The sequence below is a fragment of the Sphingomonas sp. Leaf38 genome (assembly GCF_001421825.1).
Classification (GTDB): Bacteria; Pseudomonadota; Alphaproteobacteria; order Sphingomonadales; family Sphingomonadaceae; genus Sphingomonas.
Map to the genome: position 1 here is coordinate 415,170 of NZ_LMLD01000009.1, position 41,736 is coordinate 456,905.

Sequence of the window (41,736 nt, forward strand, 5' to 3'; positions counted from 1 at the left end):
CGATCTGCGCGAAGACGCCGCGCATCTCCTGTTCGACGAAGCGCAGATCGCCGACGGCGAGCGCACGGTCGACGCGCGTGCGTTCTCCGCGCGTCTCGCGCGCTTGTTCACGCGCGCGCTCGGATAAGGCTGACGAAACGGAGGGAGACGCGGCGGCCGGGTCGCGCCCCCTCTCAGCTGCCCGCGACGCCCCGTCCGAAGAGCGGGCGTTCGCGCTTGCCGGCAGGTGACCGTCACGATCGTCGCGCGTTAGCCAGGGCTCGACGATATCCAGCCTTAGCGTCAAGATCGCGCGAAACGGCGCAGCGCGATCCGGGTCAGGCCAGCCAAAGTCCGCGTCGTCCGGCGCCGCGTCCTCGGCTGCCGACGCTGACCGCAAAAACCTGCGCGGATACGGGTCCTTCCGCAAACGGTCAAAGCTTGGAAATGACTAGGATGGCGAGGAAAGCGGCCGATCTGCTGGCAGGCAAATCGGGGCGATAGCCAGCATCGCGCGGCTGCTTTCGCCAAGACGATTAGGATTGTGCACGAACCGTCTTCGAACAGGCATGGGTCCACGATGTCCGACACCGTCGGCGTGCCGAGCTAAACCGGGCCGGCTGGCCGAGCGAAATGGACCAAAAGTGCGCGAGCCCGTGGCCTTCGTACCTGTTTTCCGGGCGATACTATGGTGGCCCTGGCGCGCCATGCTCTCGGGCAGCGCGATGCTCAACACGCAATGCGCTTTTACGTCTCAGCCCGCTTTCTGCGCGGTTCCGAAAGCTGCGCATTCGTCCCGTTCAACGGGCAACGCGTGCATGGACGCATGCTTACGCGGTAGCGTGGGTGATGCCTTTTCCCAAAACCACGATTCGTCACCTCAGCTATTTCGTCGCGCTGGCCGAAGCGGGCAGCTTCACGCGCGCGGCCGAGCGTATGGGGGTTTCGCAGCCGTCGCTCTCGCAACAGATCCGCGCGCTGGAAACCATCGTCGGCGCGGCTCTGTTCGAGCGCGGCGGCCCCGCGATCCTGACCCCGCTGGGCCGCGACCTGCTCGACCGGGCACGGCGCATCCTGCTCGATGTCGTCGATCTCGAGGATTTCAGGGCGACTTCGGCAGATCCCTTGGTTGGTACGATCCGGCTGGGCGTCTCGCCGACGCTCGGCGCGTATCTGATGCCAGCGCTGGTCGCGCGATTGCACCGCGAGCATCCCACGCTGCGCGTCCATGTCCGCGAAGGCCTGCCGCCCGCCCTCGCGTCCGGGCTCGCCACCGGCATCCACGATCTGATCCTCGCACAACTGCCCGTGACGGGCGGCGCGTTTCACAGCGAGCGGCTGTTTCGCGAACCGCTCTATCTCGCGATGGCGTCCGATCATCCGCTGGTGGCGAAGACGATCATCGCGCCATCCGATCTGCGCGGCACCAGCCTGTTGACGCTGCAGCCCGAATATCGACTGGCCGAACAGGTCGCGGCCATCGCGGTCGATGTCGGCGCCAGCGTGATGCGCGACTATGAAGGGACCAGCCTTGATGCGATCCGCCAGATGGCGGGCATGGGCATGGGGCTTGCCCTGCTCCCCGAACTCTACGTCCGGCAGGAAGTGCGCGAGGGCGACGACGTCGTCGTGCGGCCGATCAAGGGCAGCCGCTATTACCGGGACATCGGATTGCTGTGGCGACAGGGTGCCGGGCGCGCGCCGGCCTATGGCTTGATCGCAGGGTTGCTACGCACTGTTTTTGCATAGGATTTTCCTATCGGTCGCATAAGGCCCGCTGCATTGTCCTAATGGCCCGGATGGGAGATACTTATCTTCGATCAGACACGAGGGGCATATGGCAGGCGAGCACATCGGATGGCGTTCAGCAGCCGCGTGGCTGGCGGAGATCGTCGGGCCCGACATGCCCTATGTCCGCCTCACGATGGTCTACGGCGTCGCGATCAGCCTGTTGTCGCTCGCCACGCCGATCTCGGTGCAGCTGCTGATCAACAGCGTCGCCAACACCGCGATGCCAGCCCCGTTATGGACGCTCGCGGGCCTGTTGCTCGGGCTGTTGCTGGTGGTCGCGGGGCTGAGCGCGATGCGGTTCTGGATGATGGCGCTGTTCGAGCGGCGGCTGTTCGCGCGCATCGTCGCCGAGATCACCGTCCGCGCGGTCCATGCGCAAAACCCGTTCTTCGCCGACCAGAATCGCGGCGACCTGTTCAATCGCTATTTCGACCTTGTCGTCGTGCAGAAGGCGGTGCCGAGTCTCGTCATCGGCGCGTTCACGATCATCCTGCAATCCGCGGTGGGGCTGATCGTCACCAGCTTCTACCATCCCTTCTTCCTCGCCTTCAACGCGATCCTGCTGCTCGTCATCCTCGTGATCTGGCTGATCTGGTCGCGCGGCTCGATCCGCTCGGCGGTCGCGCTGAGCCACGCCAAGCACGAGGCCGCGCGCTGGCTGGAAAGCGTCGGCGCGTCGAACGGCTTCTACAAGTCGAGCCGCCATTTCGATTTCGCGATGGACCGGTCCGAAGCCGTCACTGCCACCTATGTCGAGCGCCACCAGCGCTATTTCCGTTACAGCTTCACGCAGACGGTCGCCTTCCTGCTGCTCTACGCCTTTGCGAGCGCCGCGCTGCTGGCGCTGGGCGGCAACCTGATCCTGAGCGGTGAATTGTCGATCGGACAGCTGGTCGCGGCCGAACTGATCCTCGGCGGCGTCTTCTACGGTGTGTCGCAGCTCGGCTGGTATCTCGATTCGCTCTACGACATGGTCGCCAGCGCGGAGGAATTGTCGCTGCTCTACGCGATCCCGCAGGACAGCGCGGTCGCCGCTGAAGGACAATCCCCTGGCGATGGCGCGGTGCGGCTCGACCGTGTCGTGACCGAGGGCGCACGTTTCGATTTCCAACTCGCCGCGGGCGAACAGCTCGTCACGCGCGCGGACGGCGGGGCCGAGCGGCTGCTGGCGATGGTGCTCAAGCGCCATGTCGTGCCCGAGCGCGGGCTGGTTCTGGTCGGTGGCGCCGACATGGCGACGTTCGACATGTATCTGCTGCGGTCCGAGGTGATGGTGCTCGACCGGCCGAGCATCGTCGAAGTCACGATCCGCGAATATCTGACGCTCGCGGCGGCCGCATCGACCTCCACAGTGATGCTCGACGCGCTCGAGACGGTCGGCTTGCGCGACCGCGTCGCCGGGTTGCCGCACGGCCTCGACACGCCGCTGGCTGCGTCGGGCTATCCGCTGTCAATCGGCGAGGTGATGGCGCTCAAGCTCGCCAATGCGCTGCTGGTGCGCCCGCATGTGCTGATGCTGTCGCAGCTCTACGACCTGATCCCGACCAGCCGCCTCGCCGAGGTGCTGCGCCAGCTCAAGGCGGCCGGCACGACGGTCCTGCTGTGCACGGGTCGCCCCGAGGATATCGTGCTCGACGGCTGGTTCCATCTCGAACCCGATCGGCAACGCCGCTTCGACAGTTGCGCGGCGCTGGTCGCCGCGACCCAGCAGGGAGCCGGCCATGCCGTATAAGCCCGATCGCCTCGCGCATTTCCAGACGCTCGCCGCGATGCGCGCGCCGCGGGTGGCGTCGGCGGTGGCGTGGATGCTCGTGCTGGGCATCGCGATCGCCGCGGCGATCATGGCGCTGGTCCCCTGGGTGCAGACCGCCAACGGCACCGGGCAAGTGGTCGCGCTCGATCCCGGCGACCGCCAGCAGCAGGTCACCGCGCTGGTGCCGGGCAGGGTCGAGCGCTGGTACGTCCAGGACGGCCAGCACGTCGCGCGCGGCGATCCGATCGCACGCGTCGTCGATCTCGATCCCGACCTGCTCTCGCGGCTGGGGGCCGAGCGCGCGCAGGTGCAGGCGGAGATCGCCGCGATCCAGCAGAGCCGCGCGGTCGCGGGAATCGACGTCGCGCGCACCGGGCAGTTGCTTGCCGAAGGGCTCGCCGCGCGCCGCGATTACGAGCAGACGCAGATGAAGGTCGCCGACGCGGGCGCCAAGCTCGCCGAGGCGCGCGCGAAACTCAACCGGATCGACATCCAGCTCAACCGCCAGTCGGCACAGCTGGTGCGTGCGCCGCGCGACGGCCGCGTCCAGCAGCTGAATGCCGCGAGCGGCAGCGCGCTGGTCTCGCCCGGCACGGTGCTCGCGGTGATCGCGCCCGAGCGCGTCGAGCGCGCGGTCGAGCTGTACGTCGATGGCCGCGACATGCCGCTGATCCGTCCCGGTCGCCCGGTGCGGCTCGAGTTCGAGGGCTGGCCCGCGATCCAGTTCAGCGGCTGGCCCTCGATTGCGCAGGGCATGTTCGACGGGCGCGTTCGCATGATCGACCCCAATGCCGCCCCCGACGGCACGTTCCGCATACTGGTCGAACCGCGGCCGGGCAAGCCGGGCTGGCCGACCGCCAACTTCGTCCGCCCGGGCGGCAAGGTGCGCGGCTGGGTGCAGGGCGAAACCGTCCTTGTCGGCTACGAACTGTGGCGGCAGCTCAACGACTTCCCGCTCGAATTCGGCCAGCGCGGCGCGGCATCGGCCAAGGCACAGCCCAAGCCGCCCGCCAAGACAAGCACGGACGAAACCGGCAAGGACGGGGACGCCAAGAAATGACGCGGGTCCCCCCTCTTCTTGGCGTCGCTTTCCTGCTCGTCCTGCTGGCACCTGTCGCCGCGTCCGCGCAAAGCACGCCGCTGACGCTCGACGAGGTGCTGCGTTCGTCCGCGCGCTCCGCGCCGCAGATCGTCGAGGCGCTCGCCAAGGTGCGGCAGGCGGATGGTCGCGCATTGTCCGCGGAGGGCGCGTTCGACACCGTGTTCGACGTCGAGTCAAAGTCCCGCGTCGCGGGCTATTATGACGGTACGGTGGTCGAGAGCCGCGCGACGCGCCCGCTCACCGGCAATGGCGGCTATGTCTATGGTGGCTATCGTGCGTCGCGCGGCACGTTCCCGGTCTATGAGGACCAGGCCTATACCAACCGGCTCGGCGAGGCGAAGGTCGGCGCGCTGTTCGCGTTGCTGCGCGACCGGGTGATCGACGAACGCCGCACGCGGCGGACGATCGCCGGTACCGAGATCGACGTCGCGCGGTTCGAGGCGGAGATGGTCGCGGTCGGCGTGCAGCGGCGCGCGGTCGACGCCTATCAGGCCTGGGTCGCGGCGGGTCTGCGGCTGCGCGCCTATCGCGACCTGCTGAACCTCGCGGAGCGGCGTCGCAGCGCGATCGGCCGGCTGGTGACGCTCGGCGCACGGCCTGAGATCCTGCTCGTCGAGAACGACCAGAACCTCGTCCGGCGACGCGCGCTGGCGGTGCGCGCCGAGCAGGATGTCGCTGGTGCCGCCAATGCGCTGTCGCTCTATCTGCGCGACGAGGCGGGTGCGCCCGTGACGGTATCGGACGATCGCATGCCCGCGGGTGCCGGTGCGCTCGCCGCGCTGTCCGTCGCGGCGACGCGGGCGGGGCCAGTCGAGCGCCCCGACTATCGCGCGGTGCTCGCGCGGATCGAGCAGGCGACGTCGCGACTGGCGCTGGCGGAGAACGACCTGTCGCCCCGGCTCGACCTGCGCGGCGAGGTCGGCAAGGATGTCGGTGCGGTCGGCCTGGGTGGCCCCAACCGGACCCCGCTCGAGGCTGCGATCGGTTTCCGCTTCAGCGTGCGGCTGCAAAACCGCGCCGCCAAGGGCCGCGTCGCAGAGGCGCGTGCCGAGATCGACGCGCTTGGCCAGCGCGGTCGCTTTCTACGCGACCAAATTTCCGTCGAGGTCCAGGGTATCGTCATCGCGGTCGGCGCTGCGGAGCGGCTGACCGCGATCGCCGACGAGGAGCGGCAACTGGCCGACCGTCTGGCGGCGGCCGAGCGTCGTCGTTTCGAATTGGGATCCGCCGATTTCTTCCTGGTGAACCAACGTGAGGAAACCGCCACCGATGCGCGTGTGCGTCTGATAGACGCGCAGGCGCGGATCGCGTCCGCGCGTGCCGAATTGGCTGCCGCTGTCGCCGATCGCGATGCGTTACGGCTTATCCGCTGACCAAAATTGCAGAAACGGGGCCGATGATATGCAACAGATGCCTGCTTGCCGTGTCTCGGATTTCGGACCTGCGTGCCCCAATTTGGGCGACATCGGCACCGCGGATATGAAAGTCCGGCGTACATCGCGCGCCATCGCGGGCAAGACACGACCAAAAGGGCGTCCCGAACGCAGCAGATTTCGTACCGGCGGTTTTGCAGGTTTGCAGCGCGTAAAGCCGAAATGGCGGAACTGCGACGGCTGCGTTTTCCATTGAAGGCTGCAGGCTATCGCGGCGCTTCCGCCGCGCTGGAAGCCGACCGAAACCGTCGAACGAAACCGATACGACTTCAGGATGCTGGTGCGAGATCGGACGCCGTCGGTGATGCGGTCGTCTCTGGGCCGAGATCCGCGCGAACGAGACGCGGCGTCGGGTCGCGGGCCTGCAGCCGCGACCCCGTCACCGCAACAAGGTTCGCGGTAAAAGTATAGCGTTCGCGTCCATAGCTTGGCTGCGCTTGCGGGGCATAGCGACGGACCGATATCGCGCGGACCACCTGTTCGGCCCAGCCCTTCTTCAACGCCACACGATCGCCACTCCGCGAGATGTGCGCGTCGCTGATTCGGCCATCGGCGCCAATCGTAAAGGCCACATCGATCCATTGCCCGACATAGCTATCCATCCCCGTGGCCGGCATTCCGGCGTTGAACAGGCCAATCGCGCCGGAGTTCGAGCCGAAGCCGTTACGCACTCCCTGGGGAGACGCGGTCAGCGCAATGGCGGGGGCGTATAACATCCGTGCAGGCGCTCCGGCAGGCTGCCTTGGATATTGCGCAACCAGGCGATCCAGCTCTGGCCCGGGGGTCGTCTGCGCAGCCAGCAAAAAGCTAAGTTGCCCGGCGGCCACTTGATAAGGCTGCAACGCCGGTTCACGCCGGGCGAGCAGCGCATCGATCGCCTGGCGTGCCGAGGAGGCGAACATCGCGTGATTCTGTTCGGCGAGGCGGGTGTTCAGCGTCGCTATGCGTAGCAGAGCAAGCCCTTCGATCTCGACAAGGCCGAGCTTGTGTGCGCGTCGGGCGATGCCCGCATATTGCATCTCGCTGCCTTTGAACCGGCCGGCGCGAGCATAGGCATCGCCAAGCTCGATCCGCTCCAGGAACACACGCGGATCGTCTTCAGCAGTGCCGGCCTTGATCGCGCTGACGGTATCGAGAGCGCTCGACCATTCGGCGTCGGCTAGGCCGAGATGCCCCGCGATCACGCCATTGGCATGGTGAAGATTGGCCACCGCCACCGGATATTGCTTTGCGAACCGGGCGTTGCGACGCCGTGCTGCCAGCAGCGACGCACGCGCGGCATCATATGTGCCGACTTCAAACTGCGCCTGGGCCAGCGCAAGTGTCGCGGCGATGTCCTTGTCAGGCGCGCAATGCTCCGCAAGGCAGGCGTCCAAGACCTTTTCAAAATCCGGGATACGGCTGCCGACGACAACGATATCGCGAGCCGGTGCCGCCTCTGCGGACGGTGGCGGCGGCGTACCCTGGCCGGGCAGAGGGGCGGCGGCCAACACGCTGCCTGCAACCAACCAACGCCCTATGACCATCGCCAAGACTCCGCAATCCGTCGCCAACGCTAGGCGTCAATCACGTCCTCGTCCACCATACCCGGCCATCAATCGCGTACGCGTTCAAGCCGCATCGAACCATTTCTGCAGGTGATGAGCGGCTGCCTGCAGGAAGCATCGCGCTCAAAAATATTCCGGCGCGCTCGCGTGTCGGGACCGGGTGGAACGCCCAGCCAGCGCAGGCCCAGCAAGACCCAGTACGCGGCTACTCGGGGTCTCATGGCTGCAAGCCGCTATCAGCCATTCGTGTATCCGGCCGCCAGTTGCGGCACGCCCGATCAGATCCTTTACGGGTTGCCGCGGCGAATGCCGAGCAACGGCGCAGGCGTCGCCCTCATGCCCTCACTCGAAGTCCAGATTCTTGATACGCACGGCATATGGCGGACAGTAGAGTCCATGTGCTTCGGTAGATTTCGCCACGACCGATCCGGCGTTGATGACGCACCCCTCCCTCACGATCACGCCCGGGTAAATCGTGACGTTGGCACCTACCCAGCAGCCGCGTTCGATCAGGACAGGCCGAAGTCGATCCCCGTCCACGCCCCGTCGCCAGACCGAGCGTGTGATGTGGTGGGTCAGCGAGATGATCGTGCACCGGTAACTGATCCGCACCGCTTCGCCGATCTCGACGCCACCGCCGGCGTCGATCAGTCCCTCCGGGCCGACAAACGCACCCTTGCGCAGCGTCAGGCGATGCGGATCGATAACCGTGCAGCTCGGATCGATAAAGGCCCCTTCCTCCATCGTGATGCGTGTCATCATGTCTTCGGTCAGCACGGGGTTCGGCTCCCAAATTCGGCATTTTGCCATCCGTTGTTGACACGTCGCTGCCGGTCAACGGTCTGTTTCAGTACCGAACCCTGGCCCCCGCGTAGAAGTAGCGACCCACCGGCGAGATCGGCACGTTGGTCTCGAAACCGATGTCGGGCTTCTGGTCCGCGAGGTTGTTGATGCCGCCGTAGACCGAGAACCGCGTGTCGACGGCGACCTCAGCCTGCACATCATGCTGCCAAAGTTCCTTGTAGCGGAAATAGCGTGGATCGACGAGGCTCGGGTTTGCGTCGGTATCGGCCTTGGCAAAACGACGGACACCGTCCTGCCAGCGCAGATTGTAGCTCAATGTGAGCGCACCCGCGGTCCAGCTCGGCGAGAAGGTGAAGGTGTATTTCGGCCGGAAGGGCTGGTCGACATTGTTCTCGGTGATCGCGCCGGGCGTCGCGATCTGTTCGAGCTTGTCGAGATACCCCCCGACCAGGCGGATATCGAACGCCCCCGCGCGCGCCGTCCGGAAGCGATAGGCAATGTTGAGTTCGGCGCCAGCGGTGCGGAACGCCGCGACGTTCTGCGGCTGGACGACATAGCCGTTGATGAACCCGGTGCCGCGCTCACGGCTGATAGCGTTGCAATAGGCGTTGTCGAGCGTCGGCTGGTCGACGCACAGCGAGGCGATCGTGTTCGCATCGGGCGTGTTGATCGCATCGCGCAACCGGATGTCGTACCAGTCGAGCCCGATCGACAGCCCCGCGATCGGCCGTACCACGACGCCAGCGGTCCAGGTGCGCGCGACTTCGGCGCGCAGCTCCCGATTGCCCTGCTGCGTGCCGGGGATAAAGATCGTCGCGTTCGGGTTGTTCTGCGCGGTGAAGGTGGTGGGATTGCCCCCTGCGCCGGTGATCAGCGTCTGGCAGTTCGCGGTGCGGAACTGCGTCCCGAGCGTGCGGTTGCCGAGGTAGCAGGGATCGGAGAAGAAGTTGCTGCTGCCGGTCTGCGGACGGAAAATCTCGCCGATGTTGGGCGCGCGGACCGAGCGGCCGTAGGAGCCGCGGAAGCTGATCTCGCGGATCGGCGCGTAGATACCGTTGAACTGGTACGCACGGGTCGAGCCGACCGTCGAATAATCCGAATAGCGTCCCGCGGCACCGACCGAGAGCAGGCTGGCGAACGGTACGTCCTTCAGGATCGGCGCGTTCAATTCGCCGAATGCTTCCCAGACATCGAAATGGCCGCTCGACGGGGTCGGCAGGATGTATTCGTCATACTGGTAGAACAGATTGTCAGTGATCGCCTGCGCCGGACGGAAGCTGCTCGACTCGCGGCGATATTCGCCACCGACAGCAAATGCGACCGGGCCGCCGGGCAGTATGAAAAACTGTCCGAAGTCGCCGTTCAGCGAGGCGTTAGCGACGTGCTGAGTCAGTCGCGCATTGCTGGCCGGGTTGCTCAGGAAATAGCCGAACGAGGCCGGGTCCACGGTGTTGCCGCCGAACGTGTTGACCGGGACGCAGCCGGCCGCGCGGGCCTCGACCGAACGGCAGACGATCGTTCCCCTCGGCCCGCGCACCGCATCGAGCGCGTTCAGGAAGCGGTCGTTGAGGCGGTCGTTGAGCTTGGTCGCGCGGACGTCTGTCTGCCCATAGGTATAGGACACGTCGTAGCTGGCATGCTCCGAGATGCGGCCGGTGACGTCGATGACGCCGCGATAGGTGCGTCGGCGGTCTTCCTCGCCACGCCGCGGGATGTCGAAATTGTTGCGGTTGACGTCGACCGAGCCGAGCCCGGCCGCAGTCGCGGCGGCGAGGATACTGGCCGGGATGTAGGGATTGTCGAGCGCGATGATAGCCGGGTAATTGCCGCCATAGCCGCCAAAGCTGGTCACGGTCGACTGGACGAACTTGCCCTCCAGGCTGATCTTGAACGCGTCCGAGGCGCCGTAATGCGTCAGCGCGTTGACCGCATGGCGGCGGGTGCGCGGGAAGATGTCGCCGATATACCCCGCGACCGGCGTATCGTCGCCGCCGACCGAATAGCCATCGTTCTGGAGGAAACGGCCGGGCGTATAGAGCGCGCCGTCGCCGCGGAACGTCTGGTCGCCGATATACACGATGCCTTGGTTCGAGCTGTACGGATAGCGCAGGTCGCCGACCGGTCCGATCTTGTAGCTGCCAGCGCGCGTCGGATCATAAGTGTCGAGGTTAACGAAATACTGGCGGTCGCCCGGTGCGAGATACCGACGATCGTCGTTCGCGAGCGGCTGGTCGGCATTATACTCATAGGCAAGCGTCAGATTGCCGCGACCGTCGGCGAAGTTGCGGCCCGCGATCAGCGAGGCGAAGCGGTTGGCGGCGTCGCCGCGCTCCGAGATGCCGAACTGGCTGCGGGCTGCGACGCCGTCGAAGTCGCGCTTCAGCACGAAGTTCACCACCCCGGAGACGCCGTCGGCACCGTACACAGCCGATGCCGCCCCGGTGAGCACGTCGACCCGCTCGATCAGGTCGGTCGGGATCGCGTTGATGTCGACCGCCGCTGTGTCAGGCTGGCCGGCGACGTGGCGGCGGCCGTTGACGAGGACCAGCGTCCGGTTCGGCCCGAGACCGCGAAGGTCGAGCAGGTTGAGCCCGACTTGCCCGAAACTGCCATCGGCCTGCGCATTGCCCGCGGTCCGCGTGCTGTCGCGCGAGTTTGTCAGCGCCGGCACACGCTGCAGGAAGGTGGTGACATTGGTATTGCCCGACTTCTGCAGGTCAGCCGCGCTGAACGAGACGATCGGGTTCGGCGCCGCATAATCGGGGCGAGCGATACGCGAACCGGTGACGACGATCTCGCCCGCTGGATCGGCGACGGGATTGGCAGCTAAATCGGGGGCCGGATCGGTAGCGGCTGACACGGGCATATCGGCGCCCTGCGGGCCAATCTGCGCCTGTACCGAAGTCGCCGCAAGCAGCACAGCGCCGGACAACAGATGACGGCGGCGAAGGATACGCATGACTTCTCTCCCTGCTCGACGGCATTGCCCCCTGCCGACGTTGTTGCGTCTGGCTTAACCGAACCGCCGGCTACTGAGCAAGGAGGCTACCTGCGCAAACCCCGCCAAGCTATTAACCTAGCGCAAAATTCTGCGCGTTACTGGTTTGTACAGGGGGTGGCGTGGACGGTCGCAATGCGCCACGATCTGATGATGGGGGAGCAGGCACACGACTGGACGCGAAGAGCCGCATTGGGACTCGTGCCGACGCTGGGTCTGGTGGCTTGCGGCGGCAGGCGCGAGCCCGAACCGCTGAGATTTTGGGCGATGAGCTACGAAGGCGACTATTCGCCGATGCTGATGCCCGCATTTGCAGCTGCGACGGGGATCGCGGTCGATGTCCAATCGCTCCCGGCGACCGCGAGCCATGAAAAGCTGCTAACGGCGCAGGCGGGTGGCGCGATGCCCGACGTACTGATGCTGTACAACGGCTGGGTCCAGGAGTTCGCGACGATCGGCGCGATCGCCCCGGTCGCTTACCCGACGCTGACCGCAGATATGTTTCCCGGTGTGTTGGATGCCACCAAGGTCGGTGGCCGGGACTTTGCAGTGCCATGGTCGGTGGCACCGCAGGTTCAGTTCTACCGCCGCGATATTCTCGCCAAGGCGGGCTATGCCGCGCCCGCCGACGATTGGGACGGCTGGCTCCGCATGGGCCGCGCGATCAAGCGACAGCGGCCCGACGATTTCGTCTTCATGCTTCTGCTCAACTGGCCGGACATGCTCATCACGATGCTGATGCAAACGGGTACGACGATGCTGCGCGACCATGACACGCGCGGGAACTTTGCGACGCCGGAAGCACGGGCGGCATTCGCCTATTACGCCCAGATCTTTGCCGAAAGGCTCGCACCCATCGCGCTCTCGACCGAAATACAGGACCCCGTCGCGGCTTTTGCGCAGGGGTATTTCGCGATCTGGCCGACCGGTCCGACGACGTTGCTCGACCTTCACCGTCGCGCCGCGGAGCTCCCCGCCGAGCGTTGGGGAACCGCGCGGCTCGCCGGCCCGCACGGTCTTGGCGCCGTGTCGGCGCTGAGCACCAGCCTGTGCGTATCCGCCGCGACGCCGCGCGCGGCGGACGCCTGGGCGCTGGTTCGCCACCTCAGCTCGCCGGTGAGCGAACTCCGCTACCAGCGCCTGATCGGCAATCTGCCGGCTCGCCTGAGCGCGTGGTCGTCGCCGCAACTCCGCGCGCCAATTCTCGCCCCGTTCAAGGAGCAGATGCGGTTTCCCGCCACCGCGCCGAAAGTGATCGAATGGGAGCGGATCAAGCTCGAGGTCCAGTTCGCCGCCGAGCGCGTCGTGCGAGGCGTCCAGACGATCCCGCAGGCGCTGGCAGGCCTGGACACGCGCGTCGACCAGTTGCTTGCCAAGCGGCGCGCCCTCATCGAGGCAGGGACGCTCGCATGACGCGTCAGGAACGCACCGCCTGGCTCTTCTCCGCGCCGGTCCTCGCGATCATCGCGCTGGTCTTCGTTCTGCCGACCACGCTCGCGATGGCGCTGTCGGTCACCGATTACTCGATCTACGCGCTCGCGGACTGGGCGAATTTGCGCTTCGTCGGGCTCGGCAATTTCGTCGATCTGTTTTCGACACCGCTGTTCTGGCGCGCGATGGCCAACACCGCCCTGTTCGCGCTGCTCGGCGTGCCGATGGCGATCGGTACGTCGCTCGCCGTCGCGATGCTGCTGAACGACGCGACGGTGCGGTGGAAGCCGCTGTGGCGCGTGCTGTTGTTCGCGCCCTACGTCACCAGCATCGTCGCGACCGCGGTCGTGTGGCGGTTCCTGTTCAACGAACGCTCGGGGCTTATCAACCGCGTACTCGCGACGGTCGGCCTCGCGCCGGTCGACTGGTTGGGCGACCCGCACACCTCGATCCCGGCGATCCTGATCTTCGTCACCTGGAAGATCTTCGGCTACAACATGATCGTCTTCACCGCTGCGCTGTCCGCGGTGCCGCAGGATCTGATGGAGGCGGCGCGGCTCGACGGCGCCGGGCGCTGGAGCCGCTTTCGCCACGTCACCCTCCCCGCGATCGGTCCGACGTTGCTGCTCGCCGCGGTGATGAGCGTCGCTGGCTTCCTCCAGATCTTCGCCGAGCCCTATGTCATGACGCTCGGCGGCCCTGCCCAGAGCACCACGACGATCCTGTATTTCATGTTCGACGAGGGCTTCAAATGGTGGAACCTCGGCCAGGCCAGCGCGGTCGCGTTCATCCTGTTCCTGATGATCCTGGCGCTGACGATGATCCAGACGCGGATTGGGAGGCGCTACGAATGGCTTTGAAACCTCGCGCGGTCCTCGCCAATGTGGCGGTGCTGCTGCTGACCGCACTGACGATCGCGCCGCTGCTCTACATGGTGATCGTGTCGTTCATGCCCCGTGAAGAATCGAGCACCCTCCCGACGCCGCTCTGGCCGTCGCGTTGGTCGTTGGAAAATTACCACGAGCTGCTCGTCCGGCGGCTGATCGACGGGGCGTGGTTCGACTACCGGATCGTCCCCGCGCTGTTCAACAGCATCGCGATCGCCGCGATCTCGACGCTGCTCGGCTTGCTGCTGACGGTCCCCGCCGGCTACGCGTTCGCCAAGCTGCGGTTCCGCGGACGCGAGCGGCTGCTGAAGATCCTGATCGCGTCGCTGGTCGTACCCGGCCAGGTCGCGATGCTACCGCTGTTCCTGATCTTCAAGCAGCTCGGCCTCGTCAACAGCTACGCAGGCGTCATCCTGCCAAGCCTTGCGGGCATCTTCGCAATCCTGTTCGTGCGGCAGGCGACGCTGGCGATCCCCGACGAGATGATCGACGCGGCGCGGATCGACGGCGCCAGCGAAACGCGGATTTTCGTGACGATCGTGCTCCCGCTGCTGACGCCGATCGTCGTGACGCTGGCGCTGTTCCTGTTCCTGGGCTCGTGGAACGACTTCCTGTGGCCGTTGATCGTGCTGGCCGACCAGCATCTCTACACGCTGCCCGTCGCCGTCGCGGCGATCGCGCGCGAGCATTCGGCGGACGGCGAACTGATGATGGCGGCGGCCGTCGTCACGACGATGCCAGTGCTGCTGCTCTTCCTCGCGTTGCAGCGTTATTATCTGACCGGATTGCTCGGCGGCAGCGTGAAGGGATAGGCGCGGCCATCGGCGCCGAACACATGCGCGTCCTTGGGCGCAACGCCGACGCGTAGGACTTCGCCCAACGTTACCGAGCGCTCCCCGGGGAGCTGCGCGACAATCGTATTTGCCGCGCCCCGGGCCCCAAGATGCGCGAACGACAGCGGCCCGAGACGCTCGAACAGCTCGACCGCGCCGACGAACGGCCCCGCATCATCCACGTGCAGATGTTCAGGCCGAACGCCGAGCGTGACCGCCGCGCCGACCGCACCCGCCGGGACGATCGCGCCGGTGTTTACCGTCCCGCCCCCCGCCAGCCTGACGGTCGCACCATCGGAGCCGACCCCCGCGACCGTCGCCGGTAGCAGGTTCATGCCAGGCGATCCAATCGCCGCCGCGACGGCCAGGCTCGCTGGCCGGCGGTACACCTCGATCGGCGGACCGACCTGCTCGACGCGCCCCTCGCTCATCACGACGATCCGGTTGGCGAGTGTCATTGCCTCGAGCTGGTCATGCGTGACGTAGATCATCGTTGCGCCAAGCTGCTGATGCAGCCGCGCGAACTCGTGTCGCATGCGCGCGCGCAGATTGGCATCGAGGTTCGACAAAGGCTCGTCGAGCAGCAGCACTTTTGGCTGGCGCACCACAGCGCGGGCGATCGATACGCGCTGGCGCTGACCACCCGACAAGGCCCGCGGCCGTCGGTCGAGCAAGTCCGACAGATCGAGCATCGCCGCGACCTCCGCGACCCGCTCTGCGACCTCGCGCCTGGCGATCTTCGCGACCTTCAACGGAAATGCGATATTCTCCGCGACCGTCAGATGCGGGTAGAGCGCGTAGGACTGGAACACCATCGCCAGCCCACGATCGGATGGCGCCGCGTCCGTCACGTCGCGTCCGTCGATCATCACGCGTCCCGCGCTCGGCATCTCAAGCCCGGCGATCATCCGCAACAGCGTCGACTTGCCGCACCCCGATGGCCCGACAAGCACGACGAACTCACCGGCCTCGATCGTCAGGTCCGTCGGCTGGAGCACCGTCGTATCACCGAAACGCTTGAACAGTCCGCTGATTTCGACGCTTGCCACCGCATGTCCTTTTGCCTCAGCCCCGTGGGTAGCGGCAGACACGACTGCGGGCAAAGTCATCCTACCCACAGCGCTCGGATTTTTGCGATGCGCAGACCCGGAAGCGGTCATTCCGCCCGTCCCTCACCGTACCAAAGCCGGAGATTTGGTCAGATAGGCCAAGCCGCGCTCGACTGCTGCACCGCTCACGGCAAGCTACGAAGCGGAATGGGGATGGCTACAGAAGCAGTTTTCGCAGCAAACCCTATGTTCAGTTCTCCGCGATCGCCCCAGTCGTTACACGACCGACTAGGTCGACTACTTCATCGCGTTATTTCGTCCGCTTAATAAAACTGTCACTTTGCGCGTCCAACGGCCCTTCATCGAACAGGGCTGGGACGACTTAATGACGAAATTTGGATTGCGCACGGGTTGCGCTTTTATCGCGCTGAGCATCGCGGCGCAGTCGCCGACATCGGCGCAGACCGCCCCCGCGACGCCGCCCATCGAGACAGCCCCGGACGCGACCGCGCCCGACGTGGCGATATCGGACACCGGCGGCGACATCATCGTCACCGGTTCCGCCCGGCAGCAGCGCCGTTTCGACGTCTCCTACGCGGTTAATTCGCTGAGCAATGCCGACATCCAGAAGCTGGCGCCGATCAACTTCGCCGACCTGCTCGGCAAGCTGCCGGGGTTCGCGGTCGAGAACACCGGCGGTGAGGTCCAGAACATTATCCGTCTGCGCGGCCTGCCGAGCGACGGCGGCCTGGTCACGTTCCAGCAGGACGGACTGCCGCTGTTCCATGAGAATGACGGCAATTTTTTCCGCGGCGACAGCATCAACCGGTTCGACCTGATGATGCAGCGCGTTGAGGTCGTGCGCGGCGGCCCTGCCCCGGTCTATGCGAGCTATGCCGCGGCGATCGTCAACAACATCACCGTGTCAGGCACCGACGTGACGCGTGGCAAGGCGCAGGTCACGCTCGGCGACACCGGCCTCTACCGGCTCGACGCCTATCAGGCGGGTCCGATCGACGAGTCGACCTATTACGCGATTGGCGGGTTCCTGCGCCGTCACGACGGCTACCGCGACAACGGCTTCCCGAACGATCGCGGCGGCCAGATCCGCGCCAACATCAAGCACGACTTCAGCAACGGCTCGCTGCGTCTGTCGGGTAACTATCTGAACGACCACAACGTGTTCTACCTGCCGATCCCGACCGCCGACCCGCGCGATCCAACCAAGTCGCTCAACCGGTATATCGACTTCTTCAGCGGCACGATGAACTCGCCCGCGCTGCGCAACGCGAACATCCGCTTCCGCGAGGCCGACGGCACGACGCGCAACGTCGCCGCCGATCTCGGCAATGGTCGCCACACGCAGTTCGGCAATGTCGGCGTCCAGTACGACGCCGATTACGATGGCTGGAAGGTCGCAGCCAAGGGCGGCGTCAGCATCGGCAAGCTCCATTTCGACGCGCTGTATTCGACCAGCAACCCGTCGGACGCCAACGCCTATGCCAACGCGACCAGCAATGGGATCGGCACCCCGACCAACCTCGATAACGCGCGCAAGGCGTTCGGCACCGGTGTGACCCGGCTAGGCTATGCGATCGCGGGCACCAACGGCGCCGAACTCTACGACCCCGGCACCGCGTCCGGGCTGGTCGTCCCCGCCCAGTTCCGCGACGTCGTCTCGAAATATTATTCGACGCAGGGTGACCTCAGTGTCACGCGCTCGATCGCGACCGGCTTGGGCACGCACGATCTGCGCATAGGCGTCTATGGCAGCCTTTACGGCGAGACCAACGAAGTTGCGTATCAGGACTATCTGCTCGAGGTGAAGGGCAAGCCGCGGACGCTCGATCTGATCGCGTACAACGCCGCGGGGCAGGCGGTCGGTTCGGTCACCGACAACGGCGTTCTACGCTACACGACAACGCTCAACCGCGGCAACACCGATGCCAAGATGTACGCGCTCTACGCGAACGACACGTGGGAACTGACAAAGGGCCTGACCCTCGACGGCGGTGTTCGCCACGAGCGCTACAGCTTCAACGGCTATGCGTTCGCGACCACCGCCGCCAACCTCGGCGATCCGTCCACGCTCGCCGACAACGCGGTGCGCGCGTTCACCGGGCAGATCATCAATGCCAAGCTGAGCCCGAGCATCACCAACTGGACCGGCGGCATTAACTACGACGTCACGCAGCACCTCGGTGCGTATGCGCGCGCCTCGCATCTCGAAACGCCACCGTCGACGCAAGTCACGTACCAGATCGCCCCGACGATCATCACCTCGAAGGCGAACCAATACGAGGTCGGCCTCAAGGCCGCGTTCGGCCGGTCCTATCTGTACTTGATCGGCTTCTACACGCGCTACAATCCCCTCAATGCTTCGTTCGTCGCGCTCGACCCGGTCACCGGCCGCAATGACCAGTCGGTGCCGTTCGTCGGCAAGGCAGAGATCAAGGGCATCGAGATCGACGGCAACCTTGCGCTGCCGCACGGCTTTGCGTTGACCGGTGCGCTGACGATCAGCGATCCGCAGTATAAGAGCCTCGTCAACGCCAACGGCGCGAGTGCGGGCGACGTCGAGGGCAACCAGATCGTCCGCGAGCCCAAGGTCTATGGCAATATCCGTCCGTCGGTCGACTTCGACGTCGCGGGCAATGCCGTCCAGCTCTATGGCCGCTACGAATATACCGGCAAACGCTATGTCGACTTCTTCAACAATACCGCCCTGCCCTCCTACCAGACGGTCGGCGCGGGCATGACGCTGACGCACGACACGTGGCAGATGCAGGTGGTCGGCGACAACCTGTTCAACGCCAAGGGCCTGACCGAGGGCAATACGCGCACCGACCAGTTGAGCGGCCAGGGCACTGCCGACGCGATCTACGGCCGGCCGATCTTTGGTCGCAACGTCCGCCTCGTGGTCAGCAAGTCCTGGTGACGGCGTTGCGTTTAACGCTTGCCGCGCTGGCGATGACGGCCGCCGTACCGGTTTGGGCACAGGCGCCTGTACCGGTGGCGGTGGCGGACAGCGTCGTCGACGGCGTGTCGCAGCGGCTGTTCCCGATGCTCGGCGCGCTCGGCCGGTCGCCGGCGCTCGATTTGCGAGCGCGGGCGGCGCGGATTGCCGCGTGTGGCGAGGCCCCGGCCTGCGTGGTCGAGGCGACGATATGGACCGATCAAGACCGGGCGGCGGTCGCTGCAGCCGTTGGGCGGCTGGGAAAGAAGGCCCCGCTGGCGAATGCGGACCTGTCGGTGGCGGCGGGCGTCGACCAGGAGCTCGAGGCGCTGGACGTCGTCCTGCGCGTTTACGGATTGGGGCTGCCGGGACGTTATCCGAAGATCGACGGTCCGGTCTTCGCAACGAACACGCCGTTCTTCGCCGACAGCGTAAAGGTCGCGATCAATACTGCGCGCGCCGCGTCCGATGCGCCGCCCGAGACGATCGCCGCGAGCGTACGGCTGGCGGTGGCGCTGCTGGATGTGAACGACGCGACGGCGGCAACGCGGTTCGACCCGCTCGACCAGCGCGAGAATGCAGGTGCGCGCGCGCTGGCGCACCGGACCGACTGGAACGCCTTCCGCTATGCGCTGCTGATCGTGCCCGGCGTCGGTCCGGAGGACATCGGCACCGCGCTCAGCCCGCGCAGCAAGCTCCACGCGCTGCTTGCCGCACAACGCTATCGTCAGGGTCTCGCACCGTTCATCCTCGTGTCGGGCAGCGCCGTACATCCGCGCGGTACGCGGTACGTCGAGGCAGTCGAGATTCGCCGTGCCCTGATTGAGCGCTATGGCATCCCCGCCAACCGCGTGATCCTAGAGCCATATGCGCGGCACACTACCACCAATCTGCGTAACGCGACGCGCCGGATGGTGGCGCTCGGCATCCCGCTCGACCGATCGACGCTAATCGTGACCGACGCCGAGCAAAGCAAATACATCGAAAGCCCGACCTTTACCGACCGCAATCGCCAAGAGCTGGGCTATTTGCCGGGTGCGGTCGGTCGGCGGCTTTCGGTATATGATCTCGAATTTCAGCCGTCCCGGCTATCGCTGCGCCACGATCCGCGCGATCCTCTCGACCCATGAGCCGATATCTGACGCACGCGCTGTCCAGCATGCCCCACATCGCCGGTTTAGCCTCGGCAAACGCCGGGGCCCGATCGGGGGACGGGCTTAGCGAAGCATCGCGCGCCGTCACCCCGACCGTTCCCAGCGTACCCCGGCGGTCGCCGCGGCGGTTGAGCTATCCGCTGCTCCTCGCGCTGCTCGCTACCCCCGCGGCTGCCCCCGCGCAGGACACACCCGCAGACCTTGTCGACCCGTTCGTCGGCACGCTCGCCGATTTCGGCCAGCTCTCCCCCGCCGCAGTCGCACCGTTCGGAATGATGCAGCTTGGCCCCGATACCAGCCCCGCCAATCACGCCGGCTACGACCATGCCGCGACCACCTTGCTCGGCTTTTCGCACACTCGTGGCGTCGGCGTAGGCTGCAGCGGCGCGGGTGGCGACCTGATGATCTCGCTGCGCTATACCGCGCAGAGCGGCCCGGCGCTGATCGACAAATCCAGCGAGACGGCGCGGGCCGGCACCTACCGTGTCCGCTACGACGGCGGCATCTATGCCGAGATGGCAGCGACGCGGGGTGCAGGCGTGCTGCGCTTCACCCTGCCCCGCGCCGGCACCGTCGACCTGCGGATTGATCCGCGACACAGCTATTCGAAACGCTTGGCAGCCCGTTGGGCAAACCTTGCGAGCGATGACTTCCGCGCCGACCTCGTCGCAGGTACGGTTTGCGACCAGGGTGCCTATCATCTTCACACCGCCAGCCGGATCCTCGTCAACGGACGGCCGATCCACCGGACTCTGACTGTCGGCGCGAACGACGCGGCGACGCTGCAAATCGCCGGCAAAGCTGGCGATGCGATCGAAATCCGCACGGGCATGTCGACCGTTGATGGACGCGGGGCCACATTGGTTCGGGACACCGAAGTCGGCAGCAAGCCTTTCGCCGCCGTCGCGGTCGAGACGCGCAAAGCCTGGAACCGCATCCTCGGCGGTGTCGCGCTGAGCGGCTCGCGAGACCAGCGCGCGCTGTTCTACACGTCGCTTTACCGCGTCATGGAAACCCCGGTCGCGATCGACGATCCCGATCACCGCCACCGCGACAATAAGGGCGTGGTACAGACCTCACCCGACGGACAGACGCGCTACGCCAACTGGTCGCTATGGGACAATTACCGTTCACAGATGCCGTTGCTCGCCCTCCTCCAGCCCGAGCGCAGCGCCGATATCGCGCAGTCGCTGGTCGCGCTCTACGCGGACGGCAAGGCGCAATGGTCGACCCCGCACGAGCCATTTCTGACGGTCCGCACCGAGCATGCCGGGATCGCGCTGCTCGACATGCACCGCAAGGGCATTGCGTTCGATGCGGACGCTGCGCTGGCGGGGATGGCCGCGGACAGCCACACGCTCCACCGTGGCACGCCCGACGAGCAGATCGAGGCAGCGTATGACGATTGGGCAACCGCCGAACTTGCGCGCGACCTCGGCCGAACCGACATCGCGCGGACCTTCACCGCCAAGGCGCAAAACTACCGCCCGATGTGGCGATCGGTGTTCCAGACGCCGGGCGCGGACGGTGACGTGGTCAAGGCGCGTGGGCTGTATCAGGGCACTTTGTGGCAATATCGCTGGGCGCCGATCTTCGACCTGCCGTGGATGACCGCAACGGTCGGGCGCGAGCAGCTGCTCGGCGAACTGCATCATTTCTTCGATGCCGGGCTGTTCAACATGACTAACGAGCCCGACATCCAGGTACCGTGGATGTTCACCGCGCTGGGCCAGCCGCAAGCCACAGCGAACCTCGTGCGGACGATCCTGACCACGCCGATCGCGCATCCCTATACCAACAACGGCAAACTGCCGGTCCCGTTCGTCGGTCGCAGCTTCGCGCTGTCGCCGCAGGGCTTTGCCGACGGGATGGACGATGATGCCGGCGGAATGACGGCATGGTACGTGTTCGCCACGCTTGGCCTGTACCCGCTGGTCCCGGGCGAACCATGGTACGTGGTCACGACCCCGGCGTTCAAGCAAAGCGCGATCGATCTCGGCAATGGCCATAAACTGACGATCCAGCGCGCCGGACCGGCGCACGGCAGGATGACGCGCGCGACCTTGAACGGACGGTCCCTGCCGAACTTTCGCGTCCAGCATGCCGATCTGCTCCTCGGCGGGACGTTGAAAGTCACGACTCGATGACAGAATCCGTCGACATCAACGGCGCTGCCGTGATCCCGGATGTCCTACCACCACCCGGCTCGGGATTTGCGGCCCCGGCAGCACTTATGGACGATCGGTCCTGCGACGATACGCCAGACAAAGATCCAAACCCCGACCGCCGCGCCCCCTTCGCCGCTCCCCAACGTCGGGCACGCAAATAGTCCCCCCGCAAATCCCGACGACGAAAGCGTCCACGACCGCCGTCGTGGGGGCTCTCCGTGGACTGCCTTGGCCGCCAACCCGCTAGCGCCGGTGGACCAGCAGCATCGGTACGTCGCATTTCAGCAGCATGGTCCGTGTTGCCCCACCGAAGATCGCCTCGATCGTCCGGGTATGACCGAAGCCGCCCATGACTACGGAGTCGTACCCTTCGCTCGCCACCTCACGCACCAACGCCTCGCTTACTCGCTCGAGGCCGATCGGTTCGTTCTTGACCGTGCTCTTGATCCCGTGACGTGACAGGTAGCGTGCGGCCTCGTCCACGTCGGTCGTCATCGCGCCGGTATCGGCATGGAACAGCGTCACCGACTTGGCAATCCGAAGCAGCGGCAGCGCCGAACACAGTGCCGCCTCGGCATCCTGTGAGCCGTCCCACGCAACCACTGCGCGGCTTTGGGCCGTGAAACCGCAGCTCGCGGGTGGGACCGCCAAAACCGGCTTGCCGGTATGGACAAGCAGGTCGCCGATAACATGCGTCATGTGTGCAAAAAACGCCCCGGTATGATCGGTGCTGACGACGATGAGGTCGATCAGTCCAGCCCGCGCCTCCAGCGTCTGCGACAGGAAACCGGTCGTGCTGGTCCAGTCGAACGGCACGTCCTCGCGCTCGATCCTGCTACGCATCCGGCTGGCATGCGCCGCCTCGACCGCGGTTTCCTCGGCGAGAAGCAATCCACCCGCCGTCATTGGTACGGAATAGTCGCCGACATATTCGGGAACGATGGTCAGGTCGAGACACGCGAGATGGCCACCCACCGCACGGGCGACATCCAGCGCGGCCTGATAGCGCGCCTCCTGCCCCTCATCGTCGTGGATCAGCAAAAGGATGGTCTTCATCGGTCGTCTCCTTTCATGGGTTGCGTGGCATGGGTACGAGACGCGAGCCGGGGTCGATCGACGCAGCGTCCCAGATATCCGGGGCCGCGGCGGCACGGACGGTGCCGCGGCGGCCCGCTTGATCTCATCCGCGTCGCGCCGTCCGAGATAGCCTTGCTTGGCGAGGTTCGGATCGGTGGGGGAGGCCCCCCGCGCACCGGCGTCGCGCGCATCATGACTCATCCACCTCTACGAGAAGGCTATCGTCCACCATGGCGCATGTTCGTGCAGCGGTATGGCGGACGCGATCGAGTTGTGCGGTCGCGTATGCGGTGCTCATGTTCGGCACGACCGACTCGATCATGACGTGCTCGCTCTGCTTCATGCCGAAGCCCCGCCACAGATAGACATCGAGGATCTCGCGCAAAGACAGCACCTGCCCGCGCTCGCTCAACCAGTCGAGCGGCAGACCCGACGTGCTGAACGACAGGAGCGGCTTACCTGCCAGTCCCGGCTGTCCGCGCCGGTCGTGGACCGCACGGAACGAGTAGTTCGCGCCGAGGACGCGATCGATATACCCTTTCAGGATCGCCGGCGGCAGGCCGTACCAGATCGGATATACCAGGACGATCACGTCGGCGTCGCGGACATGGTCCAGTTCTTCGGCGACGTCGGCGCGTGGCGCCCATCCGGCGTGGCCGGGGCGCTCGTCGTCCTTCAGCACCGGATCGAATCCCAGCGCATAGAGGTCGCGGACCACCGCCTGGTGACCGCACTCGCGGACGGCGACCGAATAGGCATCGACGATCGCGCTGTCGAAACTTGTGGACGACGGGTTGGCGCAGATGACGAGGTGCGTCGCTCGCGCGGTCTGCAGTTCGGGAACAGCGGTGTTCATGGTCGGAGTCCTCGTCACGCCCCAGCATGATTGAGCCGGCCACATCATCGCCCGTGACGCAGGCGCGAGATATGCGTAGTTATACAGATGCCCCGCGCAGCCGTGCTGCCCGGGGCTGGCGTTCAAGCGGACGCGCGCGTGCTCCATGCGAGCCAACCCGCCACGGCCAGGAGTGCGACCGCGTAACTCCGGCCCAGCCATTCTGAGGTGCGGTTCTCAACCAATCTCTGCGACCGTGACGCGAGCGCGACGATGCTGCAATGGACCGTGGTGGCAATGACGAGATGCACTGATCCCAGAATCAACGCCTGCAATGGCAAGCTGCCGCGCGTACCGTCGAAGAAGCCCGGCAAGAGAACGGCGTAGAGAATCGCGGCCTTCACATTTAACAGGTTGGCAAGCAGCCCGCGCAAGAAAAGCCGCGCTCTTCGCAACGGCAGCGCGCGCATATCGGTCATCGTTGCTGGATGCCACGCATCGCACGCCAGCCAGACCATGTAGACCACGCCTGACCAGCGCAACGTCTGGTAGACGTACCGGTTGTCGAGCGCGCCCTGCGCGACTCCGGCAACGGTTGCCGCGAGATAGAATGCCAGGCCGAGCGTCACGCCGGCGATCACCGTCAGTCCTGCGGATCGTCCCCGCTGCGCGGCGACGATGGCAAGATAGCCCATGTTCGGCCCGGGCGTCAGTTCGATCAGCAGCGCCGTGGCGGTGAATCGCGACAGCGTCGGGAGCGCTATCGGGCCTAGCGTCAGCGCGATGTCATGCATGATCTACCGTCCACCGCGTATCGCACGTGATCGTCCGCGAGACTTGGGGCCTGGCGAGACAGGATTTCGCTCAGCCCACGATCAGGATGGGGACCGTGCTGGACTCTACGAAGTCGCGGGTTACTCCCCCCAGCACGATGTCGCGGACGCGCGTATGCGCAAACCCGCCGATCACGAGCAGATTGGCGTTCTGCTCCTTGGCATAGAGCGTCAGCGTTTCGGCGGGGGGGTTCTCCGCGTTGACGATCCAGTGCCCCTGCGCCGTGAAGCCGTGCCGGGACAGATGCCGCTTCACCTCGCCATGCGCATCCTTCTCTCGCTCGCATTGATGCAGCGTGTCGCCGACCGTCACGATATCGATGACCGCGTCGGGTTCCGCCAGCTGGATCAGCGCGTGCAGCGCGCGCGTAGCTTCGGGCGATGGCGTCCAGCCGAGTATCGCCCGATGAACCCGGGTGATGTCGGCGTCGCAGGGCAGGATCAGCAGCGGTGTACCGCTCGCCCGGATCAGCGTCTGCGCGACACGCCGTCGCAGCCATGGTGTCGCCCATGTTTCGAGCGCGCCCAAGACGATAATATCCGCCACCTGCCGGCTCCGCCGCAGATCTCCCGCGAGCCATGCCACATCGTCGTGAAAGCCGAAGACATCCCTGGCGGCGCCGAAATCCCGCAATGCGCCGTGCACCTTCGCAACGTTGGCGGCATCGTCGCCCATCAGGACGACCTCGGGCACGTACAGCGCGCCGAAGGGGGCCAGAGCCGGGGAGGTCATCGGTGCCGGCGTAAGAACGGCGACCTCCAGATGGGCGCCGCTCGCTTCCGCAAACCGAGCGACCGTCCGGAGGAAGGGGGCAGCGACATCGCCATTGTCGACGACGGCCAAAACGCTCTTGAGCATGATCACTTCTCCTCGCACCAGCAATGACAGCCAAATGCGCCGCTGGCCTTGCGTAGATTCCCGTAGGTCCGGGAAAGTGATGCCGTCGATCATGGAGGCTGATAACGCAGTCGCGCGACGGACAGCCGATCCAGACGATCCGTCGTGGTGATCAAAAGGAGGCCAGACCCGAGGGTTCGGGTGTACGGTGAAAAAGCTGCTTTGTCATAGTCTAGAAAGTACATTCGCCCTTTGAATCAGAGAATGATCCAGATCGGCCTAAATGCCGGTTGCGAATGGCGACCGATTCGTTCGCGTAGACGACCCGGCGTAGCAAATCACGTTTCAACGATCTTTCTTGCCTATACGCGCCGCAAGCTGCTGCCACTGTTCGCGTGTCTTTTTCAAGAATTTCGGGCTCGACCTGAAACATTCAGCGCCGTTCTCGGGCGGCGTGCTATTGGGTGGCGTCGTCGGCGACGGGGTCGGCGCAGCGGTGAGCGATTATATCTACCGAAGGGCTGGCAGCCTGCAGGCAGCGCGGCGCAACCTGATCATCGTCGGGATGGTTGGCGCGTTCGTGTTCCTCGTGCCCATTGTCCTCACCCATGATCTGACCACGGTCGCAATATGCCTGTCGCTCGCGTTCTTCTTCTCCGAGCTTGTGGTGGCGCCGATCTGGGCTGTCCCGATGGATATCGGGCCGCACTATGCCGGCACCGCCAGCGGCATGATGAATTTCGGCTTCGGGATCGCTGGTATCCTCTCTCCGCTGGTGTTCGGCGCGGCGGTAGACATGACGGGAAGCTGGTCGATCCCGTTCTGCGCTTCGCTAGCGCTACTCCTGGTCGGCGCCGGTCTGTCGTTCTTCATGCACCCGAAAAAGTCGTCTCAGGCCAACGGACGTCGCTGAGTCGGACGGGGAAAGCGCTGCGTGGCATGACCTGATGACCTATTGCACGCAATCAAATCGCCCTGATCTCGGCCGGGACCCAGGATAGAACGATCTGGCGCGTATCTGAACAGCTGCATTGCGCCGCCGACCGGAAGCAGGCAGCTTGCGCGTCCACGCAAAGGGAGACCGGATTGTGTCTGTTGCTGTCCTGGATAGCCATCGGCTGACGCTCATCGCACTCGTCCCCGACCAGGCCATTTCCATCTTCGAGCGGTTCAGGGAGTTTCCGCGGTTTGGCGAAGCGCAGCATATCGCGGTGCGCAACCGTACTGCCGCTGAGCGCACGGCGCTGGCCGCGCGGATCGATGCCGCCGTATCGGCGTCCGATCGAGCTGTCATGCTCCTGGCGCAGGGTAGTGCCTGTGCGGCGGCCGCATGGTGGGCGCGACTGTCACCGAAAGCCTATACCGCAAACGTCGCCGGTGCCTTGCTGGTCGCGCCCGAAGGCACCAGCTCGCATAACCGTCATTTTGCGGCGCCGAAAATCGGCCTGCCCTTCCCGTCGATCGTCGTCGGCGCCGATGACGAAGCGCAGCGCCTGGGCGTGGAATGGGGCAGTCGCCTCATCGATGGCCCGCTCCTCAGCGCGGCAACGGCACCGACCAATCGCCTGCGCGCCATCATAGAACGCTTCACCTCCGCCGTCGTCGAGCGTGACGTCGATGCCGCGTACCGCATCATCCAGGCGATCGGCGACGCCTAGCTGGACGCCGGCCATCGCGTGAGAGCAGCCGATGCTCGGACCATGCGCGCGCCCTGTCGGAGATCGCCAGACTTCATATCTGGGGCGACGCTCGCGGATCATCGTGAAGAAGCAAACGTATCCCGACGGCGCACCTTTGCTTGCTTTGATTCACTTCCATCGAGCGGGTTTTGGCGCAGCAACGAAGGTGGATATCCGAAATCTCGTCGCGAGGATGCCCGTCAACGCATCACCCACGCTCGCCATCGCCGTCCTGATCTACGCCGGCGCGTTCGCGCTTATTGCGGTTCACGCGCAGGGTCCGCTTCCCGTGCTGATCGGGCTCGGCGGATGGCTGGTCGCCTGGCAGGGATCGCTGTAGCACGAGACGATTGACGGCCATCCAAACGGGATCGGCCGCGTCGACGGCGGGATTGGCTTTGCCCCCTTGTCGCTCTGGCTGTCGTATCGGCCGTATCGCCGAAGCCATCCGCCGCATCATGCCGCCAGGGTGATCACCGACCCCCAGCACGATCCTGAATCGCGCTACCGCCTTTCCCGCCACGGCACCCTCGCCGCCACGCTGCAACCGACCTTGGTCGGCCTTGGGGGCCGCACCCCCGGAAAACGGTTATTGAAACGGGCGTTTCGGATGCGTCATTCTTTTGCGTCGGCGAAATTTTCTCGGTTCCCACCATGCATTGTGCGATGCAAACTCTCTTTGCGTCAGGCCGACCGCCAACATGTCAGCTGGCTCTTTTCCATCATTGCCGTAAGTTGCTTCGATCGAGGAGTAGCAGATGAATAACAAGGCATCAGCATGGGCCCGTACAACCGCGGGAATTAGCATAGCGGTCGCAGCGATCAGCGCTCATGCGCAGTTCGTCCCGTCCGCTGGATACAGCGGTAACGGATCGCGACCGGGTGTCGCGGTGCCGTCAGATCTGAGCGCGCCGGCACTTACCCGCATCCCTGATACGACGGTATCAAACGTGTTTCGCGTCGATCCGGCCTACACGCGCGGCTCGGCTGTAGGCCATGCCAAGGTTGTTGGCGCATTCGCGATAGCCGAAACGAGCAAATCGCATGTCGTAGCGGCATGGTCCACGGGTTTTCTGCCCGTTACTGTCTCATTGAGTGACGGTCGCTGCTACGTGCTCGAAGCTGATTATGAGGGAGGCACACTCTCCAATGGCCGGTTGAGCAAAACAGGATGTGAGGGGCCGCGATCGTTGTATGAACCGGCCGCTCCTCCGGCACCGGCCAACCGCTCACTACGGTTCATAGGGGCAGCATGGGGCTACAGCGCTTGGGTTGATGATCGGGCGAAGGTCACCATCGTTACCGCGCCGGGAACAGCAATCTTCAAACCTCTTTTCACGGCTCAAATGACGTCCACCGCCATCATGGCAATGAGCAGCCCTGACTCCCCTAGTGGCAATGTCACGTTAGTCGGTAAAATCAGAGGTCGACTGACGATCGTGACGCTGGAAGTAGGGTATTGACGCTGATCCAAAACTTTTGGTTTTGCATCACAAATGTCTGGGATAATTGGAAAGCGGACGGTCCGCTTACGGTGCGATTTATTGAGATAGCAGACATAGTGGGATGCGGCCTTTGCGAAGACGATGGTATTTCTGGACGGCTAAGCCTGTAAGCCTACCTTACCTTCAGGGTTATTCTGCCGCGTGTTGTCGATCAAACATCTCCCGTGACGTCCGAAAGCTGTCGACGTTCTCGACGATCCACGTCCACAGGGGAACCATCCTGACCAGTAGCTTCAGTCCGGTTTCGGATAGAGCATATTCTACATGAGGAACCACCTCCTCGAAGTCGTGACGCACCACCAATCCATCGCGCTCCAGATGGCGCAGCGTGCGCGTCAGCATCCGTTGCGTGATACCATGCATCCGTCGGCCGATTTCCGCATGGCGAAGCTGGCCGTACACGCCAAGCGTATGGATGACACCAAGCGACCAGCGGTTGCCGGCATGGGCCAACACCTCACGGCGGACCCCGTCGTCATCGTCCCGCAGGCCATCACAAACCGTTTGCGAATATCGGAGGATGTCCTCCTCGCTCAAAGATTGAACGGCAGTATCACGCATGTACCCATCTTTCACGTTTGCCCGTGGCTAGCCAGATAACCGGCATCCAAGGTGAAACGAGTTAGAACGATGAACGATACAGTCTCCAACGTGAACTCCCGCAATATCCTCGTTCTGGGTGCCGGCGAGCTTGGCATGCCCGTGCTCCGCAATCTGGCGCGTCGCGCCAAGGGCATTGACGGTGCCAAGATCAGCGTCCTTCTCCGCGAGAGTGCCGTCGAGTCGGGCGATCCTTCCAAGCAGCGTGACATCGCCGAAATCCGCGAAGCGGGGATCGAGATCGTACTCGGCGACCTAGTGAACGACACGATCGATGAGCTGGCATCGCTCTTCTCGGACTACGATACGGTGATCGGCTGCGCAGGCTACGCAGCGGGGATTAACACGCCGATGAAGCTCGCCAAGGCGGCGCTGCAATCCGGTATCCCGCGCTATTTCCCGTGGCAGTTCGGCGTCGACTTCGAGGCGATCGGCCGCGGCGGGCCGCAGGACATCTTCGATGCGCAGCTCGATGTGCGCGAGTTGCTGCGCTCGCAGGACAAGACCGAGTGGGTCATCATCTCTACGGGCATGTTCATGAGCTACCTGTTCGAGCCAGACTTTGGTGTCGTCGATCTGGAGAATAGCGAAGTTCACGCGCTCGGCAGCCTTGATACCGCTGTGACGCTGACGACGCCGGATGACATCGGTATGCTGACCGCCGAGATCGTGTTCTTCGAGCCGACGATCCGCAACGAGATCGTCTTCCTGGCCGGTGACACCGTCACATATGGCGAGGTCGCGGATAAATTGGAGGCGGCATTGGGCCGGGCCTTCAAGCGGTCGGTTTGGACCGTGCCTTTCCTGATGGAAGAGCTCACGAACGATCCGAAGAACATGATGCGGAAGTACCGCGCCGCCTTTGCGATCGGTCGCGGTGTGTCCTGGCCGAAGGCAGGCACGTTCAATGATCGGCAGGGTCTTTCGGTCACCGACGTTGCGGCCCTGATCGGTGCCGATCTGCGAGGGGCGCAATCAGAAAAGTGATGGAGGCGGGATGACTATAGAAAACTTCCCAAAGACGCCCCCAGAGTGGGACAGTTGCCCCGGCGATCACGCCGATAGCGACCTGGCGCAGCTTGCTGCCCAAAATCCGTTCCCGATTGGCCTTTCCCGAAATAGCCAATCGGAGACGGGGAACAGGAAGGATCGCGCTCGACCAATGGCCATTATGGGCGCCCCGATCGCCAGCCTGGACGTCCAAAAGTGGGCGAGACTGCTAAGCAACTCGAAAAGACTGCTGATTGGGGACGGTTGCGGCTTCCAGGCCATGCACTCGAAGCCACCGATCGTCAGAACTTGCTAAAGTTTTACGGCCGCGTTGCCGCCATCCGCCCAAAGCGCCGATCCCGTGACGAAACTCGACATATTGCTGGCCAGGAACAGCGCTGCCTGGGCGATCTCCTCGGGGTGAGCGATCCGCTTCATCGCATGGAGGCCGGCAGCCCATTCGCGCTGGCCGTCATCGCCGGCCATGTCGGTCGCTGTGCCCCCCGGCAGGAGCGCGTTGGCGCGAATGCCGACTGCGGCATAATCGGCTGTGATGCCAAGCACCAGGCCCATAATCCCCGCCTTGGCTGCCCCATACGCGCCCATCCCAGGCAGACCCACGCTATTGCCAACGAAGCTGCCTGTGAAAACAAGCGCGCCGCCCCCTTGCTCGATCATGGCAGGGATCTGCGCTCGGGCGCCAAGAAAGGCCGCAGTCAGATTCACTGCCAGCACGTCCGACCATTGGCGAGGCTCAATCTCGGCAAGTGGCCCAATGGTCCCAACCGAGCCAGCATTGTTGAAGGCGATGTGCAAGCCGCCAAACGTATTATGTGCTGCGGCAACCGCCTCATCGTGCGTGCGCGCTTTCGTGACGTCACCAATGATGGCGCGCACGCGACCACCTCGATCCTCGATTTCATCAACAGCCAGTTCCAACGACGCTTTCCGCCGGGCAACGAGCACCACGGACGCTCCGTGCGCGGCAAACAATTTTGCAGCCGCCGTGCCGATGCCAGAACTAGCTCCCGTGATAATCGCGACCTTACCGTCCAGCAGTTTCATTTATCGGCTCCTTCATGGAGGCTATCGGCTATTCAGCCTTTCTGCTGTGCGCGTCCCGTTCCTTGTCATCGAAGTCATTAGATGACTCTGGTCTGGGTGAGCTTCCGCGCGTGGGATCTCGTAGCGGGAGTTGCCCCGGCGATCGCGCTTGACGAATGACCGTCATCGGGATCCGGATCGCCAGCCTAAACGTCCGGGGTGGGAGGAAAGCGGAACGGCAGCTTTCTGGCGCAGACGATGCGGCCATTCCTTCAAAATCCGCTTAGCGCGACCTGAACGCCTGACGCTCCTGACTACCTTTGAGAAAGCGCTCGACCGGATGCAAGAGTTTGCAACGCGGCCACATGGTTTTTGAAGGCTTTTCGGCCCGCGCCCGTAGCTGCGATCCAGGTCCTTTGCCGTGTGTTGACTGTTGCCTTTCGCAACTCGATGTACCCGCCGTCGCTGAGCTGTGCGAGGTGCTTGGACAGAACCGAGTCGCTGACACCGAGAACGTTGCGTGCTGTCCCAAACTCCATCTCGCTCACATCGGCCAACAACGCCATGAGCTGCAGCCGCGCTGGAGGGTGAATCAATGGATCCAGCCTCTCAACGCCCATGTCGCGCTCCACCTAGCTCCCGCGGGTAGACACGCTCCCATACGATACTGAGAGTCGTTGCGAACACTGCCATGCCGCTCCCTATCGCGACCGGCGCCCAAGTCAGACCATAGCGTGTCTTGAGGACGAGGGCGCCCACCAGCGCACCGAACGCGACCGCCAGCATCGCGAATGTCACCCATCGCGTTTGCCCAGCTCGATAGCCGCTAACGACGAACCCATCCCGGCGCCGATCGCGTGCAACGACCATAGCGGTAGCGGCCATGCAAGCGGAAGAAACGATCACCGGCCATGCACCGGGGAGCGCATACCCGGCGATTAGTCCGCCCAGCAACAGTCCGACCACGGCGTGGCGACCGAAGGACCATTTCATCCGCCCGGCCAACGCGTCGCGCGACGTCCGCATCATCTCCAGCGAACGCGCCGCCTCTGCTTTGTCCATGGGTCATTCTCCCGCGAGCCCTCCGCCCGCTTTCTCAACCGGCAAGTTACGACTTGACGATATGGAAAGCAATGGTCATTTTCCAGTTTGGAAAATGAGCCGGTTGAAATGAACATGGTGCCTACCTTGGCTTGGATCGCGACCATGCGTGTGGCCGGTGCATGATGGGTGCGGCGTGATGTAGCGGCATACGCATAGTTCCAGACGCAATCCGACACATTCGAGCGGCAGCATCTCTACCGCCGATGGTTGCCCGAAAGCTTCGTGGTTCTCGCCGGTGCAAGTGCGGTCAGCCTTTGGCTGGCGCACGCGCTATGGCCCTTCGACGGATTCCCCTCGGCGTTCGAACCAGCGAACCGGCTGCTGCAGTCCGACGAGAAGACTTCCACGGATCAATGGCTGCCAATCGCACGGGGGCTTTCGGCCGGTATCGCGCTCTCCCTCGCCATCCAGTGGCGCCGCCTCCAGAAAGCCTATCGCCGCGAGTGGGCCCTGCCCAAGCCCTGATACCCCAAAACCGCCGGGAAGCCGTGCTCGCGCTGTTGCTGAGTCTAAAAGCAGCTTTCAGTGAAGAGATTTTCTTCCGACTAGCGCTGCCGTTGCTTCTGTTTCGGGTCACGGGCTCGCTCACGGTCTCTCACCACCGGACCGATCGATTGCGACGCCGGTTATCCTCTGCAGCGATTCGGCTACGTTGTTGTCGACAAAATTCCCGGTATCTTCAGCCGAAATGGGATCATCTATGTTGGCTGCATTGCGCTTGGCCGCGACCGAGGATCGCAGGCTGCTGCGAATACCCGTAACGACGAGGTCCCGATCGGTTGGCGCAGCCTCTGACGGGCCCATCGGCTCCATCGACGTGTTCGACTGCGGCGTCCCGGTCGGCGCTACCGAATCCGCCTTTGATTGAGCAAAAACCGGCACCGAGCAGAATGCGAGCACAGTCGAACCCGCAAGCCGATGTACTCTCATACCTCCTTCCATTATGCCCTTCTGACTGACCGTCCGCTCATTAACTTGTCAGAGCATTTCAATATCAATAAGTTACGTTTCGGCCATATCCTAAGCTGAAATATGCTAGGACGAGTTCCTACCATGTCGGTAGCGGATGTTAGCGATGTTCATATGCTTAACTTATCGGGAAGCACCATTTTATGGGTGCTTACCCGCTCTGAGGCTTCTGGCAAATATAATCGACAATACTCTGAGCAATGATGTAGCCGTAGCAGGACCAACGGTATGCGCGCTGGCAATACGACATGCGTATGAGACGCAGCGATGGAACACAGGGAGATGGTGATGCGAAGCATGAACGTAAGTCGCCGGGGCATTCTGGCATCGGGCGTGGTCGGAGCGGCCACGTCGATGATGCTGTCGAGCGCTGCGGGTGGGCAGACTGCCGCATCCGGTACCGCAGCGCTTGCGCCGCGTCCGCCGATGGGATGGAATAGCTGGAACAGCTTCGCCACGACCATAACGGAAGCGCAGGCACGCGAAACGGCGAAGATCATGGCCGATCGACTGCTCCCCTTCGGTTACGACGTCTTTACCGTCGATATCCAATGGTACGAGCCCGAAGCATCGAGCTACGAATACAACCGCAACCCGCTGCCGACGATCGACGACTACGGCCGGTTGCTTCCCGCCCCCAACCGCTTCCCTTCAGCAGCCGGCGGCAAGGGGTTTGCGCCGCTCGCCGCAGACGTTCACGCGATGGGCATGAAGTTCGGCATCCACCTGATGCGCGGCATCCCGAGACTTGCCGTCAAACGCAATCTCCCCGTGTTTGGGACAAGGTACCGGGCGGGCGACATCGCCGACATGACCAGCATCTGCACCTGGAATCCTGACATGTATGGTGTCGACATGACGAAGCCGGGTGCACAGGCCTATTACGACAGCGTCTTCAAGCTCTACGCCGACTGGGGCGTTGACTTCGTCAAGATGGATGACATGAGCCGCCCCTACGACGCGCATGCGCTCGAGATCGAAGCTGCGCACCGGGCGATCGGCAACACGGGTCGCCCGATGATGCTCAGTCTGTCGCCGGGAGAGACGCCCGTGACCCGCGGCGAGCATGTACGCCGACATGCGCAGATGTGGCGCATTTCGGACGACTTCTGGGACGAGTGGGCGATGCTGGAGGCGCAGTTCACCCGGCTGGAGAACTGGAACCAGTGGCGCCGCCCGGGCGCGTGGCCCGATGCCGACATGTTGCCGCTCGGCCGTCTGGCGCTTGGCAAGCGTGATACGAAATTCACCGTTGACGAACAGCGGACACTGATGACCCTGTGGTCGATCGCGCGTTCGCCACTCATCATGGGCGGCGATCTGCGTAACCTTGACGCACCGACGCTGGCGCTGCTGACCAACCGCGCGGTTCTGGCTGTAAACCAGGCGTCTACGGACAATCGTCCCCATTTCGTAGAGGATGGTGCCCGTATCTGGTCTGCAAAGCCCGAGGGCAGCGACGACCGTTACGTCGCCTTCTTCAACACCACCGACAAGGTCAAGGCAATCGGAATTGGCTTGCGTGATCTCGAGAAATCGGGGCAGGTCGCGGTGCGTGATCTCTGGACCGGCCGCACGCTCGGTTCGGCAAATGGGCGGATTCAAGCAACCGTTGCGCCGCACGGTGCCGAACTCTACCGCCTGACGTAACAATGGACTGATTATTTTCCTAAGCCAAGGCGACCTGGCCGAATGATCGAGACCTCCAAACTGCGGGCACGATGGCGAAGACATTGGCAATGATCGAGGCGGTCGATGACGGGAGGACGCCGCAAACGTCCGGCCGTCGGCTGGGCGGTGCGGTCGCGCGCACGTTGGCCGCGCGATCCTGGCCGGAGACTACACGCCGGGCGATGCTCTATCGGGTGCGCTTGTCCTCGCCGATACGCTAGGAGTGTCGCGCGGCTTACCGCGAAGCGGTGCAAGTATTAATCGCCAAGGGCCTGGTGGAGAGCCGGCCTAAATCGGGCACGCGCGTGTTGCCGCGGCATCGCTAGAATATGCTCGGTCCAGACGTTTTGGCCTAGGCGTTTGTAGGCGAACCCGACATGCAATTGCTGCGCAGCCTGTTTGAACTGCGCGCCGTCGTGGAACCCGCGGCAGTCGCGTGGACGACGCAATTGAAACGGCACGAGAGAGCGCTTCCACGAGATCCGATGCCAGACCATGATGCAGTCTATGACGCCATCGTCGACAAGAAGCCCGAGGCTGCCGCGGCGGCAATGCGCAAACTTGTCGACTTGGCGCTTGCTGATACTCGCGCAGCGCCAAACGGAGAGATGGCATAAAAGCTTTACAGCCGGCTGGGCTATTTCGTTAAAGCAAAAGCAAGCCAGGATGTCGGGCGGGCTATTGTAACCGGCGCGGCCGCTGGCGCAGCTTCGAAGCCGTCGAGTACGCCACGCTCGAATGGTCGACGGGTTCAACCATCGTCGACTGTTGCAGCCCATCGACAACATTCCGGCTGCCGAAGCCAAAGATCATTACTAACCTGCCGCAGGCACGATCGATATGGCAGCATGACTAACGATCCGAGGCCGCCGGCATAATCGGGGCGGTTCCGTAGCCCAGACGGTTTGCCCCATCAGAGCGCCCTTCTTGTATTCGAAGTGAAACAGCAAAACGTGATCGTCCCAATCAAGAACCAACAGTCGGGAGGATGATCGTCAAAGCACGCCCTCCCCCTAACACTGCAGTAACCGATCCGGCAAAGTAGAACCGTTTCGAACGGCCAACGTTTGTAGCAATCCGCGAGCCGCACGTCTTAGAAGAGCTTGCGCAGACCGATCCGGACGGAGCGACCCAGCGGATCGATGTACGCAGCCTGGAAACGGTTTGGGACTCGCCCGAGCCGGTCGCGCACATCGATCCGATCGTTCAACAGGTTCTCGACCGTGAATTGCAGCGTCATCGCTTTCGCCCAGGGACGTTTGACGATCTGGTCGACCTTGAGAGATGCGTAGGGCACGAGCCAAGTCCGCCCCGAAAAGCGAAGGTCCGACGCCGCTAGGTCGCTGCGGATCCGAGTCGGCCCCTGCAAACGGCCGTACAGCCCGATGTTCGCGGCCCCGAGCGATCCGCTCAGGTTCAATTCGGTTTCCCAGCGGGGCCGCCCGCCGGTGCCGGTCAGCGTGTCGCCATCCAGCAAGTCCAGCGCTGGCAGATCGTTCCGCAACGACAGGCGATCGTCGAGCCGCCACATCGTGGTCATCGACACATAGATCTGCGGCCTGGGTTTGGACGCAGCAGGCGGCGGGCGGTCTTTCGCCGCGATGCCAACGGGCGGCGTCTGTGGCGGAGGGGTTCGACCGATCGGAGTCGACAGGCTGAGCGTGACCTGCACCTTCTTTTCGCGTTCGCCCGCGATATTGACCGGCCTAAGGTCGGCACTGACGAGGTGCCCTGCAGCATTACGCTGAAACGCGTCGGCAAAGGCAGTCTGGAATGCCGCAGTGGCGCTGCCCAGCGTCGCCGTCTGATTGCCGATGCGCATTTCGATATACTTGGCGGTAAGCCGCAGATCCTTTGCCTTGATCGGCGATACGGCCACGCCCAGCGTGACAATCCGTCGTCGCTCCGCGGCCAAGGCAGGGTTGCCACCGGCGATCGTCGTGACGAGCACGCTGGTGCCGGTGGTGAAGTCGAAAAAGGGCGTGTTCGGCGTGGTGACCGTCGGATTGGTCAACAGCGTGATCGTCGGCGGGGTCTGTGCTTCGTTGACCGACGCGATCAGTTGGATCGGTCGCACCGGCGACCATGTCAGGCCATAGTTGGAACTGACCAGCCGACCATAATCGGATACGTCCGACACACCGATCATGCCGTTGACCGACAGTTGCCCGAGGAACGCGAGCACGTCCTGATTGGCGGAGGCGATCGGAAGATCCGCGTTGACGCTTGCCCCCTTCGTCGTGCGCCTGAGGTCGAGGGTCGATTGCTGCAAACCCGGCAGGCTCCCCGAACTGCTCGATCGGGCGTAATCGCCCGACAGCGTGATCTGCGCGTCGCCGGCCGGCAGCTTGACCAGCGGACCGTTCGCGACCGCCTTCGTCAGCAATGTGCCGGTCACGGTCCGGCTTCGATAGTCCTGACGCAGCGCGGAGGCTTCGGGGCTCAGCATCGCCAGCGGATCGCCGCCCGCATCGATCGAGGTCTGCAAGTCGTCGATCGGGACGCCTTGTTGCGAACGTGTCAGAGCCTGCACCCGGTCGTAGCTGGTCGTGACGTTCCACCCCCAGCGCCGGATACTGCCTTGTACCAGGCCCGAACCGTGCAGGGTCAGGCTCGTGTTCCGCTGCCGGAGAACCGCGTCGGGAAGATAGCGGTAGAGCAGGACATCGTCGGTAAAGGGAAGCACGCCGCTCCCGCCCGGTACGCTCAGCAGGGCGGGCGCCAGGCCGTTCAGGCCAGTGTTCCTTTGCGCCTCCATCGACAGGTTGAGCGACCCGCTCATCGACTTGCCGATCGGCGCCGCGACCGTGCCGTCGACAGAGATCCTATCGTTCCGCTGCTGGAGTGAGCGATAGCGCCCGACATCGGTAACCGCGGGCACCCCTGCGCCGGCGACGTATCCCGCCAAAGTCCGCCGACTTGCCGGGTCGTTCGGCACCGCGGCGATCGTAACCGGATTACCGCCCAGAGCATCGAGCGCTGGATCGATACTCCCCTCGCCTACCCCCGTGATGTTGCCGCCAAGCGCATAAAGCGTGTCCGGATCGGGCACGATCGCCCGTTCGCTTTGCAGGATCGGGTTGAGCCGCAGATGCGACATCGTCAGCGTTGCGCGGCGCGGGCCGTCGATGCGGGCGGCGGTTACCTCGACATAGTTCGTTTCGCCGCCGCCTTCCGTCGTGGTGCCGGTGGCCTGTTGGTACGTGATCGCACGAAACTTCTTTTTGGTGATGAAGTTCATTACGCGAACCGTGGCAGGAAAACCGAACCGTGCAGCCTCGGACTCCGGCAAGACCTCGATCTTTTCCATCGCCTCCTGCGGCAGGCTGTAGAGTTCGTTCATGCTCGACATCCGTCGGCCGTTGAGCAGATAGACCGGATCCCCGCCGCTTGCCGACGTCGTGAGCGTTTTGAGGCGTTCGAGCAAAGTCTTCAGATCGGTCGCGCCCAACGCCTGGATCGCCGCCTGATCCAGCGTCGCGGTCGGATCTACAGCACCAACCGCGCTACCGGCGGTCCGTTGACCGGTGATGACGATGTCGTACTTGCTAGATGACTGTGCCTCCAGAGACATTTTCTGAGCCAAACCAATCCCGGGAAATGCCACGCTCCCCGCAAGGCAAGCGAGTATCGTTCGAAAAGGGTGAACCTCTAAGCGATACCTCACGAGACGCAGATCAAGATGGCAGGGGTGTCGATCATGGTCACGGTCTCGCGAGTGGGTCGATCAGCAGTGGAACGAGCTATCGTGTCTGGAATACGGCGCTTTGTGGCAACAGAAGTGGCAAGAGCAAAGATCGGTTCGCTCTCGAAGCATTTGCCGCCGATTCTGCCCCTTCGCTTTTGATGTCGTCTGATCGGAGAGTCCTGGAGACACGTCTTGGCGCACGCACCGCGGCCATGATCAAGATCGTTCCATGGTTTTCGTCGGCAGATGTGGTTCGGTTTGCATACCGGTCGAACACAGGATTTTCCGCGACGGGGAGTACTAGAAACGCCATTTGAATGGCACAATCGCTGTTCCTCCCGACATCGGTTTTGATGTGGACGTTACCCGCGCGATATTTAAGCTGTGCATTGACGGGCTTCCGGCATCTACAGGATCGTCCTGCTCAAAGACCTTACGCCTTATGTCTTCACGCGGCATGCGTCGATCCATTCGCGGGTTCCGCATGTAGAGCGTGGCGGCAAATCCGCTCGCACCACCCAATCGGGTGTATATCCCCTTTGGAGCCCACACAATGATCTCGTCAGACTGACCACGGCCCAGGAAGTTCGATTCTCTGGGCCGCAACCTCTAGAGTTGGAGATTTAGCGGGCGTTGACCTCTAGTTTAGACGCGTTTTTTTACCTGATCATCCCCTTGTCTTTCATGAAGCGTTCGACCTGCTCAATATCAATTCGCCAGTTCGGGCGAAAGCTTGTTGGTCGTCTTGCTCGTCATGGCCCCATCTTCTCAGGAGGTCGAGCCTCAGACAAACCCGGGGCGATTCAGAACTATGGGCAGCGTCGTATTGCAGTAACGGCGGAAAAGGCATCGATCCCGTTTTGCCAGCGGCAGGCGGCGAGCGGCGAGCGATGATGCGGCGTCACGCTCCTCGATTGGCTCGCCGCGCCCAAAATTGATGATGTCCGCCGCCATCGCAGCATTACCGCGAGGTGCGCATGCCAAGGCCGGCCACTCGTATCGAACCGAGACGATCAGGCGAGGACACCGGCAGGCTGTTCCACGAGAATGCGGAGCGGCAGGCGGCCGCGTCGGACCAGTTGCGCCGGGCGACAATCATCATCGCCTCCTGTACCGGCGCCCTCCCCGCACCCAGGCGATCGATGACGGCATCCACGACCAAGAGGCTGGGCGATCGCGACATGCTGCAGCACCCCATCGCGGCTTGGGCCCGAAACAGGTGCCGGCGACCTCACCGACATGGCGGTAGACCCGATGCGCGCCAGACCGAATACTCCACGAGCCGGACCGCGCGGACGCTGTATCTCGCCAAGCTGCACCGGCGTATGCTATCCCATCGCCATCACCCTTGCCGCGAGCACGGTGACGATAGAAAGCTGGGATCAGCTTCCGCCCGCAGTGCAGAGGGCCTGCCATGCCCGACGTTCAAGACTATGATCTCGCCACAGCAAGAAGCGCGAACAGGCCGAGCGGCAGGCGTCGGCCTTGGCGAAGAACATGTGTTCCAGGGCCGTCCATCGATCGTTGGCACTGCACTATGGTAACCATGTCATCTCTGCCCGGCGCGCGATCATCGAGAGCAGCTTGAGCCCATCGGGCTAGCCGTAAAGCGACTCTGAGAATGAATATGGGCGTCGCAGCAATGATCCAGCCAGAACCGCGATAGGAGTGTCTCGATGCGTCCCACCATCACCGCATTCGACTGGGTTCCCGATTTTGCGAGGGGGCAGGTCCGCGACCTCCGTGTCCGCTGGGCGCTCGAAGAGGTCGGCCAGCCCTACGACGTGATGTATCTGACTCAGGGTGAGCAGAAGCAGGCACCGCACCGGGGGCGTCAGCCTTTTGGCCAGGTTCCGACCTATGAGGAGGGCGACGTGCTGCTCTTCGAATCCGGCGCGATTGTCCTGCATATCGCCAACACGCATGGCGATATGCTGCTGCCCGCCGATGCCGCGGCACGCGCACGCGCGATCGAATGGATGTTCGCCGCGCTCAACACAGTCGAGCCGCCGATCATGGATCACGCAATCGCGACGCTATTCGAACGCGGCGAGCCGTGGTCGGCGCCGCGCCTGCCCTCCGTTCTCCATCGCATCGACGAGCGGATCGGCGAACTGTCGCGGCGGCTGGGCGACCGGACCTGGCTCGACGGCGACGTCTTCACGGCCGGCGATCTTCTGATGGTGGCAGTGATCCGGATCATTGCCGACGAGGGCCTGCTGGACAGCCATCCCAACCTCATCGCCTATGTCGAACGCGGCACGGCGCGTCCCGCCTTCGTCAAGGCACTAGCCGACCAGATGGCGGGGTTCACCGGCAGCCCGCCGCCCGAATTTGCGGCATGGCTCGCCGAGCAGGGAGAACAGGCATGACGTATATCGAAGGCTTCGTCCTCGCGGTGCCGACCGCCAATCGCCAGGCCTATCTCGAGCATGCGACCGGCGCGGTGGGGTTTCTCAGGGAGTTCGGCGTGGCGCGGATGGTCGAGAATTGGGGCGACGACGTCCCCGTCGGCACGCTCAACGACTTCGCAGGTGCGGTTCAGGCGACCGCGGACGAGACCGTCGTCTTCAGCTGGTTCGAATATGCCGACAAGGCCACCCGCGATGCCGCCAGTGCCAGGATGATGACTGACCCGCGGATGGATGCGATGGGCGCATCGATGCCCTTCGACGGCAGCCGGATGATCTATGCGGGGTTCCAGGCGGAGGTCGAAGAAGGCTCGGCGGCGGGCACAGGATATGTCGATGGCATCACCCTGCCCGTCTCGCCTGCGAACAAGGACGCGTATTTTGCGTTGGCGCGTACGGTGTCGGCAGCCTTCCTCGAAAACGGCGCGATCCGCGTGGTCGAGACCTGGGGCGACGACGTCCCCACCGGCGAGAAGACGGACTATGCACGCGCCGTTCATGCGATAGGTAACGAGGTTGTCGTCTATTCCTGGGTCGAGTGGCCGGACAAGGCAACCCGCGACGCCGGCATGCCCCAAGTCATGGCGGACGCGCGGATGCAGACCCC

The 41,736-nt window shown here is 64.0% G+C and carries 35 protein-coding genes and 2 pseudogenes (1 of these 37 cut by a window edge); 23 read left to right on the forward strand and 14 right to left on the reverse strand.

The features are described from left to right. From htpG to ASE88_RS04160, 5 genes are all read left to right on the forward strand, one after another. Positions 1–127 carry the final stretch of a molecular chaperone HtpG gene (htpG, locus tag ASE88_RS04140; protein ID WP_082466193.1) on the forward strand. Its footprint begins 1,820 nt before the window's first position, so only the last 127 of its 1,947 coding nucleotides appear in the window; its start codon lies beyond the left edge, outside the window; its stop codon occupies positions 125–127. Positions 128–828: 701 nt separating this feature from the next. Further along, complete coding sequence (locus ASE88_RS04145; protein ID WP_055876376.1) at positions 829–1,728, forward strand: hydrogen peroxide-inducible genes activator; 900 nt, start codon at positions 829–831, stop codon at positions 1,726–1,728. A gap of 88 nt (positions 1,729–1,816) precedes the next feature. After that, positions 1,817–3,502 carry an ABC transporter ATP-binding protein gene (locus ASE88_RS04150; RefSeq protein WP_056475689.1) on the forward strand — a complete coding sequence of 562 codons (1,686 nt, stop codon included), beginning with the start codon at positions 1,817–1,819 and terminating at the stop codon, positions 3,500–3,502. After that, entirely contained in the window at positions 3,492–4,583 is a 1,092-nt protein-coding gene (locus ASE88_RS04155; RefSeq protein WP_056475692.1) for an efflux RND transporter periplasmic adaptor subunit, read from the forward strand. The genes ASE88_RS04150 and ASE88_RS04155 overlap by 11 nt, the downstream gene beginning before the upstream one ends. Further along, entirely contained in the window at positions 4,580–5,998 is a 1,419-nt protein-coding gene (locus ASE88_RS04160) for a TolC family protein (RefSeq protein ID WP_056475695.1), read from the forward strand. Before ASE88_RS04155 ends, ASE88_RS04160 begins: the two co-directional genes overlap by 4 nt. Positions 5,999–6,327: 329 nt before the next feature. Here ASE88_RS04160 and ASE88_RS04165 read toward each other — a convergent pair whose 3' ends face one another. From ASE88_RS04165 to ASE88_RS04175, 3 genes are all read right to left on the reverse strand, one after another. Further along, positions 6,328–7,551, reverse strand: a complete 1,224-nt coding sequence (locus ASE88_RS04165) for a hypothetical protein (RefSeq protein WP_414893421.1) — start codon at positions 7,549–7,551, stop codon at positions 6,328–6,330. 396 nt (positions 7,552–7,947) lie between these two features. After that, entirely contained in the window at positions 7,948–8,382 is a 435-nt protein-coding gene (locus ASE88_RS04170; protein WP_055876390.1) for an acyltransferase, read from the reverse strand. Between the two features lie 70 nt (positions 8,383–8,452). Further along, positions 8,453–11,368 carry a TonB-dependent receptor plug domain-containing protein gene (locus ASE88_RS04175; protein ID WP_082466195.1) on the reverse strand — a complete coding sequence of 972 codons (2,916 nt, stop codon included), beginning with the start codon at positions 11,366–11,368 and terminating at the stop codon, positions 8,453–8,455. Positions 11,369–11,542: 174 nt separating this feature from the next. On the opposite strand from ASE88_RS04175, the gene ASE88_RS04180 reads away from it, so the two are divergent. Genes ASE88_RS04180 through ASE88_RS04190 form a run of 3 tightly spaced genes read left to right on the forward strand, consistent with a single transcriptional unit; the run spans position 11,543 to position 14,537 of the window. Further along, the gene (locus ASE88_RS04180; protein ID WP_162233384.1) at positions 11,543–12,820 is read left to right on the forward strand and encodes an extracellular solute-binding protein; all 1,278 of its coding nucleotides are present in this window, start codon (positions 11,543–11,545) and stop codon (positions 12,818–12,820) included. After that, positions 12,817–13,698 (forward strand): carbohydrate ABC transporter permease, encoded by an 882-nt coding sequence (locus ASE88_RS04185; RefSeq protein ID WP_056475705.1) that lies wholly within the window; start codon positions 12,817–12,819, stop codon positions 13,696–13,698. Before ASE88_RS04180 ends, ASE88_RS04185 begins: the two co-directional genes overlap by 4 nt. Continuing rightward, positions 13,689–14,537, forward strand: coding sequence for a carbohydrate ABC transporter permease (locus tag ASE88_RS04190; protein WP_056475708.1), 849 nt, complete (start codon positions 13,689–13,691; stop codon positions 14,535–14,537). The genes ASE88_RS04185 and ASE88_RS04190 overlap by 10 nt, the downstream gene beginning before the upstream one ends. On the opposite strand, the gene ASE88_RS04195 is transcribed toward ASE88_RS04190, so the two are convergent. Continuing rightward, positions 14,498–15,607 (reverse strand): ABC transporter ATP-binding protein, encoded by a 1,110-nt coding sequence (locus ASE88_RS04195; protein WP_055876404.1) that lies wholly within the window; start codon positions 15,605–15,607, stop codon positions 14,498–14,500. The two genes, ASE88_RS04190 and ASE88_RS04195, sit on opposite strands and share 40 nt — an antisense overlap. A gap of 385 nt (positions 15,608–15,992) precedes the next feature. Here ASE88_RS04195 and ASE88_RS04200 point away from each other — a divergent pair, with 385 nt between their 5' ends. The 3 genes from ASE88_RS04200 to ASE88_RS04210 are packed head-to-tail and all read left to right on the forward strand — an operon-like array spanning position 15,993 to position 21,864. Beyond that, complete coding sequence (locus ASE88_RS04200) at positions 15,993–18,545, forward strand: TonB-dependent receptor (protein ID WP_055876406.1); 2,553 nt, start codon at positions 15,993–15,995, stop codon at positions 18,543–18,545. Next, a complete protein-coding gene (locus ASE88_RS04205) occupies positions 18,542–19,693 on the forward strand; it encodes a YdcF family protein (RefSeq protein ID WP_414893363.1) in 1,152 nt (383 codons plus the stop codon). The genes ASE88_RS04200 and ASE88_RS04205 overlap by 4 nt, the downstream gene beginning before the upstream one ends. Continuing rightward, entirely contained in the window at positions 19,690–21,864 is a 2,175-nt protein-coding gene (locus tag ASE88_RS04210; RefSeq protein ID WP_235527808.1) for a glycoside hydrolase domain-containing protein, read from the forward strand. The genes ASE88_RS04205 and ASE88_RS04210 overlap by 4 nt, the downstream gene beginning before the upstream one ends. Before the next feature lie 264 nt (positions 21,865–22,128). Here ASE88_RS04210 and ASE88_RS04215 read toward each other — a convergent pair whose 3' ends face one another. From ASE88_RS04215 to ASE88_RS04230, 4 genes are all read right to left on the reverse strand, one after another. Beyond that, complete coding sequence (locus tag ASE88_RS04215) at positions 22,129–22,941, reverse strand: universal stress protein (RefSeq protein WP_056475710.1); 813 nt, start codon at positions 22,939–22,941, stop codon at positions 22,129–22,131. A 211-nt stretch (positions 22,942–23,152) separates the two neighbouring features. Continuing rightward, on the reverse strand, positions 23,153–23,818 hold the full coding sequence (locus ASE88_RS04220; RefSeq protein WP_056475713.1) for an NAD(P)H-dependent oxidoreductase: 666 nt from the start codon (positions 23,816–23,818) through the stop codon (positions 23,153–23,155). A 122-nt stretch (positions 23,819–23,940) separates the two neighbouring features. After that, positions 23,941–24,591, reverse strand: coding sequence for a LysE family translocator (locus tag ASE88_RS04225; RefSeq protein ID WP_056475716.1), 651 nt, complete (start codon positions 24,589–24,591; stop codon positions 23,941–23,943). Between the two features lie 70 nt (positions 24,592–24,661). Continuing rightward, complete coding sequence (locus ASE88_RS04230; RefSeq protein ID WP_235527809.1) at positions 24,662–25,582, reverse strand: universal stress protein; 921 nt, start codon at positions 25,580–25,582, stop codon at positions 24,662–24,664. 346 nt (positions 25,583–25,928) lie between these two features. Here ASE88_RS04230 and ASE88_RS04235 point away from each other — a divergent pair, with 346 nt between their 5' ends. The 4 genes from ASE88_RS04235 to ASE88_RS18720 all read left to right on the forward strand — a co-directional run bounded on the left by ASE88_RS04235 (position 25,929) and on the right by ASE88_RS18720 (position 28,610). Beyond that, entirely contained in the window at positions 25,929–26,381 is a 453-nt protein-coding gene (locus tag ASE88_RS04235; RefSeq protein ID WP_056475720.1) for a YbfB/YjiJ family MFS transporter, read from the forward strand. Between the two features lie 175 nt (positions 26,382–26,556). Continuing rightward, the gene (locus tag ASE88_RS04240; RefSeq protein WP_055876425.1) at positions 26,557–27,126 is read left to right on the forward strand and encodes an alpha/beta hydrolase; all 570 of its coding nucleotides are present in this window, start codon (positions 26,557–26,559) and stop codon (positions 27,124–27,126) included. Positions 27,127–27,229: 103 nt separating this feature from the next. Then, positions 27,230–27,487, forward strand: a complete 258-nt coding sequence (locus tag ASE88_RS18715) for a hypothetical protein (protein ID WP_156356899.1) — start codon at positions 27,230–27,232, stop codon at positions 27,485–27,487. Between the two features lie 418 nt (positions 27,488–27,905). Beyond that, complete coding sequence (locus tag ASE88_RS18720) at positions 27,906–28,610, forward strand: hypothetical protein (RefSeq protein ID WP_156356900.1); 705 nt, start codon at positions 27,906–27,908, stop codon at positions 28,608–28,610. Between the two features lie 171 nt (positions 28,611–28,781). On the opposite strand, the gene ASE88_RS04245 is transcribed toward ASE88_RS18720, so the two are convergent. Next, complete coding sequence (locus ASE88_RS04245) at positions 28,782–29,213, reverse strand: winged helix-turn-helix transcriptional regulator (protein ID WP_056475727.1); 432 nt, start codon at positions 29,211–29,213, stop codon at positions 28,782–28,784. A gap of 69 nt (positions 29,214–29,282) precedes the next feature. Here ASE88_RS04245 and ASE88_RS04250 point away from each other — a divergent pair, with 69 nt between their 5' ends. Then, entirely contained in the window at positions 29,283–30,239 is a 957-nt protein-coding gene (locus ASE88_RS04250) for an aromatic alcohol reductase (protein ID WP_056475728.1), read from the forward strand. A 315-nt stretch (positions 30,240–30,554) separates the two neighbouring features. Here ASE88_RS04250 and ASE88_RS04255 read toward each other — a convergent pair whose 3' ends face one another. Continuing rightward, positions 30,555–31,307 carry an SDR family oxidoreductase gene (locus tag ASE88_RS04255; RefSeq protein WP_056475731.1) on the reverse strand — a complete coding sequence of 251 codons (753 nt, stop codon included), beginning with the start codon at positions 31,305–31,307 and terminating at the stop codon, positions 30,555–30,557. Positions 31,308–31,600: 293 nt separating this feature from the next. After that, positions 31,601–31,906 (reverse strand): transcriptional regulator, encoded by a 306-nt coding sequence (locus tag ASE88_RS04260; protein WP_055877212.1) that lies wholly within the window; start codon positions 31,904–31,906, stop codon positions 31,601–31,603. A 263-nt stretch (positions 31,907–32,169) separates the two neighbouring features. On the opposite strand from ASE88_RS04260, the gene ASE88_RS18725 reads away from it, so the two are divergent. The 5 genes and pseudogenes from ASE88_RS18725 to ASE88_RS18730 form a co-directional block, all read left to right on the forward strand. Continuing rightward, on the forward strand, positions 32,170–32,460 hold the full coding sequence (locus ASE88_RS18725) for a hypothetical protein (RefSeq protein ID WP_156356901.1): 291 nt from the start codon (positions 32,170–32,172) through the stop codon (positions 32,458–32,460). Positions 32,461–32,597: 137 nt separating this feature from the next. Beyond that, complete coding sequence (locus tag ASE88_RS04270; RefSeq protein ID WP_056475739.1) at positions 32,598–32,855, forward strand: hypothetical protein; 258 nt, start codon at positions 32,598–32,600, stop codon at positions 32,853–32,855. A 771-nt stretch (positions 32,856–33,626) separates the two neighbouring features. Next, positions 33,627–35,009 (forward strand): glycoside hydrolase family 27 protein, encoded by a 1,383-nt coding sequence (locus tag ASE88_RS04275; RefSeq protein WP_235527810.1) that lies wholly within the window; start codon positions 33,627–33,629, stop codon positions 35,007–35,009. Between the two features lie 71 nt (positions 35,010–35,080). Then, positions 35,081–35,647 (forward strand): annotated as a pseudogene (locus tag ASE88_RS18135) (FadR/GntR family transcriptional regulator). Between the two features lie 65 nt (positions 35,648–35,712). Further along, positions 35,713–35,849, forward strand: a pseudogene (locus tag ASE88_RS18730) (IS3 family transposase); the annotation flags it as partial. Positions 35,850–36,123: 274 nt separating this feature from the next. Here ASE88_RS18730 and ASE88_RS04285 read toward each other — a convergent pair. The 3 genes from ASE88_RS04285 to ASE88_RS04290 all read right to left on the reverse strand — a co-directional run bounded on the left by ASE88_RS04285 (position 36,124) and on the right by ASE88_RS04290 (position 39,874). Beyond that, positions 36,124–38,604 carry a TonB-dependent receptor domain-containing protein gene (locus ASE88_RS04285; RefSeq protein WP_056475747.1) on the reverse strand — a complete coding sequence of 827 codons (2,481 nt, stop codon included), beginning with the start codon at positions 38,602–38,604 and terminating at the stop codon, positions 36,124–36,126. Positions 38,605–39,501: 897 nt separating this feature from the next. Then, a complete protein-coding gene (locus ASE88_RS18735; protein ID WP_156356902.1) occupies positions 39,502–39,672 on the reverse strand; it encodes a hypothetical protein in 171 nt (56 codons plus the stop codon). Between the two features lie 7 nt (positions 39,673–39,679). After that, a complete protein-coding gene (locus ASE88_RS04290; protein ID WP_156356903.1) occupies positions 39,680–39,874 on the reverse strand; it encodes a hypothetical protein in 195 nt (64 codons plus the stop codon). A 520-nt stretch (positions 39,875–40,394) separates the two neighbouring features. Here ASE88_RS04290 and ASE88_RS04295 point away from each other — a divergent pair. Continuing rightward, entirely contained in the window at positions 40,395–41,090 is a 696-nt protein-coding gene (locus tag ASE88_RS04295; protein WP_055876491.1) for a glutathione S-transferase family protein, read from the forward strand. Continuing rightward, the coding region (locus tag ASE88_RS19835) for a DUF1428 domain-containing protein (protein WP_082466200.1) at positions 41,087–41,736 on the forward strand (650 nt) is incomplete at its 3' end. The genes ASE88_RS04295 and ASE88_RS19835, both read left to right, overlap by 4 nt.

Coding starts and splice junctions, on each gene's coding strand:
- ASE88_RS04145 (WP_055876376.1), top strand. CDS start 829: ATGCCTTTTCCCAAAACCACGATTCGTCACCTCAGCTATTTCGTCGCG.
- ASE88_RS04150 (WP_056475689.1), top strand. CDS start 1,817: ATGGCAGGCGAGCACATCGGATGGCGTTCAGCAGCCGCGTGGCTGGCG.
- ASE88_RS04155 (WP_056475692.1), top strand. CDS start 3,492: ATGCCGTATAAGCCCGATCGCCTCGCGCATTTCCAGACGCTCGCCGCG.
- ASE88_RS04160 (WP_056475695.1), top strand. CDS start 4,580: ATGACGCGGGTCCCCCCTCTTCTTGGCGTCGCTTTCCTGCTCGTCCTG.
- ASE88_RS04175 (WP_082466195.1), bottom strand. CDS start 11,368: ATGCGTATCCTTCGCCGCCGTCATCTGTTGTCCGGCGCTGTGCTGCTT.
- ASE88_RS04180 (WP_162233384.1), top strand. CDS start 11,543: ATGCGCCACGATCTGATGATGGGGGAGCAGGCACACGACTGGACGCGA.
- ASE88_RS04185 (WP_056475705.1), top strand. CDS start 12,817: ATGACGCGTCAGGAACGCACCGCCTGGCTCTTCTCCGCGCCGGTCCTC.
- ASE88_RS04190 (WP_056475708.1), top strand. CDS start 13,689: ATGGCTTTGAAACCTCGCGCGGTCCTCGCCAATGTGGCGGTGCTGCTG.
- ASE88_RS04200 (WP_055876406.1), top strand. CDS start 15,993: ATGACGAAATTTGGATTGCGCACGGGTTGCGCTTTTATCGCGCTGAGC.
- ASE88_RS04210 (WP_235527808.1), top strand. CDS start 19,690: ATGAGCCGATATCTGACGCACGCGCTGTCCAGCATGCCCCACATCGCC.
- ASE88_RS04215 (WP_056475710.1), bottom strand. CDS start 22,941: ATGAAGACCATCCTTTTGCTGATCCACGACGATGAGGGGCAGGAGGCG.
- ASE88_RS04220 (WP_056475713.1), bottom strand. CDS start 23,818: ATGAACACCGCTGTTCCCGAACTGCAGACCGCGCGAGCGACGCACCTC.
- ASE88_RS04225 (WP_056475716.1), bottom strand. CDS start 24,591: ATGCATGACATCGCGCTGACGCTAGGCCCGATAGCGCTCCCGACGCTG.
- ASE88_RS04230 (WP_235527809.1), bottom strand. CDS start 25,582: ATGATCGACGGCATCACTTTCCCGGACCTACGGGAATCTACGCAAGGC.
- ASE88_RS18720 (WP_156356900.1), top strand. CDS start 27,906: ATGAATAACAAGGCATCAGCATGGGCCCGTACAACCGCGGGAATTAGC.
- ASE88_RS04245 (WP_056475727.1), bottom strand. CDS start 29,213: ATGCGTGATACTGCCGTTCAATCTTTGAGCGAGGAGGACATCCTCCGA.
- ASE88_RS04250 (WP_056475728.1), top strand. CDS start 29,283: ATGAACGATACAGTCTCCAACGTGAACTCCCGCAATATCCTCGTTCTG.
- ASE88_RS04255 (WP_056475731.1), bottom strand. CDS start 31,307: ATGAAACTGCTGGACGGTAAGGTCGCGATTATCACGGGAGCTAGTTCT.
- ASE88_RS04260 (WP_055877212.1), bottom strand. CDS start 31,906: ATGGGCGTTGAGAGGCTGGATCCATTGATTCACCCTCCAGCGCGGCTG.
- ASE88_RS18725 (WP_156356901.1), top strand. CDS start 32,170: ATGCAAGCGGAAGAAACGATCACCGGCCATGCACCGGGGAGCGCATAC.
- ASE88_RS04275 (WP_235527810.1), top strand. CDS start 33,627: ATGGAACACAGGGAGATGGTGATGCGAAGCATGAACGTAAGTCGCCGG.
- ASE88_RS04285 (WP_056475747.1), bottom strand. CDS start 38,604: ATGTCTCTGGAGGCACAGTCATCTAGCAAGTACGACATCGTCATCACC.
- ASE88_RS18735 (WP_156356902.1), bottom strand. CDS start 39,672: ATGGCGGCGGACATCATCAATTTTGGGCGCGGCGAGCCAATCGAGGAG.
- ASE88_RS04295 (WP_055876491.1), top strand. CDS start 40,395: ATGCGTCCCACCATCACCGCATTCGACTGGGTTCCCGATTTTGCGAGG.